The following is a 42,885-nucleotide window of genomic DNA, read 5'->3' as shown; positions in this document are numbered from 1 at the left end:
TGGTCAACCAGCGCAGGGTCTGGGAAATGTGGGCGGAGCGACACCGGCTGGACGCCCGAGAAGCGCAAGGCCGTCCGCACACCCACCGTCCTCCAGATGGAGGCGGTGGAGTGCGGCGCCGCCGCGCTGGCCATGGTGCTCGCCCACTACGGGCGGCACGTTCCGCTCGAAGAGCTCCGCATCGCGTGCGGGGTCTCGCGTGACGGCTCACGCGCCAGCAACCTGCTGAAGGCCGCGCGCAGTTACGGCTTGCAGGCCAAGGGCATGCAGATGGAGTCGGCGGCGCTGGCCGAGGTGGTCCAGGCGCCGGCCATCCTGTTCTGGGAGTTCAACCACTACGTCGTCTACGACGGCACGGGGCGCAGGTTCGGCCGCCGGGGCGTCCACATCAACGACCCCGACAAGGGCCGCCGCTTCGTGGCGGCGGAGGACTTCGACACCAGCTTCACCGGGGTCGTCCTCGTCTTCGAGCCCACCGAGTCCTTCCGCCGCGGCGGCCGCAAGCCGGGCGTGCTGAGCGCCGTCCCCGCGCGCATGCGCGGGACCACGGGCACCCTGCTGGCCGCGCTCCTCGCCAGCCTGCTGCTCGTCGCCGTCGGCGCGGCGGTGCCCGCGCTGAGCCGTACGTACATCGACATGTTCCTGATCGGCGACCAGACGTCGGTGCTGGGACCGCTCTTCGCGTCGATGGCGGCGATGGTGGCGCTCACCGCCGTACTGACCGGCCTGCAACAGGCGAACCTGCTGCGCGGCCGCATCATCTCCTCCACGCTGAGCAGCGCCCGGTTCCTGCGCCACCTGCTGAGGCTGCCCGTCACCTTCTTCGCACAGCGCAGCCCGGCCGACCTCGTCCAGCGCCTCCAGTCCAACGACGCGGTCGCCGAGACACTGGCACGCGACCTCGCCGCCGCGGGGGTGGACGGGGTGGTGGTGATCCTCTACGCCTTCCTGATGTGGACGTACGATCCCCAGCTGACGTTCGTCGGCGTGACCGTCGCGCTGCTCAACGTGGTCGCGATGCGGATCGTGATCCGGCTGCGGGCCACGCACACCCAGAAGCTGCGCGCGGACAGCGCCCGGCTGACCAACACCTCGTACACCGGCCTTCAGCTGATCGAGACCATGAAGGCCACCGGCGGCGAGAACGGTTTCTTCCGCCGCTGGGCGGGCCAGCACGCGACCACGCTGGAGGTGCAGCAGCGCCTCGGCGTACCGAGCGCGTACCTGGCCGTCGTCGCGCCCACCCTCGCGACCCTCAACAGCGCGCTGATCCTGTGGATCGGCGGCCTGCGGGCCGTGGAGGGGCACATCTCGGTCGGGCTGCTCGTCGCCTTCCAGGCGCTGGTGGCGCGCTTCACCGCGCCGATCAGCCGGCTCAACGGGGTGGCGGGCCGGATCCAGGACTTCGCCGCCGACGTGGCCCGGCTGAAAGACGTCGAGAGCTTCCCGGTCGACGTGCTGTACTCGCGCCGCGAGCCGGACGAGTCCACCCGCAGGCTCAAGGGCCACGTGACGCTCGAAGACATCACCTTCGGCTACAGCCCGCTGGACACACCGCTGCTCACCGGCTTCTCGCTGGCGGTCGGCCCAGGACAGCAGGTCGCCCTCGTCGGCGGATCGGGCAGCGGCAAGTCGACCGTGTCCCGGCTGATCTCGGGCCTCTACACCCCCTGGGAGGGGACGATCCGGATCGACGGACAGCGCCTGGAGGACATCTCCCGCAGCGCGCTGGCCGCCTCCGTCTCCTTCGTCGACCAGGACGTCTTCCTCTTCGAGGGCACGGTCCGGGACAACGTGGCGCTGTGGGACCCCTCGATACCGGACGAGGCGGTCGTCGCGGCCCTCCAGGACGCCGCGCTGTACGACGTCGTCGCGCGGCGCCCCGACGGCATCCACAGCCGGGTCGAGCAGGACGGCCGCAACTTCTCCGGCGGGCAGCGGCAGCGGCTGGAGATCGCCCGTGCGCTGGTCAGGCGGCCGAGCATCCTCGTGCTCGACGAGGTGACGAGCGCCCTCGACGCGGAGACCGAGCGCGTCATCATCGACAACCTGCGGCGGCGCGGCTGCGCGTGCGTCGTGATCGCCCACCGGCTGAGCACGGTGCGCGACAGCGACGAGATCGTCGTGCTCGACCACGGCTCGGTCGTCGAACGCGGCCGGCACGAGGACCTGGTCGCAGCCCGGGGAGCGTACGCCGAGCTGGTCAAGGAGCACTGACATGTCGTTCGTACACCCGGCCGCCGTCGAGGGCTTCGCCGAGACCGACGCGGTGACCTACGCGCTCGGCGGCCTCGGCGCACCCGTCGACTGCACCGGCCTGCGCAGCCTGTCGCTGGAGGGGCCGCAGGTGGTGTGGCTCGTGGTGGGCGGCGCCCTGGACCTGTTCGCGGTCGACGCCGTCCAGCAGGGACACTGGCACTTCCTCGGCCGCCTCGAAGCGGGGGCGCTGCTGCTCGGCCCGGTCGAAGGCCCCCAGCACACCCTGCTCGGCAGGCCGTCGCAGGACTGCCTGCTGCGCCGCATCCCGCTGCGGGAGCTGTACCGGCCCGAGTACGCCGACGGCCACGCCGGTCCCCACGCTCACGCGGCGTACGAAAGCCCGCTCGACCACGCCTTCGCGCTCGGCATCGGACGCAGCCTGGGCGTGCTGTTCGAGGCCCCGCTGGACGGCCGCCCGGGTGTCGAGGCGGGCGTCGCGGACGCCGACGTCCTGTGGATGCCGGCCGCGCCCGGCAGCGTGCAGTACGGCGCCTCCTACAGCGCGGAGGCCGCGGGCGACCTGCTGATCGACACCGCGATGTGGCAGCAGATGGTGAACCAGCAGTACCGCCTGCTGACCGCCGTGGACCACTGGATCGAGGAGCTGGAGCGCGCCCACGAGGACCGCACCGCGGCCGGCATCAAGGCGGGCGCGGCCGTCCGCGCGCGGGCGGACCAGGCGCTGGTGGCCTCCATCGGCAGCCCCGACCGGTCCGACCGCTCCGGCCGGGGTGCGGCGGGCGCGGACCGCGCCGCCGACGACGCGACGTTCGCCGTCTGCCGCCGGGTCGCCGACGCCGCCGGGATCACGCTCTCGGAGCCCCCGAAGGGCGGTGCGGCCGACGACCGCGTGACCCCCGTCGAGCGCATCGCCCTGGCCTCCCGCGTCCGTACCCGCGCCGTCCGGCTGGACGGGAGCTGGTGGCGGACGGACTCCGGCCCGCTGGTGGGCCACCGGGCCAAGTCCGGTGCCCCCGTCGCGCTGCTGTGGCGCCGCGGCCGGTACGAGGCGGTGAACCCGGCCTCGGGTGTGCGGACGCGTATCGGCAAGGACAACGCGGACGACTTCGAGCCGCGCGCGGTCATGTTCTACCGCCCGCTGCCCGAGCGGCCCATGACCCTGTGGCGCCTGCTCCGCTTCAGCCTCCGCGACACCCGCCCGGACCTGCGGAACCTGATCCTCGGCGGGCTGGTGACGGTCGGCCTGGGCGGTCTGGTGCCGATCGCGACCGGACAGGTGCTCGGCGTGTACGTACCGAACGCCGAGAGCGGCCTCATCGTCCAGGTCTCCCTGGCCGTCATGATCACCAGCATCGTCACCGCGTCCTTCATGCTGCTCCAGAACCTCACCCTCCTCCGGATGGAGGGCCGTATCGAGGCCACCCTCCAGCCCGCGGTCTGGGACCGGCTGCTGCGACTGCCGACGAGGTTCTTCGCCGCCCGGTCCACCGGAGAACTGGCCAGTGCGGCCATGGGCATCAGCTCCATCCGCAGGGTGCTGTCCGGGCTCGGCCCGGTGGCCGTGCAGGCGAGCACGGTCGGCGCGATGAACATCGCTCTGCTGTTCTGGTTCAGCGTGCCGCTGGCCCTGGCGGCGCTCGCGATGCTCGTCGTCATCGGCGCCGTGTTCCTCGGCATGGGGCTGTGGCAGGTGCGCTGGCAGCGGCGGCTGGTCGAGCTCGGCAACAAGCTCAACAACCAGGCGTTCCAGACCCTGCGGGGACTGCCCAAACTGCGGGTCGCGGCGGCCGAGAGCTTCGCGTACGCCGCCTGGGCGCGCGAGTTCGCCCGTACCCGCGAAATGCAGCAGCGCGCGGGCCGCATCAAGAACCTGACCACGGTCCTCGACGCGATCTACCTGCCGCTGTGCTCCCTCATCATGTTCATGTTGCTGGCGGGGCCCGCCCGCGGCAGCATGTCGGCCGGAGCGTTCCTGACCTTCAGTACGGCCGTGACCATGCTGCTGACGTCGGTCACCCAGCTCAGCGGCGCGCTCATCTCGGTCGCCGCCGCCCTGCCCATGTTCGAGCAGATCAAGCCGGTCCTGGACGAGGCGCCGGAGGTACGCGGCGCCGGCACGCAGCCCGGCGTCCTGTCCGGCTCCGTCGAGGCCAGGAAGCTTTCGTTCCGCTACACCGACGACGGCCCGCTGGTCCTCGACGACGTGTCGTTCGAAGTGCGGCCGGGCGAGTTCGTGGCGGTCGTCGGTCCCAGCGGCTGCGGCAAGTCGACCCTGCTGCGGCTGCTCATCGGATTCGACGAGCCGGCCTCGGGCAGCGTGCTCTACGACGGCCAGGACCTGGCGGCGCTCGACCAGGCGGCCGTACGCCGTCAGTGCGGCGTCGTCCTGCAGAACGCGCAGCCGCTCACCGGCTCGATCCTGGACTGCATCTGCGGCGCCGAGGCCTTCTCCCAGGAGGAGGTGTGGGAGGCCGCCGAGATGGCGGGTCTGGCGGAGGACATCAGGCGCATGCCGATGGGGCTGCACACGATGATCTCCGGCGGCGGCGCGATCTCGGGCGGGCAGCGGCAGCGCCTGATGATCGCTCAGGCACTGGTGCGCCGCCCGCGCGTCCTCTTCTTCGACGAGGCCACCAGCGCGCTGGACAACGAGACCCAGCGCATCGTCATGGAGAGCACGCGCAGGCTGAACGCCGGCCGTCTCGTGATCGCCCACCGGCTGTCCACGGTCATGGACGCCGACCGCGTGATCGTCATGGCGGACGGCAGGATCGTCGAACAGGGGCCACCCGCCCAGCTGCTGGCCGACGCCGGCGGCCGGCTGCGCGAACTGGTGCGGCGCCAGCTGACGTGACCGGCTGCTCCCGGCGCGCTGAGGCGCAGTGCACCGCTTCTCAGCGCACTGCGCCTCAGCGCGCCGCCTCTCAGCGCAGCGCCTTGAGCATCTCCTCCGCCAGCGGACCGGCCGACGCCGGGTTCTGACCGGTGTACAGGTTGCGGTCGACGACCGTGTGCGGCGCCCAGGGCTCGCCCTCCTGGAAGTCGGCGCCGAGCTCCACGAGACGGTCCTGGAGCAGCCACTGCGCCTTGTCCGCGAGGCCCGCCTGGGTCTCCTCGGCGTTGGTGAACCCGGTCAGCCGGTAGCCCGCGAACGGCGAGCCGCCGTCGGCGCCCTCCGTGGCCAGCAGCGCGGCCGGGGCGTGGCACACCACCCCGAGCGGCCTGCCCGAGGCGAGCGCGTCCCTCAGCACCCGGCCGGATTCGGCGCTGACCGCCAGGTCCTCCATGGGGCCGTGGCCGCCGGGGTAGAAGACGGCGCCGTAGTCGGCCGGATCCACTTCCTCCAGCTTCAGCGGCTGCTGCAGCGCGGTGAAGGACGCGAGGGCCCTCACCACCCGGTCGGCGCCCTCGTGTCCGTCGTTGACCGCCGGATCGAGGCTGGCCCGGTCCACGGTGGGCACGACGCCGCCCGGGGTGGCGACCACGACGTCGTGGCCCGCGCCGGTGAACACCTCGTAGGGGGCGACGACCTCCTCGGCCCAGAAGCCGGTGGGGTGGTGGGTACCGTCGGCCAGGGTCCAGCGGTCGGCGCCGGTGACGACGAAGAGGATTTTCGACACGTTGCTCTCCAACTGCTAGTCGATCTTGAGTTCACCCATCGCGCTCCACCCGTCCGCGCCTTCGACGGTCGTGCTCACGATGTCGGGCGTACGACGCACCAGGGGGCGCATCGTCTCCAACGCGGCCTTGAAGTGGCCGGAGTTGACGTGGGCCGCGGCGGCGTCGTCCTGGAACGCCTCGACCAGCACGTACGTGGTCGGGTCCTCGACGCTGCGCGACCATTCGAACCACAGGTTGCCCGGCTCGTCCCTGGTGGCCCTGGTGAAGGCTTCGACATGCTGCGGCCACGCCTCGGCGTACTCGGGCTTCACGGGGAACTTGACAACAATGAAGATCATTCGGTCATTCTATGCCGCACCGCTTCATACCGCGCCCGGCAGGGCGGGCGAGGGGCCGGCCACCGAGGCGGCCCGTACCGCCCTGACCGCGAGCCGGTGGACCCGAGGCGCGGGCGCCGGCCCCGGGGGGCAGGCGTCAGAAGACCAGCTCGTGCTTCGCGACGAGTGCCATGGTCGCTTCCATGTCCACCGAGCAGCCGTACGACCCCGCCTTCTCCTGGAGTTCCTCGGGGCTCGGCTCTCCGGTCAGCTGGTCGAGCCGTCGGAACAGCTCCTCCAGGCCCCCCGGAGAGATGATCTCCAGCAGCCGGACCGGCGCCTGCCCGGCGTTCCAGAACGTGTGCCACTCGCCCCGCGGCTTGAAGACGAGATCGCCGGGTCCGGCCACGACTTCCTCGTCACCGAACCTCGCACCGACCGACCCTTCGATGACGAAACTGAACTCGTCCTCGAGGGTGTGCTGGTGCACCGGGGCCGCGAGCACCTTCGGGGGCAGGCGATGCTCGACCAGCGCGAAGCGGCCGCCCCACTCACGGCTGTCGATCAGGAACCGGTCCCCGCACGCCCGCTCCGGCTGGTAGAGCTCGCCGTTCTCAGGACCCAATATCCGATGCTCGACCACTGCGCGCACCGCCCTCCGGGAGGACTTCGCGGACACCCTGATTCAACGATACGCGCGCAGCCGTACCCCCGCGGATCACCGGTCCGTCCCCGGCGGACGCGCTGCCGAGGTCGCGGAGGCGTCTGACGGACGGCGTCGCGGCTGTTGCGTCGCCCCTCCGCCGGTCCCGCCGGGGCGAGCCGCCGGAGCCCGGGCGGAACAGGGCGACGGCGAGGTGCCGGCACCGCGCATGGATCACATGCCGGCCCACGGAGCGGACCCACGGGCGGGCCCGGTGCGCTCGTGGCCGCGGGCCTCCGGGTGCCCGCGCCCGGGTGTGCTCCCGGGGGAGCCGGGGCACTCGCCCCGTCCGCGGGCGGGGCCTGCTGCGGTAGGCGCGCGCATCCCTTCCGCGGGGCCTCGGACCGGCTTGTCGACTGGCTTGCCGGTGAAAAGCTAAGCCCTTAAGTACCTCCGCGCAAGGGGTTGCGGGAAGTTGAATTCCGGCCCTCCGAACCCTTGAGTGCCGGGGTCGGACGCGGTAATACTTCAGCGCTAAGAAGCTAACCCCTTAAAGCTCGGCCTCTTGGGCCGGCAGATCCGCACCTCCCTGCCCCCGCGCCCACGACCGTGCCGGTATGTGCGAAACGTGGGCGTACTCTCGCGGCCACGGCCCGTCCGCCGTGTGCCCCACCGCACCACCGCTCCGCCCTTCGCCGGAGCAGGAGGAATTCTGGATGAGCATCGACGCATCGCCGGGCCTCGCGGTCCGCGCCGATATCGCAGCGCGCTTCGAGCGCCTACCGCTGTCCCGCTGGCATGTGCTGGTCCGGGTCGCGATCGGCATGGTCACCTTCTTCGAAGCCTTCGACCAGCTGCTCATCGCGTACACACTTCCCGAGCTGTCCCAGGAATGGGGCCTGACCAGGAGCCAGGGCACCCTCGTCCTCACCGTCGGCTCGATCGGCATGCTGATCGGCGCCCTCTTCTCCGGCCGGATGGCCGACCGGTTCGGCCGGGTCAAGGTGATCGCCGCGTGCATCGGGGTCACCAGTGTCGCCAGCCTCGCGCTGGCCGCGTGTACCACTCTCGAACCCTTCCTGCTGGTGCGTTTCGTCCAGGGCCTGGCCATCGGCGGCGAGGTGCCGGTCGCGGCCGCCTTCATCGCGGAGATCACCCGGAGCTTCCACCGCGGACGCTTCGTGCTGCTGTACGAGCTGGTGTTCCCGGCCGGCCTGACGGTGGGCGCCCTCGTCGCCGCCTGGGTCGTGCCGGCCGCGGGCTGGCGCTGGATGTACGTCATCGCCGCCGTACCCGGCCTGCTCGCGTTCCTGATCCGGCGGACCGTCCCCGAGTCGCCGCGCTGGCTCGCCGAGAGCGGCCGGCTGGAGGAGGCCGCGGTGGTGATGGCGGACATCGAGGCGAAGGTGGAACGGGCCACGGGCCGCCCGCTGCCTCCCGTTCCGGCGGCCCCGGCCGCCCCGGAGGCCGGCGACGCCGTGGGCGCGGTCGCGGCGAACGGCTCCCTCGCCACCCCGAAGGAACTGGCCGCGTCCGGCTTCACCGGTCTCTTCGCCGGCCGCTATCTGCGGCGTACCCAGGTCATCTGGACCGTCTGGTTCTGCGCGTACTTCGTGCAGTACGGCATCACGTCCTGGCTGCCGACGATCTACAGGAGCGAGTACGGCCTGACCATCGGCGAAGCGCTGCGCTACTCCACCGTCACCTCGGTCGCGGGTCTCGCCGGATGCGCCGTCGCCGCGTTCACGATCGACGTGCTCGGGCGGCGCAGGCTCATCGCGCTCGCGCTCGGCATCACCGCGCCGCTGCTGATCACCCTGGCGGTACTGGGCGGCGACAGCGCGCCCCAGCTGCTGCTGTGGACCACGCTGGCGGCGACGTTCTTCAACGCCGCCTGCATCAGCCTCTACCTCTACACGCCCGAGCTGTACCCGACGCGGATGCGGGCCATGGGCTGCGCGGCCGGCGGCGCCGTCAACCGCCTCGGTGTCATCCTCGGCCCGGTCGTGGTCGGCGCGGTGTACGCGGGAGGCGCGGACATCTTCAGCGCCTTCGTCCTGCTGGGCTGTGTCGCGTTGGTGGGCGGCCTGGTCGTGGCGCTGTTCGCGGAGGAGACGGCCAACCGCCCGCTGGAGGAGATCTCGCCGTGACGTGACGCATGGCTGCTGCCCGGGGGCGGGAGGCCGGAGGGCCCGGGGGCGGGAGGCCGGAGGGCCCGGAGGCGGGGGGCCGGAGGGGCGTGGGGTCGGGGCGTAAGGAGGCGCCCGGGGAATGAATGTGCGCATTGCAGTCTTGTTTGAGACACTGGTGTCTCAAGCGAGACCGGAAGGTGTCATCATGCGCCTTCCGGCACGACCCGAACAGGACCACAATGCACCCCGCCCCCGTCCGGCCAGACCTCCGGGCCCAGCTCGACCCCCGGCGCTGGGCCGTCCTCACGATCCTCTCCGGCAGCCTGCTGCTGATCGCGATGGACACCACGATCCTCAACGTCGCCTTCCCCTCCCTCGTCGCCGACCTCCAGCCCAGCTCCGTGCAGCAGCTGTGGATCATCGACGTGTACGCGCTGGCGCTCTCCGGTGTGCTGGTCACCGCGGGCGCGCTCGGTGACCGCTGGGGGCGCAAGCGCCTGCTGCTCATCGGCTTCGGGGTCTTCGCGCTCGCCTCGCTGATCGCCGTGTTCGCCACCGAGCCGTGGCAGGTCATCGCGGCCCGCGCGCTGCTCGGAGTCGGCGGCGCGGCCATCATGCCGTCGACCCTTTCGATCCTGCGGCACGTCTTCACCGACGCCCGTGAGCGCGCCTTCGCGTACGCCGTCTGGGCCGCGGTCTTCGGCGGCGGCATGGCGCTCGGTCCGGTCGTGGGCGGTCTGCTCGTCGAGAAGAACGGCTGGCAGTCCGCGTTCCTGCTCAACGTGCCGGTCGCGCTGGCCGTCATCGCGTTCGGCCTGTGGCTGCTGCCCGAGTCGCGTCAGCCGCGCGAGGGCCGCTGGGACTGGTGGGGCGTCGGCCAGTCGGTCGTCGGCATGCTCGCCCTCGCGGGCGGCATCAAGCAGCTCGGCAAGGGCGGCCCCGCCGACCCGCTCGCCTGGACGCTGCTGGCCGTGGCCGGGGTCGCGCTGACCGTGTTCGTACGCCGCCAGCTGAGGCTTCCGCAGCCGCTGCTGCAGGTGCGGCTCTTCGCGAGCCGGTCGTTCGGCATCGCAGCCGCCGCGATCTTCCTCGGGATGATCGCGCTCGGTTCGGCTCTGTTCCTGATCACCCAGTGGTTCCAGTACGGCGAGGGCTACACCCCGCTCCAGGCCGGCATCCGGCTGCTCCCCGCGCCGCTCGGCCTGGTCGTCACCTCACTGGTGACGCCCGCCCTGATGCACCGCCTTCCGATCCGTCACGTCCTCGGCGGCGGACTGCTGATGATGACGGCCGGCCTCGCGCTGCCCTGGACCTTCCAGCAGGCCGGCACCCTCGGCTACCCGTCCGTCGCCTTCGCGCTGGGCGTGCTCGGCTGCGGCGTCGGCATCGCCACCACGGTCGCCTCGGTGACGCTGATGGCCTCCGCCCCGGCGCGCGACGTCAGCGGCGCCGCCGCCATCGAGGAGACCTGCTACGAACTCGGCGCGGCGATGGGTGTCGCCATCCTCGGCAGCGTGGCGTCCGCCCTGTACCGGGCGCACCTGCCGGCGCTCGGCCTGGACGGCGCGGCGACGGCGGCGGTACGCGACTCCGTGGGCGAGGCCGCGCACCTGGCCGCGCAGACCGGTGGCCCGGCCGGGACCGCACTGCTCGAAAAGGTCTCCGCGGCCTTCACCGCGGGCATGACCCCGACCTTCCTGCTCGCCGCGGCACTGCCGCTCGCGGCGGCGGCCCTGGCCTGGGCGAAGATCCCCAAGGACCTCCGCCCGACCGAGAACGCGCACTGACCCGGCCGGGCGGCCCCGGCCCCTACCCGTAGTACTTCGGAGCTACGCGCGAGGGTGGCTCACTGGCGGGACGCCGACCACGAGGCGTGATCCATACATTCCGTACCGGAAGCACGACAGACATCCGGTACGGAAGGACCATTCCCATGGCGTCCCGCCCGCGCAGCAGCCGCCCGCGCCGCGCCCTGCTCGCCGCACTCGTCACCGCCGCGGTGGCCGTACCGGTGTCGGGCGCGGCCCGCCCCGCGGCCGTGCCGGCTCCCGCCCCGGCCGCCCTGGCCCCGCTGCGCGCCACGACCCCCGCCGAGCTCGCCGAACGGTACGCCGCCACCCGCGACGGCATCCGGGCCGCCGAGCGGACGGCCGCCGGCCACGGCGACCGCAAGCGGGCCGCCGTACTGCGGGGGATGGCGGACCCGGCGCGCCGCTTCCTCTTCTTCGACGGCCGCGACGGCGGCCGCACCGCCGAGGTCTTCGGCGACCTGTCCCGGGCCGAGCGGATCGCCGTACTGGTCCCGGGCTCCGGCACCAGCCTCGACCGGTACGGACGCCTCCGCGCCGGCGCGACCGCGCTCCAGCGCGAACTGGGCGGCCGGTCCGCGGTCGTCGCCTGGCTCGGATACGAGACGCCGGGCACGGTGAGCCCGCAGGTGCTGACACCCGGCCGCGCGGACGAAGCCGCCCCCGCCCTGCGCCGGTTCGTGGCGGAGCTGGGCGCGGCCGGGCCCGCCGCCCGTACCTCCCTCCTCTGCCACTCCTACGGCTCCGTGGTCTGCGGCCGGGCAGCCGCCGCGTCCGGCCTGGACGTCGCGGACATCGTCCTGTACGGCAGCCCCGGCACCGGCGGCGACAACACCGCCGCGCTGCGCACCCGGGCCACCGTCTGGGCCGGCCGGGGCGCCGGCGACCGGATCGCCGACGTACCGCACGGCCGGATCCGGCTCCCGTACCTCACCGTCGGGCTGGGGGCCGATCCCGTCTCACCGGATTTCGGCGCCCGGATCTTCGCGGCAGGCGACGGCGGCCACAGCGACTACCTGAAGCCCGGTTCCGTCTCCTTGGACAACATCGCCCGGATCGTCTCCGGACAGACCCCTTCCGAGGAGGGCCGCCATGCGTGACCTCGTACGGCGGATCGGCGCCGCGACCCCGCCCGGCCGTGACCGCGCCGTCGACGCGCTGCGCGCCCTCGCCATCCTCGGCGTGGTCCTCGGCCACTGGCTGGTGACCGCCCTGGTCGCGGACAGCGGCACGGTGCGCGCCACGAGCCCGCTCCAGTACATGCCCCGACTCGCCCCCGTCTCCTGGATGTTCCAGACCCTGGCGGTCTTCTTCCTGGTGGGCGGGCTGGTGGGGGCGAAGAGTTACGCCGCCGGCCGCGCCCGAGGTGCGACGTACGGGCAGTGGCTCGGTGCCCGGACGGCCCGGCTGGGCCGGCCGGTCGTCGCCGTGCTGGTGGTGTGGGCCGTGGCGGCGGGCGTGATGCTCGCGTCCGGGGCGGACCCGGAGACCGTACGCGCGCTGCTCAAGCTCGCGCTGTCCCCGCTCTGGTTCCTGCTGGTCTTCGCGGCGCTGACGGCGGTGACCCCGCTGGTGGCGAAACTCCATCCGCTGTGGCCGCTCGCGGTCGTCCTGTACGTCGACCTGGCCCGGTTCGGCCTGGGCGGTCCCGCCCGGCTCGGCTGGATCAACGTGGCGGCCGGCTGGCTGGTCCCGTACTGCCTGGGCGCGGCCCGGGCCCGGGGCGGCCTGCGGGACCGTACGACCGGCTGGGTGCTGCTGGCCGGGGGCGCGGCCGCGACCGCCGTCCTGGTGGTGTTCGCCGGTTACCCGGCGTCCATGGTCGGGGTCCCCGGCGCCGCGGTCTCCAACCTCAATCCGCCCACCCTCGCCGCCGTCACCTTCGGCCTCGCCCAGTGCGGCGCGGCGTTGCTCCTGCTGGGACCGCTGCGGCGGGCGCTCGCCCGGCCCGCCGCCTGGGCGGCGGTGGCGCTGGTCAACCTCTCCGCGATGACGGTGTTCCTCTGGCACCAGACCGCGATGATGGCGGTCACCGCGGCCGGCCTCCTCGCGGGCAGGCCCCTGCCCGGCCTGCACACCGTTCCCGGCGGTCTCGGCTGGGTGCTCGCCCGGCCGGTCTGGCTGCCGGTGTTCATGGGGGCCCTGGGAGTGTGCTGGGCGGCGTTCCATACATACGAACAGGGCCGGCCGCGGCCTCGAAAGAGCACCCGGATCGTGCGCGAGGGTCATCCCGCCCGGGACGCGGCGGTGCGGCGTGCCTAGGGTGGATCTTGTGAAGGGGGAGAGCACGGTGGTGGAGCGGCTGGGGAAGGCTGTGCGGGCGGTGCCGCGCAACCTGCGCGAGGACCTGTGGACCGGGGCCGCCGCCCCGCCGCCCGGCGGACGGCCCGGCTGGCTGATGTGGCAGCCGGTCGTCGTGTTGCTGTTGCTGATCTGCGCGACGGTCCTCGCCGTGATCAATGTGAACGATCTCGCCTTCGACTGGGGCCACGGACTGGGCACCCGGTACGCCCTGCTGCTCGGCGGGGCGCAGTCGGCGGCGCTCGTCGTCGCGGCGTTCCGGCCGCTGCCGGCGTGGTGGATGGTGACGATCGCCATGGTGGCCGTCGCGTGGCTCTCGGGCTCGCAGTTCCCCCGGGACGAGGTGTTCCCCTGGACCGCCCCCGGAATCGCCGCAGGGCTCCCGGGCTCGCAGTTCCCCTGGGAGCCGTTGTTCCCCTGGACCGGTCCCGGGATCGCCGCGCAGGCCGGCGTGCTCTTCATGCTGGCGTTGCGGGTCCGCCCCCGCGTCGCGGCCGAGGCCCTGACAATCAGCCTTCTGGCGGGTGTGGTCTGCAGCACGCTCATTCTCCAGGGCCACTTCACCGGCGTCGGCCGCGCCGTCGGGATCCTCACCGCCGCGGTGGTGGTCGGCGGCTCGCTGCGCGGCCGTCAGGTGGCCCGCACGGAACTCGTCGTCCAGGAGGAACTCGCCGCCGAGGAGCGCGCCCGGCGCACCCTCATGGAGGAGCGCAACCGCATCGCCCGCGAGCTGCATGACGTCGTCGCCCACCACATGTCGGTCATCTCCATCCAGGCGCAGGTCGCTCCGCACCTGGTCGACAACCCGTCCGACGAGCTGAAGGAGAACCTCGCGGGCATCCGCGAGAACGCCGTCGGGGCGCTGTCCGAACTGCGCCGGGTCCTGGGCGTACTGCGCTCGGAGGAATCCCCGTCGCAGGAGGTCCGGCACGCCCCGCAGCCCACCCTCGACCGGCTGGACGAGCTGGTCGGCAATGTGCGGAGCGCCGGGCTCACCGTCACGGTCCGCACCACCGGAGAACCGCGGCCACTGCCGCCGGGCGTCGAGCTGTCGGCGTTCCGCATCGTGCAGGAGGCGCTCAGCAACGTGATGCGGCACGCGCCCGGAGCCGACGCGCGGGTGGTGATCGGCTACCACACGGCCGGTCTCACCGTCCGGGTCACCAACACCGCGCCGGACGGAACCGCGGAGCCCCCCCGGGGGGCGGGCCACGGTCTCCTCGGCATGCGGGAACGCACCGCCATGCTGGGCGGTGAGTTCACCAACGGTACTGTCCCCGGTGGCGGTTACGAAGTACTGGCGACGCTTCCCCTGGAGGGCAGTCCATGACCATCCGCGTACTGATCGCCGACGACCAGGTGATGGTCCGTCAGGGCTTCACCGTGCTGCTCGACGCCGAACCCGGCATCGAGGTCGTCGGCCAGGCCGTGGACGGCCTCGACGCCGTCGGCAAGGCCGCCGAACTCGGCCCGGACGTCGTCCTGATGGACATCCGGATGCCGGGGCTCGGCGGAATCGACGCGACCCGGCGCATCACCGAACCGGCGGGTGCCACGGTCAAGGTCCTCGTCCTGACCACCTTCGACCTCGACGAGTACGTGTACGAGGCGCTGCGCGCCGGCGCGTCCGGGTTCCTCCTCAAGGACGCCTCCGCCGCCGAACTCGCCCGGGCGGTACGGGTGGTGGCGGCCGGCGACGCCCTGCTCGCCCCGAACATCACCAAGCGCCTGATAGCGGAGTTCTCCCGGCTGACCGACACGCCCCGCGCCCCGCTCAAGGACCGCGTCGGCGCCCTGACGGAGCGCGAGACCGAGGTGCTGTCGCTGATCGCGCAGGGGCTGTCGAACGCGGAGATCGCGGGGCGGCTGGTGCTGGCGGAACAGACCGTGAAGACCCATGTGAGCCGGATCCTGGTCAAGCTGGGCCTGCGCGACCGGACCCAGGCCGCGGTCTTCGCGTACGACACGGGACTGGTGCGCCCGGCCGGATACTGAGCCGCTGAGTTACTGAGCCGGTCCGGCCGGGACCAGGCGGCGCGCGGCCGACCTCGCCGCCGCCAGCGCCTGACGGCGGTCGCTGCCGCGCTGGCCCAGCACCACCCGGGTGCTCAGCCCGTCCAGCAGCGCCAGCAGTTCGGACGCGTGCGCCACCACGTCCATCGGTGCGAAGCGCCGCCGCGTCACGCCCTTGGTGAGCAGCGCCTCCAGGTCATCCTGCCAGGCTTGGTCCATGGCCTCCTGGGCCTGGCGCAGGTCCTCGTTCGCCGGCGTACGGGCCCACAGCTCGATCCACAGCATCCAGCGCGGGTCGCGCGGTCCGCGTGGCAGGTACAGCTCCAGGAACTGGTCGAGCTTGCGCTCCGCCGTCGTCGGACGGCCCAGCAACACCCGGCGTTCCCCGGTGAGTTCGGCCTCGCTCCAGCGCAGCGCCTCCAGCAGCAGCCGGTCCTTGCTGCCGAAGTAGTACAGGATGTGGCCGCCGCTGGTGTCCAGCCGCTCCGCCAGCGCGGACATGGTGAGCGCGGCCAGACCGTGCTCGGCGATGACCGCCATGGCCTCTTCGAGCATCCGCTCCTGAGCGATGTGTCCGTCGCGCCGCCGCGCCGCTCCTGCCACCGGTCCCGCCTCCGCCGTCCGTACCCGATGGTCACGACCTTAGCCGCGAAGCGCACGGATGTGCGCCGGGGTCTTGACGGACGGGGGAGTGGCACCGCATCTTGAATGCCGTTCTAACTTCTAGAACAGCATTCAAGGTCACGAGGTCTGGGGCGGGGAACGGCATGGCCATACGCGAGGCGGAGCAACAGCGGCAGGGCGGCGACGAGGTGTTCCGGGTCGAGGCCCACGGCATCGAACCCATCCCCGACGAGGAGCGGCACGGCAGCGCCAAGGACCTCTTCTGGCTCTGGTTCGGCTCCAACCTGACCTTCACCTACGTCATCAACGGCGCGCTCGCCGTCGCCTTCGGCCTCTCCTTCCGGCAGGCGACCGCCGTCGTCGTCATCGGCGGCCTGTCGTTCTTCGTCATCAGCGCGGCGGGGCTGAGCGGCATCCGTACCGGCACGGCCACCCTCGTGATCTCCCGCGCCGCCTTCGGCACGCGCGGCAACTGGCCCGCCGGAGCGCTCAACTGGGTCGTCAGCGTCGGCTACACCATCGTCAACACGGTGGTCGGCACCCTCGCCCTGGAAGTCCTCTTCGCCGAACTCGGCTGGAACGGCGGCGACACCGCCCGCGCCCTCGCCCTCCTGACCACCCTCGCCCTGACCTTCGCGGTCGCCCTGTGGGGCCACGCCACCGTCCAGTTCGCCGAACGCCGGCTGGCGTACGTCCTGGCCGCCGGGTTCGCCGCGCTGCTCGTCTTCGTCCTGCCCGGTGCCGACACCACCGCCCCCGCCACCGGACCCGGCGCCGCCGGCTGGAGCCTGGCCTTCGTCGTCATGCTGGCCGGCCCCTTCTCGTACCTGCCGATGCCCGCCGACTACACCCGCTACCTCCCCGCCTCCACCTCGCTGCGCTCCATCACCTGGAGCGGGGCGCTCGGCGGCTTCGTCTCCTCGGTCGCCCTCGGCGTCGCGGGTGTCGCCGCCGCCACCCGGACCGACATGACCGACGCGGTGGCGGGCGCGGAGACGCTGCTGCCCGGCTGGTTCCAGCCGGTCTTCCTGGCCCTGGTGCTCCTCGGCTCCGTCACCAACTCGATCATCACGCTCTACTCGTCGAGCCTGAACCTCCAGGTGCTCGGCATCCCCTGGAGCCGGTCGCGGACCCTCCTCATCAGCGCCGCCGTCACCGCCGCCGGTTCGCTCTGGGCCCTCTTCTTCGCCGACTTCACCGAGTCGCTGCTGTCCTTCCTCTCCCTCCTGATCATCGTCTTCGCCCCGTGGGGCGGCGTCTTCCTCGCCGACATGCTGCTGCGCCGCTGCCGTTACGACGCCGAGGCCCTGCACGCCGGAGCGGGCGGCGCGTACTGGTACCGGGCCGGCTACCACCCGGCGGGCATGGCCGCCCTCCTCGCCGGCATGGTCTTCGCCGCCCTCACCTGCGACTCCGAACTGTGGACCGGCCCCCTGGTCGCACCGCTCGGCGGCGCCGACCTGACCCTCCTCGGTTCGGCCGTCTCCGCACTCACCTACTGGGCGCTGGCTCCACGTAGGCCCGTCCGGTCCGCCCGCTGAACCACCCGTACTTTCCGCACCACCCCAGGAGTTCACCCTCATGACCCGCACCACCCCCGCCGACCTGGTCCTCGTCAACGCCCGCATCCACACCGTCGACCCGCGGCTGCCCCGGGCGCAGGCGCTCGCCGTACGCGACGGGCGCATCGCCTGGCTCGGCGCGGACTCCGAAGCCGCGCGGTGGACCGGACCGGACACCGAGATCATCGACGCGGGCGGCCGGCTGGTGCTGCCCGGCTTCATCGACGCCCACAACCACGTCAGGCTCGGCTCCGACGACGCCTGCGTCCAGCTCGCCGGGGTCCGTACGCTCACCGGCATCCACGAGCGCATCCGCGCCTGGCACACCGCCCACCCCGGCGCCGACTGGATCGAGGCCGAAGCCTTCGACTACTCCGCGATCCCCGGCGGCCGGATGCCGCGCGCCGAAGACCTCGACCCCGCCACCGGCGGCACCCCCGCCTTCGTCCTCAGCTACGACGTCCACACCGCCTGGCTGAACACGGCGGCCCTGCGCCGCCTCGGCATCGAAAAGGGCCGTACGAGCCTGCCCTTCGGCGAGGCCGAGACCGACCCCGGGACCGGCGAACCCACCGGATTCATCAAGGACTTCGCCGTCAAGGGCCTCTCCCGCGACGGCCACCGCGCGCTGCGCGCCCTCGGTGTGCCCTGGGCGTCGCCCGACCGGCAGTACGGGCGCCTCGCCCAGAGCCTCGACGACGCGATCGGGTACGGCATCACCACCGTCGTCGAGCCGCAGAACTCCCTCGACGACCTCGCCCTCTACGAGCGGGCCCGCACCGAGGGCCGGCTCCGCTCCCGGATCGTCGCGGCCCTCTTCCACCCGCGCGGCACCACCGACGCCGACCTCGACGACTTCGCCGCCGCCCGCCGCTTCGACGACGACCGGCTGAGCGTCGGCCCGCTCAAGCTCTACATCGACGACGTCGTCGAACCCCGCACCGCCGCCCTGCTGGAGCCCTACACCGGCTGCGGCCACCACCGGGGCGACACCTTCTACCCGCCCGAGGAGTTCGCCGAGCTGCTGACCCGGCTGGACGCGCGCGGCTTCCAGTGCTTCGTCCACGCCACCGGCGACCGCGGTATCCGTACCGTCCTCGACGCCGTCGAGCGCGCCCGCGCCGCCAACGGCCCGCGCGACGCCCGCCACCAGGTGGTCCACGTCGAGTGCCTCGACTCCGAGGACACCCCGCGCTTCGGGGAACTGGGCGTGGTCGCCTGCATGCAGCCGCGCCACTGCGCCCCGGAGATCGCCGGGCCCGGCAAGGACTGGGCCGAGAACGTCGGCGAGGGCCGCTGGCACAAGGCGTGGCCGATGCGCAGCCTCCACGAGGCCGGCGCGGTACTCGCCTTCTCCAGCGACTGGAACGTCGCCGAGATGGACCCGATGGTGGGCATCTACACCGCCGTGACCCGGCGCCCCCTCGGCGGCGGCGAGCCCTGGATGCCCGGTGAGACGGTCGACGTGGAAACCGCCGTGCACGGCTACACCATGGGCTCGGCGTACGCCAACTTCCTTGAGGAAGAGCGGGGTTCACTGACCGTGGGCAAGCTCGCCGACTTCGTCGTCCTCTCCCGCGACATCCTGGCCGTCGCACCCGAGGACATCCCCGGCACGGTCGCCGAGACCGTCGTGGTGGGCGGCGAAGTGGTGGTCACGGCGTCATAGCCAGCCGTTGCGGCGGAACGCCCGGTGGATCGTGAAGCAGGCGGCGGCCATGACGGCGAGGGCGAGCGGGTAGCCGTACGTCCAGCGCAGTTCGGGCATGTGGTCGAAGTTCATGCCGTAGACACCGCAGATCATGGTCGGTACGGCGATGATCGCCGCCCATGAGGTGATCTTGCGCATGTCCTCGTTCTGGACGATCGTCACCTGCGCCAGGTGGGCCTGGAGGATCGAGTCGAGCAGGCCCTCGAAGGCGGCGATCTGCTCGGCGGTCCGGGACAGGTGGCCGGCGACGTCCCGGAAGTACGCCCGGATCTCCGGGCCCACGGCCGGCATGGGCTCGGTGGCCAGCAGGTGCAGCGGGCGGGCCAGCGGCGCCACGGCCCGCTTCAGCTCCAGGAGCTCACGCTTGAGCTGGTAGATCCGGCCCGCGTCGCCGCGCCCCGCCGACTCGCTGAACACCGCGGTCTCGACCGCGTCGATGTCGTGCTGCACGGCCTCGGCCACCGCGAGGTAGTCGTCCACCACGTGGTCGGCCACCGCGTGCAGCACGGCGGCGGGGCCCATGGCCAGCCGCTCGGGCGCCGACTCCAGCACCTCCCGGAGCGGGCCCAGCGAGCCGCGGCCGCCGTGCCGGACGGTGATGACGAAGTCGGGGCCCGTGAACACCATGAGATCGCCGGTGTCCACGATCTCGCTGGTGGCGGTGAGTTCGGCGTGCTCGACGTAGTGGACGGTCTTGAAGACGGCGAACAGCACGTCGTCGTACCGCTCGACCTTCGGCCGCTGATGTGCCTGTACGGCGTCCTCGACGGCCAGCGGATGGAGCTCGAACAGCGCGGCGAGACCGGCGAACTCCTCCTCGGACGGCTCGTGCAGCCCGATCCAGACGAACCCCTGGCCGGCCTTGCGGACCCGTCGCAGGGCCTCCTCGGCCGGACAGTCGTCGCCGGGCCGGCGCGCGCCGTCCTCGTAGACCACGCAGTTGACGACCGCACTGCCGAGCGGGGACCGGGTGGGGTGGCTCAGGTCCACGCCCGGGCGGTAGGCACGGCGAACCGCCCGGCTGAGAGTGCGGATCAGCGGCATGGGGTGCTCCTTCGGCGAATCGGCGGCCAGTGTGCCACCGGGGCCCCGGCCCCCTCCACAGGGGGTGCTGCGGACCGGTCCCGGGGCCGTACACTCCTGAACATGGATCGCACATGTGGAGTCGAGGAGTGCCTGTGCCGGGCCGCTCACGCCCTGTGCCGGGCCCTGCACGGCCACGGCTAGCGATTTCCCTCCCCGGCGGTGCCCGGGTGCTGCCCGCCGATTCCTGATCCGGCCTTTTCCACCACTGCTTCCCGCAGTGCGCGCAGCCCTCCCCACCCCCCCCCTTTTTTCCATACCCCTCTTTCTCTTTTTCCCCTTCTTGCGGCCCGCTGCTGTCCACCCCTGCGCGCGGGCCGGCCGTCGCCGTACCCCCGAGAGGACCCCTGTGAAGTTGAGCGAGTTGCTGGCCGGCCATGACCACGAGGTCCTCGAAGGGGATCCGGAGACGGTGATCACCGCGGGCACCTGCTTCGACGCCCACCGGGCCACGCCGGGCACCCTGTTCATCGCCGTGCCCGGGCACGACGGCGGCGGTCCCGAGGCGGTCGGCCCCGCACTCGCGCGCGGCGCGGTGGCGGTGCTCGTCGACGGCACGGACCAGGGCTCCGACGCATCGGTGGCCGCTGCCGCGGCCGCTGTCGCCGCGGGGGCCTGTGTCGTACGCGTGCCGGACGTCAGGAAGGCCGCCGCGGCCCTCGCCTCCCGCTACTACAGCGAGCCCGGGCGGGCCATGGACATGGTGGCCGTCACCGGCACCAACGGGAAGACCTCTGTCTCGTACATGGTCGAGTCCCTGCTGCGGATCGCCGAGGGCGCCGAAGTGGGGGTCATCGGGACGGGCGGCAGCCGGATCGGGGACGAGGTGATTCCCATGCCGAGGTCGGTGCTGACCACGCCGGAGTCGCCCGACTTCCAGTACCTGCTGGGGCGCATGCGGGACCGCCGGGTGACCACCGTGGTCCTGGAGGCGACCTCGATGGGGCTGCTGACGCACCGGGTGGACGACTCGTTCATCGACGTGGGGATCTTCACCAACCTCACCCAGGACCACCTGGACGACCACGGCACCATGGAGAACTACCGGGACGCCAAACTGCGCCTCTTCCAGGGGCTGTGCCGGCGCGCGGTCGTCAACGTCGACGACGCGGTGGGCGCCGGGATCGTGGCGATGATGCCGGGTGCGGTGACGACGTACGCCCTCGACGCGGAGGCCGACTACCGGGCGACCGGCCTCACCACGGACGGTCACGGCACGCGGTTCACCCTCCATCACGACGGCCGCGCGTACCCGGCGGCGATCCCCGTCCCCGGCCGGTTCTCGGTCGCCAACGCGCTGGCCACCGTCGCCGCCTGCCATGTGCTGGGGCACGATCTGGCGGGTCTGGTCGCCGCGCTGGACCGGATGCCGACGGCCCCCGGCCGCTTCGAACGCTTCGAGACACCGGGCGGCACGTCCGTGATCGTGGACTACGCGCACTCCCCGGACTCGCTGGAGAAGGTCCTGACCACCATCCGCGACTTCGCCAAGGGCCGGGTCGTCACCGTCTTCGGCTGTGGCGGGGACCGCGACACCACCAAGCGCGCCGAGATGGGCGAGATCGCCGGGACCCACTCCGACCTGTGCGTCCTGACCTCGGACAACCCCAGGAACGAGAATCCCGAGGACATCCTGGACCAGATCACCCCCGGTCTCCTGGCGACCGGCACACCGTTCGAACGGTACGCCGACCGCCGCAGCGCCATCGCCCACGCGCTGTCCGTCACCGGGCAGGACGACATCGTGCTGATCGCGGGGAAGGGCAGCGAGCCCTACCAGATCGTCGGGGAGCGGCTGATTCCGTTCAGCGACATGGCCACGGTGCGCGAACTCACCGGGGCGTAGCCGGACGCGGGCGGCGCGGCACCGCCCGCGGACTCAGTAACCCTCCCGCTCGTCCTCGTCCTCGTCCTCGTGCGCGGCGCCCTCGCCCTCGTACGCGTAACCGGCGACCCAGGTGATGTCGAGCTGCGCCGACGAGCCGGGCGCGGCGGGCGGTCCGTACAGCGCGCTCTCGTTCTGCAGGATCCAGGACAGCGGCCCGGACGGTACGCCCCGCGTGCTCGACCCGACGAGCGCGCCGTCCAGGTAGTAGCGGATCTCGTCCGGCGTCCACTCGACGGACGTCGTGTGCCAGTCCGTCCAGCGGGCTCCGGTGGCGAACATGTCCTGCCGGCCGCCGTCGCACGGGTGGGTGAACGCCGTGATCGTGTCGGTCCAGTTCTGCTCCGGATAGTCGATCTCGCACCCGTCCCCGTACCAGAGGTGCGCCGACTTGTAGCCGGGCGCGGCCTTCACCACCCGGAACCGCTCGCTGAACTTCCCGTACGTCTGCTCCATCAGCTTCTTCGGGACGACCGCGGCGGCATGGACGGGCCCGCCGTCCTCGGGCCGCCACATCCGGATGCTCATCCGGCCGTCGCCGTTGCCGGCGGGGCCGACGCTGACGGTGTCCTCCGGGTGGTAGGCACCGCCGACGGACCGGACGGAGTTCCCGTCGGCGCCGGACGTCGCGGTGTCCTGCCAGCCGCTCGGATACGCCCACCACTCGTCCCGGTAGGTGCCTTCCAGGCCGGCGCAGTACGCGTCCTTCGTGTCCGCGTGGTGGTCGCAGTCGCTGAACGATCCGAGCGGCACCGTGTCCCCGTTGAAGTTCTCGGCGAAGACCTGCCGGAACGGCCCGCAGTCGCCGCGCGGCATGCTGTCGCCGACGGTGCGGCAGGCGTCCTGCGAGGACGTGACCGCGTCCGACGCGGGCATCAGCCAGGCGAGCAGGAAGGACACCGAGGCCAGCGCCAGCGCGGCGGGCAGGAGACGGCGCCGTGGCCGCCGGTGCGTGGGTACGGTCATGGGCCCGGTCCTCCAGATGCGTGTTCTGGACGGTGCGCCCCATACCGTACGGGGGCGGCGCCCCGCCGTACACCGCGCGCACGTATGGCGGGCGCCACCGTGCGCCGGAGGGGCCGGGGGCGGAGGGTGGGAGACATGTCTCATCACCTCAGCGGGCCGGACCTGCGGTCGCCCATGGACGATGCGCGACTGGACCTGACGGACCTGTTCGTGTTCACGGTGCCGGGCGAGCGCACCGTCCTGGTCATGAACGTGCACCCGCTGGCCCCGGCCGCGGGCGCGGCGTTCCATCCGGACGCGGTCTACCGCGTCAATGTCGACGTGGACGGCGACGACCTGGCCGATGCGGCGTTCAGCTTCGTCTTCTCCCCGCCCCGCGACGGGCAGCAGACCGCGACCGTGTACTGGGCGACGGGGGCGCTGGCCCGCATCCCCGAACCCGGCGGGCAGCAGATCTTCACCGACGTGCCGGTCTCCTCCGGGGTGGAGCCCCGCGTGGCCGAGGCCGGGCCCTACCTGTTCTTCGCCGGTCTGCGCAGCGATCCGTTCTTCGCCGACCTCGACGGCATCCTCAAGGACTTCCAGTGGACCGGGGTGGACTGGGGGGCCGACAAGAACGTCCTCTCCATCGTGCTGGAGGTCCCGAGCGACGAGCTGTGCCCCGACCCCCTCATCGGAGTGTGGGCACGGGTGAGCCTGTGGCAGGACGACCGGCTCAAGTCCGTCGACCGCGGCGCCCACCCCTCCCTGACGGCGTACTTCAACGCGGACGAGGCGAAGGAGGCGTACAACGAGGGGGAGCCCGTCCACGACTGGGACACGTACCACGACGCGTGGCGGGAGGTGCTCCGGCACACCGGCGGCTACGACGCCCAGGCCGCCGAGGAGGTCCTGCTCACGGTGCTGCCGGACATCCTGCGTTTCGACCGCGACCTCCCCGCCGCCTACCCCAACGGCCGGACGCTCACCGACGACGTCACCTCCGCCCGGCTGGCCATGGTCTCGGGCGGGAGGGTCGCCGGCGACCACATCGGCCCGCACACCGACCTGCTCCTCGACTTCCCCTACCTGGGCGCGCCGCACCCCGACCCGGCGACGGCGCCCGGCTAGGCCCGGGTCCGTGACCGGCCCGTCCGGTCACGTGCCCGGGCGGCGCGCCCCTTCGGGGCGGTGAGGCCGCGGCCGAAGAGGGCCTCGAAGGTGTGCTGGGCGGCGCTGTGGAAGACACGGAACGCGCTGGTCATCATGTGTACGCCGATGGCGTCGGCCGAGGGGAGGAAGTCACCGCCCGCGCGCCCCGCCTCCGGGATCCGGCTGGCCGGGCCGGGCGCGGGCGTACCGGGGTTCGCGACCGCCGGCGACGTGCGGATGCGCTCCGCCCGGCGGATGTTCTCGGTGCTCACCAGCTGTGGGGCCGGCCGCGAGGTCATGGGGCTCCACCGGCCGACGGGTTGACGCCCCGTCCCATGGCGCGGGCCGGTCGCCGTCCGGAGCGGTGGCGGGCGCGAAGGCGTGCTGGGCGGCGAGCCGCACAGGGGTGTTGGCCAGGCCGAGACCGCGGTAGCCGCCGATGCGCTGCACGACCTCGAAGAAGACCCGGCCGACGGTGACGGTGCAGAGGTGCAGGAACTCACCGCCGTCGTCGGCCCTGTCGTACAGCAGCCCGAGCTCGCGCAGTTCCCGGTGGCGCGTCTCGCCCAGGTCGAAGCGGGCCCGCAGGTCGTCGTAGTAGTTGTCGGGGACGGGCAGCAGTACGTCGTCGGGCAGGGCCCGGAGCCGGCGCGCGGTCGCGACGATGTCGTCGTCGGCCAGCGCGATGTGCTGCCCCGGCAGGTCCCGCGCGCCGACGTGCGCGATGTCGAGCACGAGGCGGACCGTGCCGGTGGCGTCGGACATGGCGCGGCTGCGCAGCAGACCGTACGGATCGGCCACTTCGACGCTCTCGTGCGGCCGCAGGCCGAGGACCGAACGGTAGAACAGGGCCGCCTCGTCGAACTGGTCCCACGGATGGCTCAGCGCCACGTGGTCGATGCGGCTGATGTGGCCCGCGGGCGGCGTCGCCGGATCGAAGTCCTCGCGCCAGGCCGGCTGCCCGGCGTCGCAGAAGAACAGTTCGGTGCCGTCCGGCGCCGCGACGGCGTCGAGCGGCGCCTCGTCGGGGGCGTGGTGGCGGGGGAGTACGGGCGAGAGCAGGGACTCGGCGCGCGCGACGCAGAGCGCGGGGTCCGGGAACTCCAGGCCGATGGCCACCAGGGAGGTGTCGACGGGGCTGTCGGGATGGGTGCGGTCGAGCAGGATCCTGGCCCGGCCCTGCTCCCACAGCTCGACCGGCTTGGTCGCGTGCTGTCCCGTACGGGCGAATCCCAGCGCACCGAGCAGCCCGCCGAGGCGGTGGTGGTCACGGGTGGCCAGCTCGGCGAAGGCGAAGCCGTCGGGCTGCACGGGGCGGGGGAGGGGCGAGCCGGTGCCGAGCACCTGGGCGACGGACTCCTCCAGCGCGATCAGGGACCGCATGGCGTCGACGGCCGTCCGCCCGGTGTCCGCCTGCCGGAAGCCGTCGTTGAAGATCTCCAGTGACAGCGGGCCCGCGTAGCCGGTGCGCAGGACGTGGGCGAGCAGCCCGGCGAGGTCGAAACCGCCCTGCCCGGGGAAGCAGCGGTAGTGGCGGCTCCACCGGAGTACGTCCATGGCGAGCAGTGGGGCGTCGGCGAGCTGGAGGAAGAAGATCTTGTCGCCGGGGATGGCCTCGATGCTGCCGGGGTCCGAACCGCGCGACAGGATGTGGAAGCTGTCCAGACAGATGCCCAGGTTCGGACGGCCGGCCATCCGCACGATCCGCCAGGCGTGCGGATACGTGTCGACGTGCCGGCCCCAGGCCAGCGCCTCGTACGCGATCCTGATGCCGTGCCCGGCCGCCCGTTCGGCGAGCAGGCGCAGCTGCTCGGCGGCGAGCGCGTCGTCGTCGACGGCGCCGGGGGAGACGTTCGAACAGACCAGCAGTGTGCCGGCGCCGAGCCGCTCCATCACCCGGAACTTGTGCTCGGCCCGCCGCAGATTGTCCGCGAGCCGGTCGGGGGCGACCGCCTCGAAGTCGCGGAAGGGCTGGTAGAGGTCGATCCCCAGCCCCAGCCCTTCGGCTCGCTCGCGGATCCGCTCGGGCGGCAGCGGGCAGCCGAGCAGGTCGTTCTCGAAGATTTCCACGCCGTCGAACCCGGCCCGGGCGACGGCCTCCAGCTTCTCGGTCAGACAGCCGCCGACGGAGACGGTGGCGATGGACTTGCGCATGAGGGGCTCCTGCCTGGACGGCGACGAGGTCGGCCTTGGGGGGGGGCGGGCATCCCGGCCGGGCCGGGCTCACGTCCGGTGGACAGCCGGAAGGCGTGCGCGGCCTGGAAGACGGCCATGCCGCCACCATCCAGGGTGCGCCTCCCCGGGGCGCGCGCCTCGCCCAGCAGCTCCGTGCCGAGCGGCCGGTGGACCACACCGGCGGCCCGGAGCCCTGGGTGCGGCGGTGCGGCGGGGAGGGGGAGGTCCGGGTGGCGTGCCATGCCGATGGGCGTGGCACGCGCCGGCCCGTGGACCCCGGCGCCGCAGATCGTCGCGTCGCAGACCTCCGCCACGCGGGACCGGTGCCGGTACGGCTCGCGCCGCTGGATGCGGGTGAGGCGCTCCCCGACGACCAGCGCGTCCACCGTCGCGGGGGCGTCGCGCAGGGCGACCGAGGTGCGCGTGTACCCGGCCGCGTCGACGACGAGCGCGGCGGCGCCGGCCGGCGCCACGCCCGGAGGCCCACGGGTCCGCCGGCGCCCCGGGCCAGGCGTTGCCGCCTCGGTGGTCACCGGGTGACCGCACACCGCGCCCGACGGTTCCCCGCGCCTTCCGGCCGGTGGCGCGGATCCGATCCCTCGTCACCCCGTCGGTACCGCATGTTCTCCACGAGGTCCCCGTCGACCCCTGGTAGGTCGGTGTACGCGCGGCAATGCTGTGGCGGCAGCGTGCAGTGCCCGTTCAACCGACCACTTCCCAGGAGGATTTATGGGCCTTGGCACATTCGGCACCCTCGGACGGCCCGTCGTGCTCCTCGCGACGGTGACCGCGCTGACCGCCGGGGCGATCGCCCCCGCGGCCGCCGATACGACCCCCGACCCCCGCCCCCGCAACTCCGCGGAAATCCTCCGGCCCGTCGCGCCGCCGCCCGCGAGCACCCCGGCCGGCAGCCCCAGATCCGTCGTCGACGGCGACGGCATCGAGACCGCCCGCAGCGCCCGCCCCGTCGCCCCGGGCGTCCGCCTCGGTTCGTACGACCGCCTCGAATCCGACAAGTGGCTTCGCGTCGACACGCTCTCCGTCGACCTCGACGGCAGCGGCGTACGCGCCGACTACCTCCACTCCGGCAAGGTCTCCGACCGCCGTTCGGTCTCCGAACTCGCCGCCGCGCACGACCCGGGCGCGGGCCGCCGCACCGTCGCCGCCCTCAACGCGGACTTCTTCGACATCAACCAGACCGGCGCTCCGCAGGGCCCCGGCATCAAGGACGGCAGGACTGTCCACTCCCCGGCCCCGGGCACCAACCGGGCCGTCGGCATCGGCCCCGGGAGCGCGGGCCGCGTCCTCCGGCTGTACTTCGAGGGAACCCTCACCCTGCCCGCCGGGACACACCCCCTGGCGTCGTACAACGCGGCCAACGTGCCGGCCGGGGGAGTGGGGGCGTACACCTCCGGCTGGGGCACGGCCGACCGCGCCCTGACGGTGGACGCCGCGACTCCCGTCGCCGAAGCGGTCGTACGGGACGGAAAGGTCGTCGAGGTGACGGACCGGCCCGGCACCGGGCCCATCCCCGAGGGCACCACGGTCCTCGTCGGCCGTGAGGCCGGGGCGGCGGCCGTCGAGGCGCTCGAACCGGGCGACCCGGTGGAGACGGAGTACCGGGCGCGCACCGACAGCGGGCCCGTGCCGCGCACCGCCGTCGGCGGCCGCGAACTGCTCGTCGTGGACGGCGTACCGCAGAACCACGACGGCCAGGGCAACAACGCCGCCGCGCCCCGCACGGCCGTCGGCTTCTCCAAGGACGGCAGCGAGATGCAGGTGATCACCGTCGACGGCCGCCAGGCCGACAGCGGCGGCGTCACCCTCACCGAGCTCGCCCTGATGATGAAGCGCGCCGGATCGCACAGCGCGCTGAACCTCGACGGCGGCGGCTCGTCGACCCTGATCGCGCGCGAACCCGGCAGCGACGCGCTCCAGGTGGAGAACAGCCCGTCCGACGGCAGCGAACGCACCGTACCCAACGGCCTCGCCCTCACCGCCCCCGACGGCAGCGGACACCTGCGCGGCTACTGGGTCGAGACGCGTACGCCGGCCGGCAGCGCGCCCACCGCGGACCCCGTCGTGGGCGGCCACCCCGAACGGGTCTTCCCCGGCCTGACGCGCCGGCTCACCGCCGCCGGTCACGACGAGACGTACGGCCCGGCGGACGGAGAACCGCGCTGGCACAGCGCCCGCGCGTCCGTGGGCCAGGTCGACGACGACGGGCTGTTCACGGCGCGCCGCAGCGGCACCGTACAGGTGCGCGCGCACCGGGGCCCCGCCGAAGGCGGCATGCGGCTGACCGTCCTCGACGACCTCGCCCGCATCGAGCCGACCACGCGGCGCGTGGGGCTGGCGGACGGGGAGGCGAGCGGCACGTTCGGCATCGTCGGGTACGACGCCCACGGCACCAGCGCCCCGGTGGAACCGCGTGACGTGACGCTCGACTACGACCGTTCGCTCTTCGACGTCCGTGACGACGGCCGGGGCAGCTTCACCGTCACGTCGCACACCGGCAGCGGCGCCGCGGGCCGGATCAAGGCCGCCGCGGGAGGCGTCGTCACCGAACTGGCCGTCAGCGTCGGCCTGGCCGAGCAGGCGGTGTCCGCGTTCGACGACGCCGCGTCCTGGACCTTCGCCCAGGCCCGCGCGAGCGGCTCGGTCGCGGCGGCCCCCGAAGGCCACACCGGCACCGGGCTGAAGCTCACGTACGACTTCACGCAGTCGACGGCGACCCGCGCCGCCTACGCCAACCCGCCGCAGCCGGTCACCGTGGCCGGCCGGCCCCAGTCCTTCACGATGTGGGTCAAGAGTGACGGCAAGGGGGCCTGGCCGACGCTGCACCTCAAGGACGCGGCCGGCTCCGACCAGTTGCTGCGCGGCCCGTTCCTCACCTGGACCGGCTGGCGGCAGGTCACCTTCGCCGTACCGCCGGGGGCGGCGACGCCGCTGAGGGTGCACCGGTTCTACCTGGCCGAGACGGCGGCCGCCAAGCAGTACACGGGCGAGATCGTCATCGACACGCTGACGGCACAGGTGCCGCCCACGGTCGACCTGCCCGAGCAGCCCGTCCCGGCCGACCCGCTCGTCGACTCCGCGGCCGAAACGCAGGGCCGGGACTGGCAGTTCGCGGTGATGTCCGACGCCCAGTTCGTCGCCCGCGCCCCGGACAGCGCCATCGTGGCGCAGGCGCGCCGTACGCTGCGCGAGATCAAGGCGGCGAAGCCGGACTTCCTGGTCGTCAACGGCGACCTCGTCGACGAGGGCTCACCGGCCGACCTCGCCTTCGCCCGCCGCGTCCTGACGGAGGAACTGGGCGACGCCCTGCCCTGGTACTACGTCCCCGGCAACCACGAGGTGATGGGCGGGAAGATCGACAACTTCGTCGCCGAGTTCGGCCCGGCCCACCGGACGTTCGACCACGAAGGCACCCGCTTCGTCACCCTCGACACGTCGAGCCTGAGCCTGCGGGGCGGCGGCTTCGCGCAGATCAAGAACCTGCGCGCGCAACTCGAAGCGGCGGCGAAGGACGAGCGGATCAGCTCGGTCGTCCTGGTGGAACACGTCCCGCCGCGCGACCCGACCGTGCAGAAGGCCAGCCAGCTGGGCGACCGCAAGGAGGCGGCGCTGATCGAGGGATGGCTGTCCGAATTCCGGCGTACGACCGGGAAGGGCGCGAGCCTCATCGGCAGCCACGTGGGGGTCTTCCACGCCGCGCACGTCGACGGGGTCCCGTACCTGGTCAACGGCAACTCCGGCAAGGCGCCGGCGGGGCCGCCGGACGAGGGCGGCTTCACCGGCTGGTCGCTGGTGGGCGTCGACAAGGTCTCACGCGCCGGACAGGAGGCGGCCCGGAAGCGCCCCTGGGCGGGCGGCCCCGACTGGATGTCGGTCCAGACCCGCGCCCACGTGGACGCCCTGGCACTCGACGCGCCCTCCGTACTGGCCCCCGGCCGCAGCGCGGCCGTGGCGGCGGCCGTCATCCAGGGCTCGCGCCGGGTCCCGGTCGCCTTCCCGCTGAGCGCGGACTGGACGGGCTCCCCGGATCTCCACATCGGGTCCGCGAAGGACGCCCGCCCCCGCCACACGGCGGCCTTCGACCCGGCCACGGGAACCCTGACGGCGCTGCGGCCGGGCACGGTCGCTCTCGCGGCGACGGTCAACGGCACGACACAGCGGGCCGAAGTCCGTATCGCGGCGTCGGCCGCGGACAGCGCATGACCTGCGACACGGGACGGTAGTTTCGCCCCAGGGGCGGCGCCCGGGGCGGGTTTTCCCCGGCCCCGGGTGCCTCCCCCTCCCTCACACCTTGCGGTAGTCGTACGCCTCCCCGGCCGCCGCCTCCACCGCGTCCAGATCCGCGCCCGCGGACGCGGTGACCACCGCGGCCACCGCACCCTCCACGAACGGCGCGTCCACCAGCCGTGTCCCGTCCGGCAGTTCGTCGCCCTCGGCCAGCAGCGCCTTCACGGTGAGCACCGCACTGCCCAGGTCGACCAGCACGGCGACGCCCGCGCCGCCGTCGACCGACCTGGCCGCCTCCGCGATCAGCTCCGAACTGGTGCCGAGCCCTCCGTCGGGCGTACCGCCCGCGGCCGCCACCGGCGCGGTGTCCTTGCCTCCCGCGAGTCCCTTCGCCAACTCGGCGACGGACGCCGCGACCGACGCGCTGTGCGAGACGAGCACGACCCCGACCGGCCTCTTCCCACTCGCCCCGTTCTCCCCGCTCACGCGGCCCCCTCCGCGGAATCGGCCGTGTCGGCGAGCGCGCCGATCAGCAGCGCCGACGACGTCGCGCCCGGGTCCTGGTGCCCGATGCTCCGTTCCCCCAGATAACTCGCCCTGCCCTTGCGCGCCTGCATCGGTACGGTCGCGAGCGCCCCCTCGTCCGCCGCCGTCCGCGCCGCGCCGAACGACAGCGACTCGCCGAGCGCGCCGACCGCCGGGATCAGCGCGTCCAGCATCGTCTTGTCCCCGGCCTTCGCCCCGCCCAGCTGCGCCACCGCGTCGACGCCCGCACGCAGCGCCTCGGCGAGCTGCCCGGGCGTCACCTCGGCCTCGTCGCCGAGCGCCTTGCCCGTACGCCGCAACAGCGTCCCGTACAACGGCCCGGACGCCCCGCCGACGGTCGAGATCAACTGCCGCCCCGTGAGCGCCAGTACGGCACCGGGCGCGGCGGGCTGTTCCTTGTCCAGCGCGGCGGCGACGGCCGCGAAGCCGCGTTGCAGGTTGCTGCCGTGATCGGCGTCGCCGATGGCCGAGTCCAGTTCGGTGAGGCGGCCGGCCTCGCGGTCCACGGCGGCCGCCGCGGCGGACATCCAGCGACGGAAGAATTCGGCGTCGAGCACCAGCACAAGGTCTCCTTCTCGCGATCGTTCGATGGTCACGTGTTCCATGCGTACGTCTCAGCGCCCCCAGCGCAGCGCGGCGGTCTCGACCGGCGCGTCCCACAGGCGCAGCAGTTCCTCGTCCACCTGGCAGAGCGTCACCGAGCAGCCCGCCATGTCCAGCGAGGTGACGTAGTTCCCGACGAGCGTGCGGGCCACGGTGACACCCCGCCCGGCCAGCACGCGCTGCACCTCGGCGTTGAAGCCGTACAGCTCCAGCAGCGGAGTGGCGCCCATCCCGTTGACGAGTACGAGCACGGGCCGCGTCGGCCGCAGGTCCTCCAGCACCGCGTCGACCACGAAGTCCGCGATCTCGCCCGAGGTCATCATCGGCCGCCGCTCCCGGCCCGGCTCACCGTGAATGCCGATGCCCAACTCGAGCTCGCCGGGCGGCAGATCGAAGGTCGGGGACCCCTTCGCGGGCGTGGTGACGGCGCTGAGGGCGACCCCGAAACTCCGGGAGGACTCGTTGACCTGCCGCGCGACGGCCGCCACCCGGTCCAGCGGTGCGCCCTCCTCGGCGGCGGCGCCCGCGATCTTCTCGACGAAGAGCGTCGCGCCCGTACCGCGCCGGCCCGCCGTGAAGAGGCTGTCGGTCACGGCGACGTCGTCATCGACGACGACCTTGGCGACCTGGACGCCCTCGTCCTCCGCCAGCTCGGCGGCCATGTCGAAGTTGAGCACGTCGCCGGTGTAGTTCTTGACGACGAACAGCACCCCCTGCCCGCTGTCGACCGCGGCCGCGGCCCGCACCATCTGGTCGGGAACGGGCGACGTGAACACCTCGCCGGGACAGGCGGCGGACAGCATCCCGGGCCCGACGAATCCCCCGTGCAGCGGTTCGTGCCCGCTGCCCCCGCCCGACACGAGGCCCACTTTGTCCGCGACGGGCGCGTCGCGCCGTACGACGACACGGTTCTCCACATCGACCGTGAGCTGGGGGTGCGCGGCGGCCATTCCGCGCAACGCATCCGCGACGACCGTCTCTGCCACGTTGATGAGCATTCTCAACGGTATCTCCGATCAAGATTGTCAGGCAGGCCCTGAGTAATGACTTTGCAGGTCGGATACTGTTTCGCGCGTTGTCGGTCCTGGTGGGCCACGGCGCCCGGCGGCGGCTTCCGGCGGGGGTGCATGTGCTCGCTCCTCTCCACTGCGCGTCTGGCACGACCACGACGTGACCGGTGACCTGGTGCGGCCCGGCCCCAGGAAGTACGTCCTGTTCGATGTCGACGGTACGTTGATCGACGCCGTGGTCAACCAGCGCAGGGTCTGGGAAATGTGGGCGGAGCGACACCGGCTGGACGCGGACGAGGTCCATCGGGTGGCGCTGTGGACGCGCCCGACGGAGACCTTCGCGCAGGTGGCTCCGGACCGGGATCCAGCGGAGTGCCTGACGGCGCTGCACGAACTGGAGGACGAGGACGTCCGGTCCGGCGTCTGTACGGCCTTCGACGGTGCGCCGGAGCTGCTGGACGCCCTGCCTGCTGGCCGCCGAGCGGCTGGGCGCTGAACCCCGGGACTGCCTGGTCATCGAGGGCGCTCCCTCCGGAGTCGAGGCGGGGCTGCGGGCCGGTATGACGGTGCGGGGGGTCAACGCCGCGGTCGCGGTGGCCGGCGTGCACCGTCACTTCGGGACCCTGCGCGAGGCGGTCCCCGAGATCCTCGCCTTCGCCCGCTCGGAGGCGTCGGCCGCAGTGGGGTGATCACGGTGCGGCCGGTGTGACGACGGCCGGAACACCGCGGCGGCCATGCCGAGGACGCGAACAGAGCGCCGCTGACACGTCATGGAGGTCCGGGCGGCCGGCCGTTGCGCGACATGTCCGTAACGGTGGCAGTGGCGGTTCCCCGCCATGTCGGTTATCCGCCAAGTGATGGTGTCCCCAAGCAACTTGTCAGCCCCGAGACTCTTCGCAGCACCCGGAGACATCCCACCACCGGGCGCACGAGGAGAGACAGATGACGAGAGCTCCCGTGAGACGTGGAGCCCGGATGGTGGCAGCCGGGCTCTCGCTCGTACTGCTTCCCACCGCACAGGCCGCTGCCGCAGGCGGTACGGGCGGCGCCGGCCGTGAAGCCGCCGCGGCACCCCGGTCCCCAGTGGCCCGAGCCGCGCATACGGTCACCCTGATCACCGGCGACAAGGTGACCGTCACCGATCTCGGGGGCGGGAAGAAGAGCGTCGCCGTGGAGCGCCCCGAGGGCGCCACCGGGGCGGTCCGCAGCCGGGTCACCGGCAGCCGGATCACCGTCGTGCCCGACGAGGCACGCCCCTACCTCCGTACCGGGCTCCTCGACCAGCGGCTCTTCGACGTCAGCGCGCTGATCGAGCAGAGGCTCGACGACCGGTCCGCCGGCGGCCTGCCGCTGATCGTCACCTACGACGGAAAGAGCCGCTCCACACCGCACGGCGCCGAGCGGGTCCGGGCCCTGCCGAGCATCGGCGGCGCCGCCGTCGACGCGGTGAAGTCGAGGGAGTTCTGGCGTACGGTCGCCGACGGCGCGGGCAGCCGCGGCGCCTTCTCGGCCGGGGTGCGCAAGATCTGGCTCGACGGCCGGGTCGAGGCGGCCATGGCCGACAGCAACGCCCAGATCGGCACCCCCGAGGCATGGGACGCGGGACTCACCGGCAAGGGCGTCAAGGTCGCGGTCCTCGACACCGGTGTGGACGCGCAGCACCCCGACCTCCAGGGGCGGATCAGCGCGTCCAAGAGCTTCATCGAGGGCGAGGAAGTCGCCGACCGCAACGGTCACGGCACACACGTCTCCTCCACCGTCGGAGGCAGCGGCGCGGCGTCGGACGGCAAGGAGAAGGGCGTCGCGCCCGACGCGGACCTCGCCGTGGGCAAGGTGCTCAGCGACGAGGGCTCCGGCTCGGAGTCGCAGATCATCGCCGGTATGGAGTGGGCGGCGAAGGACGTCGACGCGAAAATCGTCTCCATGAGCCTCGGCTCCCAGGAGGGCACCGACGGCACCGACCCGATGGCACAGGCCGTCAACACCCTCTCCAAGGACACCGGCGCCCTGTTCGTCGTCGCCGCGGGCAACTCCGGCGCCCCCGGCACCATCGGCTCGCCCGGCTCCGCCGACTCCGCGCTGACCGTCGGCGCGGTCGATTCCGCCGACGAGGCGGCGTACTTCACCAGCCGCGGCCCGCGCACCGGCGACAACGCCCTCAAGCCGGACCTGTCCGCTCCCGGCGTCGGCATCCTCGCCGCACGCTCGCGGCTCAGCGGCGGTGAGGGCCCGTACACGGCCATGAGCGGTACGTCGATGGCGACCCCGCACGTCGCCGGCGTGGCGGCCCTGCTGGCGCAGAAGCACCCCGACTGGACGGGGCAGCAGCTCAAGGACGCGCTGATGAGCACGTCCGCGCACCTCACGGCGTCCGCGTACACGCTCGGCGCCGGCCGGGTCGACGTGCCCGCCGCCGTGGACGCGGCCCTCACCGCCACCGGCAGCGCCGATCTCGGCTTCCACGGCTGGCCGTACGAGGAGAACGAGCCCGTCACCCGCACGGTGACCTACACCAACTCCTCCGACCGGCCGGTCACCCTGGACCTGTCCGTCGAGGGCACGCCCGAGGGCGTCGCCACCCTCGCGGACTCCACCCTCACCGTGCCCGCGAACGGCTCCGCGCGGACCACCGTCACCGGCGACGGCAGCGGCGCGCCCGTCGGCAACGTCTCCGGCCGGATCGTCGCCACCAGCGCCGGCCGGGCCGTCGCCCACACGGCCGTCGGCATGGTGAAGGAGGAAGAGCGCTACAGCCTCACCGTCCACGTCAAGGACCGCGACGGCGCTCCGGCCCCGGCCTGGCTCGGTGTCCAGCGCCTCGCCGCCGGACACGACCCCTTCCCGGCCACCGTCGGGGAATCGGGCACCGTGGAACTGCGGCTGCCCCCCGGCACGTACACCGTCGACACCTTCCTCGACGTGCGCGGCGCGGGCGGCAAGGACTCCCTGGGCCTCGGCTTCCTGACCGACCCCGAGATCGTCCTGGACCGCGACCGGGAGATCACCCTGGACGGCCGGAAGCTGAGGGAGGTACGGGCCGCGGTCGACCGCCGTACCGAGACCCGTCAGGTGCTGATGGAGTTCAGCCGCGAGGCGGGCGGGGCGTCGTACGGCGGAGTGGTGCAGGTGCCGCCCACGTACGACAGCGTCTTCGCCGCGCCCACCCGCGAGCCGGCCACCGGCACGTTCGAGTACCGGACCGTCTGGCGGCTCGGCAAGCCGATGCTGGACGTCACGGCGGGGGGCCACCGGCTCGGCGGAACCCGTGTGCAGGCCGGCACGGCCGTACTCGACGGGAAGCAGCGCCTGGACATCGTGGACGCGGGCGCCGGCAGCCCGGCCGAGTACGCGGACAAGAACGTCCGCGGCAAGGCCGTCGTCGTACGCCACACCGGCGCGGTCAGCCCGGCGCGGCTCGCCCAGAACGCGCAGGACGCGGGCGCCGAGGCCCTGTTCGTCACCGACGACGAGCCGGGCAGGCTGATGGAGTGGTTCGGCACCGAGGCGTACGAGGACCGGCCGCTGCACGTCGCGACGGTCGACGCGGCCGACGGCGCCCGCCTGACCGAGGCCGCCCGCCGCGACCGGCGGGTGGAGCTGACCGGCACGCAGTACACGCCGTATGTGTACGACCTGTCGGAGGGCCACCCGGGATCGGTGCCGGACGAGGATCTGACGTACCGGCCCGGAAAGCGCGAACTGGCCGTACTGGACACGGAATTCCACGCCGCGAAGGCGGCCGACGGCAGCGACTTCCGCTACTCGGTCACCGACACCTTCCCCGTCGGGTTCGGCTTCCAGGAGAAGGCCGCGTTCCCCGCCGAGCGCACCGACTACGTCAGCACCGGCTCCGGCCAGCGCTGGCACGAGTCGGTCACCAACGGCCCCGGCGCGATCGAACAGCGCAGCGGTACCCCGGCCTACCGGGGCGGCGTCCGCTCCGAGCTCAACTGGTTCAAGCCCGTCCTGCACCCGTGGCTCGGCACCGGTCTCGGCTGGGGCCAGCAGCGCAGCGGAAACAACCTGATGTTCAACACACCGGGCTGGGGCGACTCGGGGCCGGACCACACCGGCTTCGGCGACGTGTGGAGCGACGACTCGATGACCCAGTCCACCGAGGTGTACGCGGGCGGCGAGCTGGTCGACCGCAAGACGGGTTCCGGGGCGTACGCCTGGGACGCGGACCCCGCCGAGCAGACGTACAGAGTCGTCACCGACACCACCCTGGACCCGGACCGCTGGCGGTTGTCCACCAGGGGCCACGCGGAGTGGACGTTCCGCTCCAAGGAGACCCCCGCCGGCCGGCTCACCGTCCTGCCGCTGCTCAACCTCGGCTTCGACGTGGACACCGGCCTGACCGGCGACGTGCGGGCGGGCAAGCGGCTGGAGCTAGGGATCTTCTCCGAGTACGTCAGGAAGGCGGAAGGCACCGGGAAGATCGGCGGCGGCACGCTGGAGGTGTCCTACGACGACGGCGGGACGTGGACCAGGGTCGGACTCGACGGCGTACGCGGCAAGCCCGCGGCCTGGGCGGGCTCGGTCCGGGTGCCGCATGACGCGGAGTACATCTCGCTGCGGGCCTCGGCGGCCGACGACCGGGGCGGTTCGGTGCAGCAGGAGATCATCCGCGCCGTGGGAGTGACGCAGTAGAAGGGACCCCGCGCACACTGGCCCGGGACGGCTCACGCCGCACCGGGCCAGTGTGCGCGGGGCGGACCGCGGTGCCTCCCCGCGGACGCGGCGCCGCAACCGTCCGCGCGACTCGGCGGTGCTCAGCCCCAGCGCCTCCGGCACCGGTCCCCCGCCCTCACGACCGGGCTTCGGCCGCGGCCCGGTACAGCCGGCGCAGCCGCACCACACCGAGGTCGTGCTGGTAGAGGTTCTCCCGCTGGTCGGCGTCCGCGGGCATGGCCTCCAGCATGACGCGGTCCTGTTCGAGGACGTCCCAGTGCCTCTTCTCGATCAGCGTCTTGTACAGGAAGCGCCAGGAGTCGCGCTGCCAGTCCTGGACCTTGCGGTACCGCCAGAAGAAGACCCCGGTTCTGTGCGCGTCCACCGGGCAGACCATCCCGACGATGCCGAACGGGCCGCCGGGGCCCGCGGAGGGCGGGTACGGGATGGACAGGTCCACCCAGTCCACACCGGTGCGGCACAGCTCCACCCAGTCGAAGTTCACGCCCCGCTGGTCGGTCTTCTCGAAGAAGTAGCCGCGGTCGGTCTCGCGGATGCGGAACTTGGCGGTGGTGTCGCCGTCGGACATCGTGTGCGACTCGTGGTGCAGGAAGGCCCCGTGCATCGGGTCGAGGAGGTTCTCCACCGCGTACCGCCACGGCACGTTCCACTCCGCGTAGCACAGGAACGCGTCCGTCCGCGGGTCGGTGAGCGGCTCGGGCAGGGTCAGCGGCACCGGCTCGGGGTGCTCCTCGTCGCCGAAGTACGCGAGCACCGCGCCCGCGACCTCCCGCACCGGCAGCGAAGTCACCAGTTTCTTGCCCTCCAGGTTGCAGCCCGGCAGCCCCGGCACGGACGAGACCGTGCCGTCCGTCTCCACCTCGACGCCGTGGTACCAGCACGCGACACGGTCGCCCAGGTGCTTGCCGAGGGAAAGCGGCGCGCCGCGGTGCGGGCACCGGTCGGCCAGCATTGAGAGGGTGCCGTCGGAGCGGCGGAAGAGGAGCCACTGCTCGCCGAGCGCGGTGACCTTGCGCATGGCGCCGGGGGCGACGAAGTGCGAGGGGACGACGGCGTGCCACTGGTTGCGCAGGCCGTTGGCGTAGATGTGGTCCGCGGATGCGGTGGTCGACAGCGTCATGGTCAGGCTCCCAGTCGGTGCATCTCGGCACGGAAGGACTGCTCGGTCCACGGCTGCCCGTCGGGGGCGTGGACCCGGCGGGCGTTCAGCCCGCGTACGACGTCGGCCAGTTCGTGGCCCTCGTCCGTGTAGACCTCCTCGAGCGTGGCGGCCAGCTTGCAGGCGTACGGGCTCGGCTCGTGCGTACGGCTCTGGTGGACTTCCAGGTACGGCCAGGTGTCGGTCACGGTGTCTCCAGTACGGGAGGGAGCAAGGGGGAGGGGGGAGGGGTCACAGGTCGAGGACGAGCCGGGCGGACGCGCACCGCGAGACGCAGATCATCATCGTGGCGTTCGCGGTGTGCTCGGCCTCGCTGAGCAGGAAGTCGCGGTGGTCCGGGGCGCCGTCGAGCACCCGGGTCTCGCAGGAGCCGCAGATGCCGTCCCGGCACGAGCTCCGCACGTCCAGCCCGGCGGCCTCCGCGGCCTCGAGTATCGATGTGCCGGCGCCGACGTCGAGCGTCACCCCGGAGGCACGGCACTCGACCTCGAACCCCGCGTCGTCTCCCGTACGCTCCACCACCGGGGCCGCGAAGCGCTCCAGCCGCAGCCGCTGCGCCGGGCAGCGCTGCTCGACGGCGGTCAGCAGCGGCTCGGGGCCGCAGGCGTACACCAGGGTGTCCCCGGGCAGCCCGGCAAGAGCGGCGTCCAGGTCGATGTGACCGTGCTCGTCCTGCGGTACGACGACGACGTCGCCGTCCAGCGCCGCGAGTTCGCCGGTGAACGCCATCGAGCCGCGGGTGCGGCCGCCGTACACCAGCCGCCATGCGGCGCCGCGGCGGGACGCCTCCCTGGCCATGGCCAGCAACGGCGTGATACCGATGCCGCCTGCGACGAAGACGTAGCCCTCGGCGTCCTCCAGGGCGAAGTGGTTGCGCGGCTCCGAGACGGTGACCTGCTGGCCGGGGCGGAGCACGGTGTGCACATGGCGGGAACCGCCGCGCGAGGCGGGCTCGTTCAGCACGCCGATCCGGTAGACGCCGGCGGACTGCGGGTCGCCGCACAGGCTGTACTGCCGTGTGTGGCCGCCCACCTGGACATCGAGATGGGCTCCCGGCGTCCATGCCGGCAGCGGCTTGCCGTCCGGATGGACCAGCTCGACGGAGAGGACACCTTCCGCCTCCCATGTCATGCGGTGGACGACCAGCCGCAGGGAGTTCTCACTCATGACCTGCTGCCTCCTGACTGTCTTACGGGAAGGGCGTGCGGGAAGGGCCTACTGGCCGGGGATCCGCACGGGCGGGGTGAACGGGTTCTTCATCGGGCCGAGCGCCGCGAGGTCGACCTCGACGAGGACCGGCCCGGCGGAGCCGACCGCCTGGCCGATGACGGGAGCCGCGTGTTCCTCCGCGGAGATCCGCAGGTACGGCAGTCCGCAGGCGCGTGCCAGCAGCTCGAAGTCCGGGGTGACCAGGTCCACGCCGGAGCGGCGCTCGCTGTAGCGGTCCTGCATGTTGCGCAGCACCCCGTAGCCGCCGTCGTTGAAGACGATCAGCGTGAGGCGGGGCCGTTCCTGGGCGACGGTGAGGAGTTCGCCGAGGTGTACGGCGAGACCGCCGTCGCCGGCGAGCACGACGGTGGGCGCGTCCGGCCGGGCGAGCGCCGCGCCGATGCCCATGCCGAGCCCCTGTCCGATGCCGCCGCCACGGGGGAAGACGTTGTCCCGGGGGTCGTACATCTCCAGCAGGCGGTTGCCCCAGCTGCTGGAGGGGATGGTGACGTCCCGTGCGACGACCGCCTCACGGGGGAGCACGGCCCGGATCGCGTCGCAGATCGCGGCCTGCGGACCGATGCCGTCGTGCAGGTCTGCCCGTACCTCGGTACGTACGGCCGCGACGCGCTCGCTCCAGCCGGTCTCGGCGGGCCGTGCGTGCGGCAGCAGAGCGGTCAGCGTGGCCGACGCGTCACCGTGCAGGGCGTGGTGGACCGGGTACACGCGGCCGAGCGCGGCGGCGTCGATGTCGATCTGGAGGTGCGCCGCCGGGAGCCGCAGCGTGTAGTCGGCGGTCTCGTTGGAGCGGAAGTGCGTGCCGACCGTGACCAGCAGGTCCGCGTCGTCGAGCAGGGCGCGCACGGCCGCGGTGGTGGCGAAGTTGCCGATGACCTGCTCGTGGTCCTCGGGTACCGCGCCACGGCCGGAGTTGGACGTGATCAGTCCCGCCCCGGTCGCCGCGAGGAGGGCGGCGAGTTCCGTACGCGCCGTCGCGACGCCTCCGCCGGCCCAGACCAGCGGACGGCGGGCGGAAGCCAGGAGGGCGCCCGCGGACGCCAGTTCGCCCTCCGTGGGGGCGGGGACGGCGGACGCGGGGAGCTCGGCGGGCTCGTCGGTCTGCGCCGCGTACTGGAGGTCGACCGGCCACTCGACGCTCGCCGGGCCGCCCGGCGCCGCCAGCGCGCTGCGGGCCGCCTCGCGCAGGATGCGGCCCGCCTGCTCCGCGTCCGGCACGCTCGCGGCGTACGCCGAGACGGCGGTCAACATGCCGAGCTGGTCCTTCGTCTCGTGGATGAAGCCCCGGCCGCTGCCCAGGAATTCGCTCTCCACCTGCCCGGTGACGTGCAGCACCGAGCTGCCCGCGCTGAGGGACTCGATCAGCGATCCGGCGGCGTTGCCCGCGCCGGTGCCGGTCGAGGTGAGCGCGCAGCCGAGGGCGCCGCGGGCACGCCCGTAGGCGTCGGCGGCGTTCACGGCGGACGCCTCGTGCCGCACGGGAACGAAGCGCAGTTCCCGGTCGACGGCCTCGACGAGCGGCAGGTTGTGGACACTGACGATGCCGAAGACGGTGTCGATGCCGAGTTCCCGCAGGACGGCGACGAGGAGATCGCCTCCGTTGTCGTAACGCATGGTGTCTCCTCAGAGGATGGAGCGGCCGATTCCGCCGCAGACGTCGATGCTGGTGCCGGTGATGTACGAGGCGCGGGGCGAGAGCAGCGCGACGACCGCGTACGCGACCTCGTCCGCCCGGCCGAGGCGGCCCAGGGCGACTCCCCGGTCGGCGGCCAGTTCCGCCTGCCAGTCCTCGTACGTCATGCCGGACTCCGCGGCGGCGTGGCGGCGGGCCCACTGGCCGGTGTCGACGAGGCCCAGGCAGACGGAGTTGACCCGGATGCCGTCGGCGGCCAGTTCGGCCGACAGGGACTTGGAGAGGTTGAGGATGCCGGCGCGGGCGGCGCTGGTGGTGATCAGGCGGGTCTCGGGCTGTTTGGCGAGGACCGCGTTGATGTTGACGATGCTCGCCGCGTCCGATGCGGCGAGGTACGGGCGGGCGGCGTGCAGCGGGTTCAGCACCCCGGCGAACTTCAGCTCCAGCTCGTCGCGCCAGTCCTCGGCGGTCGAGTCGTCGAGCCCCTTCATCCGGGACTGTCCCGCGTTGTTGACCAGTCCGTCGATGACGCCGAACTCCCTGGCCGTACGCCGGACGAAGCCGTCCACGGCATCGGCGTCCCGTACGTCGCACACCCCGGTCAGCAGCCGGTCGCGCCCGGCGCCGAGCCGGTCGGCGACCTCGGCCAGCCGGCCGGCGTCGCGGCCGCAGGTGGCGACGCGGGCGCCCTCGTCGAGCAGGGCGCGGACCGTGGCCAGGCCGACGCCCGAGCTGCCGCCGGTGACCACGATGGTGCGGTCGGCGAGGCCCAGATCCATAACTCGGTATCTCCTGTGGTCAGTTCATGGTGAAGCCGCCGTTGACGGCGATCACCTGTCCGGTCAGATAGCGGGACTCCTCGCCGAGCAGGAACGAGACGATCCCGGTGAGGTCGTCGGGCTGCTGCGGCCGTGAGATGGCCCGGTTCGCGCGGTAGAGGCCGTGCCGCTCGGCGGGCACGGTCTCGGTCGCCTCGCACTCGGTCAGCCCGGGGGCGACCGCGTTCACGGTGATCCCCCTGTCGCCCAGCTCACGGGCCATCGCCCGGGTCAGGGCGATGACCGCGCCCTTGGAGGCGATGTAGTGGGCGAGGCGCTCGGAGCCGTACAGGGCGGCGTCCGAGGCGATGTTGACGATCCGGCCGGGCGCGGCGAAGAGCGGGTACAGCGCCTTCGACACCAGCCAGGGGCTGCGGGCGTTGACCGTCATCAGCCGGTCCCACACCTCGATGTCGATGTCCTGGAACTCCTTGCCGCCCACGCCGTTGGCCAGCGCCGCGTTGTTGACCAGGCCGTACAGCGGGCCCAGGGCCCGTACGGCGGCGGCGAGCGCGTCCACCGACGCGGGGTCGGCGACGTCGCAGCGCACGAAGTGGGCGTCGACGCCCTCGGCGCGCAGTTCCGCGACGGCGCGCTCGCCCCGCTCCGGCTCCAGCTCGGCGACGACGACCCGGAAGCCGTCGGCGCCGATCCGCCGGGGGGGGGGCCGGCCCCCGGCCCGGGCCCCCCCCGGGTCCGCGGCGGGGGGGCCGCCGGCCGGGGGGGCCGCCGGGGCGGGGTCGGGAGCCCCGGGGGGTGC

Annotated in this window: 32 protein-coding genes and 1 pseudogene; 15 read left to right on the top strand and 18 right to left on the bottom strand. The window is 72.9% G+C overall.

Annotation, left to right across the window (positions count from 1 at the left end; all coding sequences use genetic code 11):
- Together ACWD0Y_RS24515 and ACWD0Y_RS24510 are read left to right on the top strand one after the other, a co-directional pair.
- Positions 1-2,217, top strand: a 2,217-nt coding sequence (locus tag ACWD0Y_RS24515; protein WP_450262465.1) for an NHLP family bacteriocin export ABC transporter peptidase/permease/ATPase subunit, incomplete at its 5' end; no start/stop codon positions are given.
- 1 nt (position 2,218) lies between these two features.
- On the top strand, positions 2,219-5,074 hold the full coding sequence (locus ACWD0Y_RS24510; protein WP_450262464.1) for an NHLP bacteriocin export ABC transporter permease/ATPase subunit: 2,856 nt from the start codon (positions 2,219-2,221) through the stop codon (positions 5,072-5,074).
- A gap of 70 nt (positions 5,075-5,144) precedes the next feature.
- Here the strand turns inward: ACWD0Y_RS24510 and ACWD0Y_RS24505 are convergent, their stop codons facing one another.
- The 3 genes from ACWD0Y_RS24505 to ACWD0Y_RS24495 all read right to left on the bottom strand — a co-directional run bounded on the left by ACWD0Y_RS24505 (position 5,145) and on the right by ACWD0Y_RS24495 (position 6,783).
- The gene (locus ACWD0Y_RS24505; protein WP_450262463.1) at positions 5,145-5,840 is read right to left on the bottom strand and encodes a type 1 glutamine amidotransferase domain-containing protein; all 696 of its coding nucleotides are present in this window, start codon (positions 5,838-5,840) and stop codon (positions 5,145-5,147) included.
- 15 nt (positions 5,841-5,855) lie between these two features.
- Positions 5,856-6,179: a putative quinol monooxygenase gene (locus tag ACWD0Y_RS24500; RefSeq protein WP_450262462.1), complete on the bottom strand. Its 324-nt coding sequence runs from the start codon at positions 6,177-6,179 to the stop codon at positions 5,856-5,858.
- Positions 6,180-6,315: 136 nt separating this feature from the next.
- Positions 6,316-6,783: a cupin domain-containing protein gene (locus ACWD0Y_RS24495; protein WP_450262461.1), complete on the bottom strand. Its 468-nt coding sequence runs from the start codon at positions 6,781-6,783 to the stop codon at positions 6,316-6,318.
- A 734-nt stretch (positions 6,784-7,517) separates the two neighbouring features.
- On the opposite strand from ACWD0Y_RS24495, the gene ACWD0Y_RS24490 reads away from it, so the two are divergent.
- The 6 genes from ACWD0Y_RS24490 (at position 7,518) to ACWD0Y_RS24465 (ending at position 15,037) form a co-directional block, all read left to right on the top strand.
- Complete coding sequence (locus ACWD0Y_RS24490) at positions 7,518-8,951, top strand: MFS transporter (protein ID WP_450262460.1); 1,434 nt, start codon at positions 7,518-7,520, stop codon at positions 8,949-8,951.
- 221 nt (positions 8,952-9,172) lie between these two features.
- Positions 9,173-10,720 carry an MFS transporter gene (locus ACWD0Y_RS24485; protein ID WP_450262459.1) on the top strand — a complete coding sequence of 516 codons (1,548 nt, stop codon included), beginning with the start codon at positions 9,173-9,175 and terminating at the stop codon, positions 10,718-10,720.
- A gap of 146 nt (positions 10,721-10,866) precedes the next feature.
- Positions 10,867-11,841 carry an alpha/beta hydrolase gene (locus ACWD0Y_RS24480; RefSeq protein ID WP_450262458.1) on the top strand — a complete coding sequence of 325 codons (975 nt, stop codon included), beginning with the start codon at positions 10,867-10,869 and terminating at the stop codon, positions 11,839-11,841.
- Positions 11,834-13,003, top strand: coding sequence for an acyltransferase family protein (locus ACWD0Y_RS24475; protein ID WP_450262457.1), 1,170 nt, complete (start codon positions 11,834-11,836; stop codon positions 13,001-13,003). The genes ACWD0Y_RS24480 and ACWD0Y_RS24475 overlap by 8 nt, the downstream gene beginning before the upstream one ends.
- A 28-nt stretch (positions 13,004-13,031) precedes the next feature.
- Entirely contained in the window at positions 13,032-14,372 is a 1,341-nt protein-coding gene (locus ACWD0Y_RS24470; protein WP_450262468.1) for a sensor histidine kinase, read from the top strand.
- On the top strand, positions 14,369-15,037 hold the full coding sequence (locus tag ACWD0Y_RS24465; RefSeq protein WP_450262456.1) for a response regulator: 669 nt from the start codon (positions 14,369-14,371) through the stop codon (positions 15,035-15,037). The genes ACWD0Y_RS24470 and ACWD0Y_RS24465 overlap by 4 nt, the downstream gene beginning before the upstream one ends.
- Positions 15,038-15,046: 9 nt before the next feature.
- Here the strand turns inward: ACWD0Y_RS24465 and ACWD0Y_RS24460 are convergent, their stop codons facing one another.
- Entirely contained in the window at positions 15,047-15,658 is a 612-nt protein-coding gene (locus ACWD0Y_RS24460) for a TetR/AcrR family transcriptional regulator (RefSeq protein ID WP_450262455.1), read from the bottom strand.
- 164 nt (positions 15,659-15,822) lie between these two features.
- Between ACWD0Y_RS24460 and ACWD0Y_RS24455 the strand changes: the two genes are divergently transcribed.
- Together ACWD0Y_RS24455 and ACWD0Y_RS24450 are read left to right on the top strand one after the other, a co-directional pair.
- Positions 15,823-17,220, top strand: coding sequence for a purine-cytosine permease family protein (locus ACWD0Y_RS24455; RefSeq protein WP_450262454.1), 1,398 nt, complete (start codon positions 15,823-15,825; stop codon positions 17,218-17,220).
- A 40-nt stretch (positions 17,221-17,260) separates the two neighbouring features.
- Entirely contained in the window at positions 17,261-18,910 is a 1,650-nt protein-coding gene (locus ACWD0Y_RS24450; RefSeq protein WP_450262453.1) for an amidohydrolase, read from the top strand.
- Here the strand turns inward: ACWD0Y_RS24450 and ACWD0Y_RS24445 are convergent.
- Positions 18,905-19,996, bottom strand: a complete 1,092-nt coding sequence (locus tag ACWD0Y_RS24445) for a magnesium and cobalt transport protein CorA (protein ID WP_450262452.1) — start codon at positions 19,994-19,996, stop codon at positions 18,905-18,907. The genes ACWD0Y_RS24450 and ACWD0Y_RS24445 overlap by 6 nt on opposite strands.
- A 388-nt stretch (positions 19,997-20,384) precedes the next feature.
- On the opposite strand from ACWD0Y_RS24445, the gene ACWD0Y_RS24440 reads away from it, so the two are divergent.
- A complete protein-coding gene (locus ACWD0Y_RS24440; protein ID WP_450262451.1) occupies positions 20,385-21,881 on the top strand; it encodes a UDP-N-acetylmuramoyl-L-alanyl-D-glutamate--2,6-diaminopimelate ligase in 1,497 nt (498 codons plus the stop codon).
- 33 nt (positions 21,882-21,914) lie between these two features.
- Here the strand turns inward: ACWD0Y_RS24440 and ACWD0Y_RS24435 are convergent, their stop codons facing one another.
- Positions 21,915-22,886 (bottom strand): glycoside hydrolase family 16 protein, encoded by a 972-nt coding sequence (locus ACWD0Y_RS24435; protein ID WP_450262450.1) that lies wholly within the window; start codon positions 22,884-22,886, stop codon positions 21,915-21,917.
- 135 nt (positions 22,887-23,021) lie between these two features.
- Here ACWD0Y_RS24435 and ACWD0Y_RS24430 point away from each other — a divergent pair, with 135 nt between their 5' ends.
- Positions 23,022-23,996: a DUF4331 family protein gene (locus ACWD0Y_RS24430; protein WP_450262449.1), complete on the top strand. Its 975-nt coding sequence runs from the start codon at positions 23,022-23,024 to the stop codon at positions 23,994-23,996.
- On the opposite strand, the gene ACWD0Y_RS24425 is transcribed toward ACWD0Y_RS24430, so the two are convergent.
- From ACWD0Y_RS24425 to ACWD0Y_RS24415, 3 genes are read right to left on the bottom strand one after another with little or no spacing between them, the layout of a single operon-like run.
- Positions 23,993-24,256: a hypothetical protein gene (locus ACWD0Y_RS24425; RefSeq protein WP_450262467.1), complete on the bottom strand. Its 264-nt coding sequence runs from the start codon at positions 24,254-24,256 to the stop codon at positions 23,993-23,995. The genes ACWD0Y_RS24430 and ACWD0Y_RS24425 overlap by 4 nt on opposite strands.
- Positions 24,168-26,171: a bifunctional sugar phosphate isomerase/epimerase/4-hydroxyphenylpyruvate dioxygenase family protein gene (locus ACWD0Y_RS24420; RefSeq protein WP_450262448.1), complete on the bottom strand. Its 2,004-nt coding sequence runs from the start codon at positions 26,169-26,171 to the stop codon at positions 24,168-24,170. Before ACWD0Y_RS24420 ends, ACWD0Y_RS24425 begins: the two co-directional genes overlap by 89 nt.
- A complete protein-coding gene (locus ACWD0Y_RS24415; RefSeq protein WP_450262447.1) occupies positions 26,129-26,665 on the bottom strand; it encodes a type II 3-dehydroquinate dehydratase in 537 nt (178 codons plus the stop codon). Before ACWD0Y_RS24415 ends, ACWD0Y_RS24420 begins: the two co-directional genes overlap by 43 nt.
- A 256-nt stretch (positions 26,666-26,921) precedes the next feature.
- Here ACWD0Y_RS24415 and ACWD0Y_RS24410 point away from each other — a divergent pair, with 256 nt between their 5' ends.
- The gene (locus tag ACWD0Y_RS24410; RefSeq protein WP_450262446.1) at positions 26,922-30,413 is read left to right on the top strand and encodes a phosphodiester glycosidase family protein; all 3,492 of its coding nucleotides are present in this window, start codon (positions 26,922-26,924) and stop codon (positions 30,411-30,413) included.
- Between the two features lie 81 nt (positions 30,414-30,494).
- Here ACWD0Y_RS24410 and ACWD0Y_RS24405 read toward each other — a convergent pair whose 3' ends face one another.
- The 3 genes from ACWD0Y_RS24405 to dhaK are packed head-to-tail and all read right to left on the bottom strand — an operon-like array spanning position 30,495 to position 32,590.
- The gene (locus tag ACWD0Y_RS24405) at positions 30,495-30,923 is read right to left on the bottom strand and encodes a PTS-dependent dihydroxyacetone kinase phosphotransferase subunit DhaM (RefSeq protein ID WP_450262445.1); all 429 of its coding nucleotides are present in this window, start codon (positions 30,921-30,923) and stop codon (positions 30,495-30,497) included.
- Positions 30,920-31,540 carry a dihydroxyacetone kinase subunit DhaL gene (gene dhaL / locus ACWD0Y_RS24400; protein ID WP_450262466.1) on the bottom strand — a complete coding sequence of 207 codons (621 nt, stop codon included), beginning with the start codon at positions 31,538-31,540 and terminating at the stop codon, positions 30,920-30,922. Before dhaL ends, ACWD0Y_RS24405 begins: the two co-directional genes overlap by 4 nt.
- A gap of 57 nt (positions 31,541-31,597) precedes the next feature.
- Positions 31,598-32,590, bottom strand: coding sequence for a dihydroxyacetone kinase subunit DhaK (dhaK, locus tag ACWD0Y_RS24395; protein WP_450262444.1), 993 nt, complete (start codon positions 32,588-32,590; stop codon positions 31,598-31,600).
- 166 nt (positions 32,591-32,756) lie between these two features.
- Between dhaK and ACWD0Y_RS24390 the strand changes: the two are divergent.
- Together ACWD0Y_RS24390 and ACWD0Y_RS24385 are read left to right on the top strand one after the other, a co-directional pair.
- Positions 32,757-33,285, top strand: a pseudogene (locus ACWD0Y_RS24390) (phosphatase).
- Positions 33,286-33,538: 253 nt separating this feature from the next.
- On the top strand, positions 33,539-37,246 hold the full coding sequence (locus ACWD0Y_RS24385; protein ID WP_450262443.1) for a S8 family serine peptidase: 3,708 nt from the start codon (positions 33,539-33,541) through the stop codon (positions 37,244-37,246).
- A 157-nt stretch (positions 37,247-37,403) separates the two neighbouring features.
- Here ACWD0Y_RS24385 and ACWD0Y_RS24380 read toward each other — a convergent pair whose 3' ends face one another.
- From ACWD0Y_RS24380 to ACWD0Y_RS24355, 6 genes are all read right to left on the bottom strand, one after another.
- Complete coding sequence (locus ACWD0Y_RS24380) at positions 37,404-38,408, bottom strand: Rieske 2Fe-2S domain-containing protein (RefSeq protein WP_450262442.1); 1,005 nt, start codon at positions 38,406-38,408, stop codon at positions 37,404-37,406.
- 2 nt (positions 38,409-38,410) lie between these two features.
- Complete coding sequence (locus ACWD0Y_RS24375; protein ID WP_450262441.1) at positions 38,411-38,635, bottom strand: recombinase-like helix-turn-helix domain-containing protein; 225 nt, start codon at positions 38,633-38,635, stop codon at positions 38,411-38,413.
- Positions 38,636-38,678: 43 nt separating this feature from the next.
- Positions 38,679-39,614: a PDR/VanB family oxidoreductase gene (locus ACWD0Y_RS24370; RefSeq protein WP_450262440.1), complete on the bottom strand. Its 936-nt coding sequence runs from the start codon at positions 39,612-39,614 to the stop codon at positions 38,679-38,681.
- A 48-nt stretch (positions 39,615-39,662) separates the two neighbouring features.
- Positions 39,663-41,288, bottom strand: a complete 1,626-nt coding sequence (locus ACWD0Y_RS24365) for a thiamine pyrophosphate-binding protein (protein WP_450262439.1) — start codon at positions 41,286-41,288, stop codon at positions 39,663-39,665.
- 9 nt (positions 41,289-41,297) lie between these two features.
- Positions 41,298-42,086: an SDR family oxidoreductase gene (locus ACWD0Y_RS24360; RefSeq protein ID WP_450262438.1), complete on the bottom strand. Its 789-nt coding sequence runs from the start codon at positions 42,084-42,086 to the stop codon at positions 41,298-41,300.
- A 19-nt stretch (positions 42,087-42,105) separates the two neighbouring features.
- Positions 42,106-42,885, bottom strand: a 780-nt coding sequence (locus ACWD0Y_RS24355; RefSeq protein ID WP_450262437.1) for an SDR family oxidoreductase, incomplete at its 5' end; no start/stop codon positions are given.

Source organism: Streptomyces altiplanensis (genome assembly GCF_053591575.1).
This window is presented reverse-complemented; position numbering and strand designations above follow the sequence as displayed.

Excerpts from the sequence above, each read along its gene's own strand:
- ACWD0Y_RS24365 (WP_450262439.1), bottom strand. The coding sequence starts at position 41,288 with ATGCGTTACGACAACGGAGGCGATCTCCTCGTCGCCGTCCTGCGGGAA.
- ACWD0Y_RS24385 (WP_450262443.1), top strand. The coding sequence starts at position 33,539 with ATGACGAGAGCTCCCGTGAGACGTGGAGCCCGGATGGTGGCAGCCGGG.
- ACWD0Y_RS24420 (WP_450262448.1), bottom strand. The coding sequence starts at position 26,171 with ATGCGCAAGTCCATCGCCACCGTCTCCGTCGGCGGCTGTCTGACCGAG.
- ACWD0Y_RS24370 (WP_450262440.1), bottom strand. The coding sequence starts at position 39,614 with ATGAGTGAGAACTCCCTGCGGCTGGTCGTCCACCGCATGACATGGGAG.
- ACWD0Y_RS24500 (WP_450262462.1), bottom strand. The coding sequence starts at position 6,179 with ATGATCTTCATTGTTGTCAAGTTCCCCGTGAAGCCCGAGTACGCCGAG.
- ACWD0Y_RS24380 (WP_450262442.1), bottom strand. The coding sequence starts at position 38,408 with ATGACGCTGTCGACCACCGCATCCGCGGACCACATCTACGCCAACGGC.
- ACWD0Y_RS24410 (WP_450262446.1), top strand. The coding sequence starts at position 26,922 with ATGGGCCTTGGCACATTCGGCACCCTCGGACGGCCCGTCGTGCTCCTC.
- ACWD0Y_RS24360 (WP_450262438.1), bottom strand. The coding sequence starts at position 42,086 with ATGGATCTGGGCCTCGCCGACCGCACCATCGTGGTCACCGGCGGCAGC.
- ACWD0Y_RS24450 (WP_450262453.1), top strand. The coding sequence starts at position 17,261 with ATGACCCGCACCACCCCCGCCGACCTGGTCCTCGTCAACGCCCGCATC.
- ACWD0Y_RS24455 (WP_450262454.1), top strand. The coding sequence starts at position 15,823 with ATGGCCATACGCGAGGCGGAGCAACAGCGGCAGGGCGGCGACGAGGTG.
- ACWD0Y_RS24445 (WP_450262452.1), bottom strand. The coding sequence starts at position 19,996 with ATGCCGCTGATCCGCACTCTCAGCCGGGCGGTTCGCCGTGCCTACCGC.
- ACWD0Y_RS24485 (WP_450262459.1), top strand. The coding sequence starts at position 9,173 with ATGCACCCCGCCCCCGTCCGGCCAGACCTCCGGGCCCAGCTCGACCCC.
- ACWD0Y_RS24430 (WP_450262449.1), top strand. The coding sequence starts at position 23,022 with ATGTCTCATCACCTCAGCGGGCCGGACCTGCGGTCGCCCATGGACGAT.
- ACWD0Y_RS24490 (WP_450262460.1), top strand. The coding sequence starts at position 7,518 with ATGAGCATCGACGCATCGCCGGGCCTCGCGGTCCGCGCCGATATCGCA.
- ACWD0Y_RS24475 (WP_450262457.1), top strand. The coding sequence starts at position 11,834 with ATGCGTGACCTCGTACGGCGGATCGGCGCCGCGACCCCGCCCGGCCGT.
- ACWD0Y_RS24465 (WP_450262456.1), top strand. The coding sequence starts at position 14,369 with ATGACCATCCGCGTACTGATCGCCGACGACCAGGTGATGGTCCGTCAG.
- ACWD0Y_RS24480 (WP_450262458.1), top strand. The coding sequence starts at position 10,867 with ATGGCGTCCCGCCCGCGCAGCAGCCGCCCGCGCCGCGCCCTGCTCGCC.
- ACWD0Y_RS24510 (WP_450262464.1), top strand. The coding sequence starts at position 2,219 with ATGTCGTTCGTACACCCGGCCGCCGTCGAGGGCTTCGCCGAGACCGAC.
- ACWD0Y_RS24435 (WP_450262450.1), bottom strand. The coding sequence starts at position 22,886 with ATGACCGTACCCACGCACCGGCGGCCACGGCGCCGTCTCCTGCCCGCC.